Raw genomic sequence first — 56332 nt, forward strand, 5'->3', positions numbered from 1 at the left:
CATATCTGTAGCAAAAAGTTTTAAGTTTTTAGTCATGACTTCTCCCTAATTCATTGATGATGCTATCAATGAATGAAAATTAGTTCTGTCAGTAAATTTTACTGACAAGAAATGTCAGTAAAGCTGTAGTTCCTTTATATGCAACTCAAGCGTTTCCCGAAGGGGCGCCTAATTAGTGACAGAACTCCCAGCAAAGCTGTCAGTTCTTTTATCTACAACTAAAACGCTCCCATAGGTCGCGTTTTACTGACAGAACTGTAAACTTGATTTACACAATGGTGTAAACCACTTGAATAGTAGTAATAATTGCTGACAGAATGGTCAGCACCAATAATTAATCAGCCCAGAGTTCTTTAACTTTTTCTTGAACTTCCGCATTATCTAAGAAGTCGTCATAAGTTTCACCGATACGATCAATAACACCAGATTTACCAAGAACAACGATGTGGTTGGCAATGGTATTAATAAATTCATGGTCATGTGAAGCAAAGAGGATTGAACCTTTAAATGATTTCAAACCGTCATTAAGCGCAGAAATTGATTCCAAGTCCAAGTGATTAGTTGGGTCATCAAGAACAAGCACATTAGCACGTTGAAGCATCATTTTAGAGAGCATCACACGAACTTTTTCTCCCCCTGAAAGGACGTTGACAGCTTTCAAAGATTCTTCACCTTTGAAAAGCATACGTCCAAGGAAGCCACGAAGATACGTATTATCGTCTTCTTCTTTTGTCAATACAAATTGACGCAACCAGTCAAGAATTGGTTCATTTGAATCAAAATCTTTGCTGTTATCTTTAGGAAGATATGAACGAGAAGAAGTTACTCCCCATTTAATATCGCCAGTGACTGTCCAGTTATCTTCCACATCATCCATCAATGCACGAAGTAATGTTGTTTGTTGGATATCATTTTGACCAATGAAAACTGTTTTATCGCCAGGATTTAAGATGAATGAAATGTTTTCAATAATCATTTCTCCATCAATCGCAACTGAAAGATTTTCAACACGGAGCAAGTCATTTCCGATTTCGCGTTCTTGTTCAAAACCAACAAATGGGTACTTGCGTGATGAAGGAACGAATTCTTCAACTTCAATTTTATCAAGCATTTTTTTACGTGATGTCGCTTGTTTTGATTTAGAGGCATTGGCAGAGAAACGAGCGATAAACTCTTTCAACTCAGCAATTTTTTCTTCAGCTTTACGATTTTGGTCGCCTTGCAAACGAAGAGCGAGCTCAGAAGATTCTTTCCAGAAATCATAGTTCCCTGGGTAAAGTTTGATTTTACCGTAGTCAAGGTCAGCCATGTAAGTACAAACATTGTTCAAGAAGTGACGGTCATGGGAAACGACGATAACGGTATTTTCAAAATTAATCAAAAAGTCTTCAAGCCAAGCAATCGCTTGAATATCCAGTCCATTGGTTGGTTCGTCAAGAAGAAGAACGTCAGGTTTACCAAAAAGGGCTTTAGCAAGAAGAACTTTCACGTGTTCGCCAGAAGTCAAATTAGCCATCAAATCCGTATGTTGTTCAGCTTTAATACCGAGGTTTTGCAAAAGACGAGCAGCGTCAGCTTCGGCTTCATAACCGCCCATTTCGCCAAATTCGGCTTCAAGTTCAGCAGCTTTCATGAAGTCATCATCTGTTGCGTCAGGATTCATGTAGATGGCATTTTTTTCTTGATTAATGGCGAAAAGTTTTTCATTCCCCATCATCACAACATCAAGTGGTGTTTGATCTTCATAGTCGTAGTGATTTTGACGAAGAACGGACATCCGCTCATTTGGCCCCATTGAAATATGACCTGTTGTGGGTTGAATTTCGCCGTCCAAGATTTTCAAGAAAGTTGATTTACCGGCACCATTGGCACCAATTAAACCATAACAGTTTCCCGGTGTAAACTTGATGTTTACTTCGTCAAAAAGCTTGCGGTCAGAGAATTGTAATGAAATATCAGATACTGTAAGCATTATTTTTTCCTTTTTACTGATGAGAAAAATCTCAATTATTTTTCGATAAAGTAGTTTGACTACTTTTGTGCTTAAAAATAAGCATTCTGCCCTTATTTTATCATAAAAGTTGGACTTTATAAAGCCCATTTTTCTAAGAGCTATTGACGAAACTGTCAGTAAAATTAACTATTTTTTGAGTTTTAGAAATATCCTATCAGAGTGAAAGGATATTTCTAAAAAAATGAGGCAATTTTAGTTTCGATTCAGTGTAATTTTAGCAATACTTAAGCAAGCCACATTATAATGTACTTATTCCAATAAAATTTTTCATAAAGTTTACTCCTAAACAAAAGAATGAGCGGCTGGTTACCGCTCATTTTTTTATTTTTAGGTTAGCATTTAAAGAAAATGATAATGTCAGTTGTTTTAAGATATAAAACGAATTGACATTTTTGTAAAAAATTAGTAAAATTAATGTGTTTAAATAAAAAACACTTAAGACCTAAGGAAGAAATTTTATGAAAAAGAAAGTTTATCGTAATACTGCTGCTTTTAAATTATTGGCTTGGGGATCATTTGCCCTTTTTGTTATTTTGATTCTTATTGGTTTGTACACCCTAAAAGAGCCACTCATGGTTAAAGGCTATTATTTAATGGGAACTGTTGGAGTTATCTCATCAGCATTCACAATTGCAAAAGTAACTAGAGATGACCAAGAAGATGATGAACGTTATAATGAAATGTTTCGAGCAGTTAAACAAGAACAAGAATAGAATAAAAGCCCTTTAAAGGGCTTTTTAAATTTCTGCTTATTTTTTTTAATCTTATATCTCGGGAAATTAATAGATTAACTTTTTATTGAATGACTACAAAGTCATACAGTTGATAGGCTTAGGCTTTCTTTTTAGCGACACGATTAAGCATAAAAGTAGCCAGTCTACGGAATAATCTTGGATGAGCTCGCGCAATATGAACGACTGCTCGATCACCAAATGAGTTGAAATAACGACGTTTTGGATTTTGGTCAGTTGCCGCTTTATAAAAAAGTTCAGCAAGGTCAAGAGAAGTCGCCCCCACGGAAGCATTACCAGAAAGTGCGCCTTGTATCTTTTCAACTAATGGTTGATAAAAACTATCTTTTTTCAAGTTTTTCAGCGCATTTCCTATGGCAATCTCGCCCCAGCTGGACGCAGTTCCGCCAGGTTGGATAATGATTGATTGTGCACCAAAGTCCTTGATTTCAACATCCAGTGCATCGCTCCATTGTTGAAGAGCAGCTTTTGTTGCATGATAATAACTTCCCAAAGGCATATACAAATCGCCACCAATAGAAGAAATATTAATAATTCGCCCAGATTTTTGAGCACGCATCGTAGGCAGAACAAGCTGAGTTAGCTCCACAGCGCCAAAGAAATTCGTTTCAAATTGCTTACGGACATTTTCCATTGGAATTTCTTCGGCTGGACCAAACTCACCATAGCCAGCATTATTGATAAGTACGTCGATTTGTTGTGTTTGTTTCAGGATTTCAGCGATAAAAGCATGATTAGAAGCAGAATCTGTGACGTCAAGTTTTAGCCCGACAATATTTTGATCGGTCGGAATCTTTTCGACACGTCGAGCACCAGCGAATACTTTCCAACCTTTACTTGCAAAGACTTTGGCTGCTTCATAGCCCATTCCATTGGAGGCTCCTGTGATGATAACTGTTTTCATAATATTTTTCCTTTTTTAGTTAAATGAACGTTCATTTATTTTTATTTAATGATTATAACTGAACAAGCATTCACTTGTCAAGTATAAAGTTTTTTAAAAAAAATAATATAATTTTTTACGATAAAAATAGACTTCAAACTATAAAAAAACCTCTAAAACTTTTAGAGGTTTTTCTTTATGGCATCAACAGAAAGTTCAATCATTTGTTGGATTTCAGCATCGTCAGGTTGGGTACCCATCTGTGCATGGTAAAGTAAGTTATTCATAATTCCGCCTGCAGTCCAACTGATTAGAAGATGTTGGGAGAGAGGTTTAATTTTACCAGAGTCAAGAAGACGATCATAAAGTGCGACGATGACCTCGGCCCGTTTATTTGAATAAGCAATACCATGAGGAGCTATTTCACTTGGATTTTCAAGGGCTGCCCGCATAAAGATAGCATGTTTGGGATAAGTTGTCCACTTGTCAATAAGATGTCTAAGTAATTTTTTGAACTGTTCAAGTGGGTCAGAAACAGAGAGGATAATTTCCTCTTGCCCTTCATCCAGAATATCTTTAACTCCAATCAAAATTTGACTTAACATATCAGCTTTATCTTTATAATAGACGTAGATAGTTGCTGGACTAACACCGGCTATTTTAGCAACCTTAGCAATTGAAAGTCCGACCAATCCTACTTCCTTGGTCAGTTGAAAAACAGCTTGTGTGATTGCCTCTTTTTTATTTTCATCAATTTTTCTCATACTTATATTTTAAGTAAATGAACATTCATTTGTCAAGTCGCTTAGATTTTAGTTTCAGTAAAGTCAAATTTTAGCAATATTTAAGAGAAACTTACTATACTATATTTATTCCAATAAAATTTTTCATAAAAGTTTACTCCTAAACAAAAAATGAGCGGCTGGTTAACGCTCATTTTTTTATTTTATTTCAACTTTTTTGTAGACTTGAAAGATTCATAAGATAAACAAAGAGTAGGATTGAAAAGCAACTTCCTAAAAGACTTGTCAAAAAGAATCCTAAACCTAGCGTACGTCAAAGTCCTATAAAAGTTTCTGGCGATAGGGCCAATTTTAAGGAAACACCAACAAATATTCTTCCTAGAACGACTTCTAAAAACAAGTCATAAATATAAAGAAGCATAAAGCTAAAAGAGAGAAAGGGAGTAATTTTCCATTTTCGTAAACAAGACAAGATTATCCAAAGAAGTAATAAAATTAGGAGGGTACTCGTCACTGGTTTTTGCACCCAAAGATAGAAAAAATAATTTTCGCGACTTTTTGCTAAATCAAAATTAGTACCGAATTTTATTTGATTGATTGTAGCAGGTAAAAACATTGCTCCAATCCAAAAAAGGAAGACCAGACAAATCTGCCAAAGGTTAATTATGTTTTTTTGTATATTATCAGTCATCATCAACCTCTAATTCTTATTATAGGTAAACATTTGTTTTAATTATATGATGACTAGAACAAATGATATAAACATCAAGAAGCACCGAATTCTAATATTAGTCTGTAAAATATCGAATATACAAAATCAAGTTTCAGTTTAGCCCAATTTTAGTAAAACTTAAGTGAGTTTCACTATAATATACTTATTCCAATAAAATTTTTCATAAAAGTTTACTCCTAAACAAAAAATGAGCGGCTGGTTACCGCTCGTTTTTTTATATTTTTTCCAATGCTTGTTCTAAATCAGCTATCAAATCAGTCACATCTTCAATGCCGACTGACAAACGAATTGTTCCTTTAGAAATTCCTGCACTAGCAAGTTCTTCATCATTGAGTTGTTGGTGAGTGGTTGAAGCAGGATGAATAGCTAGTGATTTTGTATCTCCAACATTGGCCAAAAGAGAGAAAATTTCGAGATGGTCAATCAAGTCTCTCGCTTTTTTCTCGTCTTTATCCTTGAGTTCAAAGGTAAAGATAGAGCCAGCATCTTTCGGATAATATTTTTGATAAAGCGCATGGTAAGCATTAGATTCAAGTAGAGGATGATTGACAAGTTCAACTTTCGGGTGTTTGTCTAAGAAATCTACAATCTTTTTAGTATTGGCAATATGACGTTCAACACGAAGTGAAAGTGTTTCGAGTCCTTGCAAGAAAAGCCAAGAATGAAAAGGTGAAAGGGCTGCCCCCGTATCTCTTAGTAAAATAGCTCGGATTCTTGTTACAAAAGCAATTTCATCCAATTCGGCAAATTTAATGCCATTGTAGCTTTCATCGGCTTGTGTAAAATCAGGAAATTTCCCATTGGTCCAATCAAAGTTTCCACCATCAACAATCACCCCGCCAATAGAAGTTCCGTGACCACCAATAAATTTTGTTGCAGAGTGAACAATTACATTAGCGCCGTGTTCAAAAGGTTTAAAGGTTACAGGAGTAGTAAATGTGGCATCAACAATGACAGGAATGCCATGTTTTTTAGCGATTGCACCAACAGCATCATAATCAATGACGTTATTTCCAGGGTTACCTAGCGTTTCATAATAAATAGCTTTGGTCTTTTCATCAATTGCCTCTTCAAAATTCTTCGGGTCATCTGGATTAACAAATTTAGTTGTAATTCCGTATTTTGGTAATGTACCAGAAAAGAGATGGTAAGTTCCACCATAGAGTGTACTTGCAGAAACGATATTGTCTCCGACAGTGGCGACATTTAAGATAGCATAAGTGATGGCTGCTGAGCCAGAACCAACACCAAGGGCTGCACTCCCACCTTCAAGAGCTGCGATGCGTGCTTCAAAAACATCATTAGTTGGATTACCCAAACGTGAGTATATGGCCCCTGGGTCTTGTAGAGCAAATCGTGCCTCAGCATGATCTGAATTGTTAAAGACAAAAGAAGTGGTTTGGTAAAGTGGAACAGCGCGTGCTCCTGTCACTGGATCAGGCTCTTGTCCCGCATGAACTTGCAATGTATCAAATTTATAATTATGATCAGTCATATTTTTTTCTCCTATTTGAAAAGTTTAAGATTAGAATTTAAAATACTTATTGATCACATTCGTTGATTATTTGTCAGCAATTCTTGTACCATAGCTTTCTCCTTTGTGCTATAAAACTTATTATCATTATAAGAGATTCAGAAAATTCTGGTTATAGAATTTTTAAATAGTACTGATAGAACTTTTAAAAGTAGAAAAAAGCTTGAAAATTAAAGAGATAATAAAAAAACAGCTCCAAGAGCTGTTTTTTTATTAATGATTATGTTTTTCAAAATAGCGCATAGTTATAAGTAGGGCTTTTCGGAAAATTTTGGGGTGTCTACGAGCCACATTCACCATGAATTTATCACCAAAGGCGTGAAGATATCGAAGACTCGGCTTGAGCTCCGTTGCTGCTTTATAAAAAACTTCGGCTAAGTCAGAAGCCTTGGCACTATTTTTCATAAAACGGTCAAGTCCAGAAGCAACAGAATTCACAAGAGGTTGATAAGCCGAATTTTCACTCATGTTCTTTTTGGAATTTTCTAGTGCGATATTTCCCCAGCTTGATTGAGTTCCTCCCGGTTGTACACAAACGGAACGAATACCAAATTGAGCAACTTCGAGGTCCAAAACATCTGACCATTGTTGAAGGGCTGCTTTTGTAGCATGATAGTAGGCACCAAGTGGCATATAGACATCGCCACCAATAGATGAAATATTAACAATGCGTCCATAATTTTGGGCTCTCATCGTTGGTAAGATGAGTTGAGTTAATTCAACAGCTCCAAAAAAGTTAGTTTCAAACTGCTTACGAATCTTATCCATTGGGATTTCTTCGGCTGGCCCATATTCTCCATAACCAGCATTATTGATGAGCACATCAATATGGCCTGCTTCATCTAAAATTTGTTTAACAAAGGCTTTATTGGAGTCAGAGTCTGTAACGTCAAGTTTAATCGCTCTAATTTTTTCACCATCTTGGGGAATTTTGTCAACTCTACGCGCCCCTGCATAAACTTTCCAACCACGTTTGGCAAAAAGTTTAGTAGCTTCAAAGCCCATTCCGTTTGAAGCACCAGTAATTGCAACAGTTTTTTGTGTCATCTCTTTACTATCCTTTCAATTCTTCCTTTGTTTGTTTCTCTAATTTTAAAAATAATTATACCACTTTAGTAAATCAAAGGCTAAAAAAACTTCCGCGGAGTAAACGGAAGTTTTAGGAGTATTTATGAAAAAAGTTTATTTAGGAGTATGGAAACTATTATACGTTATAATGCTGAAATGAAACTTAAATGAAAAAGAAAATGTTTGTGTATTTTTAGAATTGCTTTTTTAGGAGATGTTTTTTAAATCTTAGACCATAAAACAATTGATATTATTACATTTTATAGCAAAAAGCTACTCTATTATATCTATTTCAAATGGAGCTTATAAAATAAATTATACGTCGTTTAATTGGACTTAAGCTCTAAAATAACGTAGAATTATATTGAGGAGGACGCTTACAATGAGTAAAAATTATAAAAAAATTCTAATCGCTATTGATGGTTCTGAACAGGCAGAAGCAGCATTAAAAGAAGCAATCACTCTTTGTAAAAGAGATAATGCTCAATTATTTGTTTTACATGCAACGGATAAAAATAGTATCTATGCAGCTGGTAACCCAGTCCCTGTGGTTCCGGCCCCTGCTATTCCAGTAGTTCCTGCGGTTCCTATTCTTGAAGAAAGTGCAGACAATGAAGCTAAGGAAGTTTTAGAGAAAGCTTCAGCAATTATCAACAATGAAGTGAAATTTGAAGAAATTCGTGTCGATGGTTCTGCTAAAAATGAAATTGTAGACTTTGCCAAAGAACATGAAATTGATATGATTGTAATGGGCTCATCTGGTAAAGGTGCCCTTGATCGAATGTTACTTGGTTCTACTGCAGTTTATGTAGTTAAACATGCCCCTTGTAGCGTTACAATCATCAAATAATATAGATAATTTTGGAGAATCGACAGAAGCTGTCGATTTTTTTTGTAGTTTAAAAATAAAACTCTTGACATAGGAAAACTTTTCGTTTACAATTGTAAACATAAAGAAGAGAAAGTTGGATTGAACAATGAAAGTTACTTTTAAAACCATTGATGGACGTACATTGACCAAAGAATTTCTTACAGTCGATGAGTTCGTGATGCTACAAAATCGTGAAATTCCAGCCATAGATGATTCAGCAAAAGTCCTTGAAGTTGTAATCTCTGGACAAGCTGAAGAATTTAGCGGAAATGTTGCGGATTTATATTTCAAGTTGAGTAAATAAAATCTAATCCAATAGAGAGAAGTGGAGGAGGAAAAATGACAAATTATGTTTTTAAAGCTGGTCGCAAGGACTTGGCTCCTCTTATGTTACTACACAGTACGGGTGGGGACGAACATCAATTGTTAGAAATTGCTGAAATGATTGCTCCACATCATCCAATTTTATCAATTCGAGGGCGAGTAAATGAGCAAGGAAGTAATCGATATTTTAAACTTCGCGGTTTAGGTGGTTTTACTAAAGAAAACTTTGACCTTGATTCTCTTGATGAGGAAACGAATTGGTTAACGAGTGAAGTACAGTCTTTAGCTCAAAAGCATGATCTTGATGTACAGAAAATGATTGCTTTAGGTTATTCTAATGGAGCAAATGTTGCCTTAAATATGTTTCTCAAAGGAAAATTTAATTTTGATAAAATTATTGCTTTTCACGGCATGCAACTTGAAGAATTTGAAGAAGCTATTCAGCTAGATAAGAAACAGGTTTTTCTGACTTATGCCGCAAATGACAGAATTGTTCCTCGAGAAAATTTTGGTGATTTAAAGGGAGATTTGGAAGATTCAGGCTGTCAAATTGAAATCTTTGAAAGCTCACTCGGTCATCAGTTGACGCAAGAAGAAGTTGTGGCCGCAAAAAAATGGCTGGCGGAAGCTGACTGACTCATCAAAATAATTTTACTGACTAAAGGTTGTCAGTAAATAAATAGTAAATATAGGAGAAAAAACGATGACTGAATCAACAAAAATAGTAGCACAAATCCCTGAAGCTCTCACTCTTGGTGGAGTTCACCACGTTACAGCAATTACTTCAAGTGCTCAAAAAATTTATGATTTTTTTACAAATATCTTGGGACTTCGGCTAGCAAAATTAACCGTGAATCAAGACGATTATGAAACCTATCACCTCTTTTTCACAGAAGAAGACGGACATGGCGCCGATATGACATTTTTTGATTTCAAGGATATTCCTAAAGGAAACCATGGGGTTAATAATATCGAACGCGCTTCATTCCGAGTACCCACAGATGCTTCATTGGATTATTGGAGCACTCGCTTTGATAATGCCCATGTTAAACATGGCGAAATTTCAAGTAAGTTTGGTCAAAATACCTTAGAGTTTGAAGATTTTGATGGTCAACTTTATCAATTAATTTCTGACCAAAATAATAACGGGGATGCTTCTAAAGGGCATTCTTGGCAACTTTCAAATGTTCCGCAAGAACATGGGATTACTGGACTGGGCCCAGTTTTTGTGAAAGTGGAAAACGCCAAAAATCTTCGTTCAATTTTGGAAACAGTTTTTGGATTCCGTTACGCTGGTCAAGAAGGGGATTTACACCTTTTTGAAGTAGCCAATGGTGGGAATGGGGCAGCTTTGATTCTTCAAGAAGCTGGTGAAAAAGAATCTTATGCCTATCAAGGTTATGGTACAATTCACCATTTAGCATTGGGAACAACAAACCCTGAAACATTGAATTATTGGATTGAACGCATTAAAGCCTTCCGTTTGCCTCATTCAGGTTTGGTTGACCGATTCTATTTCTCAAGTGAATATGTTAGAGTTGCGCCAGGTGTACTCTTTGAGATTGCGACATATACACCGGGAATTGGAGCACTTGATATGGCAAAATCTGGTTCAGGGGCTGTTGATTCTTATGAAGAAGCATTGATTACTTCTGGTTTCTGGATTGACCAAAGTAAAGAAGAATCAGGTTTGTCTTTGAGTTTGCCTCCTCATTTATTCCCAGGAGATGAAGCAACCAAGGCAAGAACTGCAGCTAGTTTACGTCCTTTGGATACCTCAGATGCTCACCGTGATCGTACGAAAGATGAATTGTGGACGGTTGAAAAAGTATTGGAACATAAAGCGGGAACTCCAGTTGAAACGCTGAAATAAAGGAGAACTGATGAAATCATATCAAGCAGATGAGCTCGATGAAAAAACAGTCTATAAACTCTTATCGGGCAGTATTGTTCCTCGTCCGATTGCTTGGGTGACAAGTCAAAATTCCGATGGTTTAGTCAACGTAGCCCCCTTTAGCTTTTTCAACGTCGCTTCGGCTAATCCGCCACTTTTGTCAATTTCATTCACGGGAAATAAGGATAGTCTCAACAATCTTTTGACAACAAAAGAAGCAGTTGTTCATCTTGTAAATGAAGACAATGTAGAATTAATGAATCAAACAGCGGCACCACTAGCCAAGCATATTAGTGAAGCAGAAGAATTTTCATTGGAGCTTGTGCCTTCTCAGAAAGTTCAAGTTCCAAGTTTAAAGGAATCAAAGGTTCGCTTAGAAACTAAATTATATCATCATTTACCTTTGGGTGAGAATGGACATTTAGTTCTTCTTGAAGTGGTAAATTTCTCCTTTGCTGACGAGCTATTGGACGAGGAAAACTTTCATGTCAATCTAACTAAACTCAAACCAGTTGGCCGCTTAGCAGGTGATGATTATAGCACTTTAGGTAATCGATTTAGTCTTTTACGACCTAGATAAATAAAAAAACTTACTGATGGTTGGTCAGTAAGTTTTTTGTTTGATTTAAAAATAAAAAAATAACCCGAAGGTCATTTTTAATTATTTAACTTCTTTAAAGATGAAGTATATTTAATTTCAGCCGTTCTAGATAGTGATTTTACAAGGGTTTGAGAGATTTGTTTTTTATAAATTAGAGAGAGGTAGAGAAAAAGGTAGAGAGTCTTTATAGAAGTTTCAAAGATGAAATTTTATCAAGATAAATATTGACAGCTTCAACTTTCTTTTTTGGAGCAAGTTCTGCATAGATATCCATTGTAGTTGAGATAGATTTATGCCCCATTCTGACCTGTAATTCTTTCCAGTTTGCACCAGCATTAAGTAAAATTGATGCATGGGTGTGACGGAAAAGATGAAAACCGTAATTTGGGAGGTTGATACTTTCTAACCGTTTTTTCAGCGTAGCTCTTTCGTTTCTGTCGCACATATAGTTACCATAAATAGTTGGGAAAATTAAAGATGATTGAGGTAGCCTATGTTTTATAAAGTAGCTGCTCATTTCCTTATGAAAGGCCTTAAGTTGAAGTAAGCTGTTTAAAGGAACAGATACACGTCGGAAACCAGAGTCAGTTTTGGTGCTCAACTTACATATAATGCCCCCTTTAATGTGAAGTTTTTTATTTCCGTTTTTCCATACAAGGGTCTTATTTACGGTTATCTCAGAGCTTTCAAGATCTAGGTCAGAGATAGTTAGAGCTAATAGTTCATTTATTCTTAAGCCAGAGCAGAGTAAAGTATCGCAAATAATTTTAAAGCGCCGATTACCTCTAGTATCGGGTAATGATTCCAAAAAATTAAGCCACTTTGTTAAATCTTCATCATGTAGCACCATAACACGTTTACTATTTGATTTTGGTTTTGGAGGGATTTTTATTGACTGTACTGGATTTGTTTTTAACCCAAAATGAGTTGTTCCAAAATCAAAAATATCACTTAATTTGTGAATAATAGCACCAAAATCTTTTGTTTTTCCTTTGACAGAACGCTTTTTTCCTGTTTCTAAAGCCCCTTGAGCATTTATAGCTAATTGATTAGCCCAAGCTTGAATCTCAGAAGATGAAATTTTATCAGGCTTGTATTTTCCGAATTGAGGGATAATATAAGTGTCTAAATATCCTCTTACTCGATTTAAGGTGTTTTCAGAACTAACCCAGTTTTTAAAACTATTAAACCAAAGTTCAGATAACTCTTCAAAATTTTTGACTTGAATCTTTTCTTTTTTTGTTGAGTCATTTTTTTCGAAGTTTAATTTGGCTTGTATCAGATTTCTATCAAGGGCTTTAAGGGTTCGAGCCGTAATTGTAGTCGTAACTTGTTTTCCTGTCTTGCTATCTAAGCCAAGATAAGCTCCTTTTAAAGAGTAGGAAATCTCACCGTTAGTTTTAGTTTTCTTGATTACTTTTTTGTTGTTATGAGTAATTTTTTCTATTTTCATTATTGCCTGCTTTCGATTTTGGGTAATTACGAAATTGGCTAAAAAAAGGCTTTCTCTCTTCTTTGAGATAAGCCAATTTTACCATATTTTTGTAGGTTAGTGCGCTAAGAATTTTAATACATCATCTAGAAGGTAAAAAACCGAACGTGTGCCCTCGATAGGAGGCTCTAACCGTTTTAAACCGATATTTTCCCATGCTCTAAGCGTGTTAGGAGAAATGTTTAGCTGTTTAAGTAGTTCTTTTTGAGTGAGTAATTCTGATGATACTCTTTTATTATTCTTTTCTTCAATAAGTGTAATGAGTAAGTTTAGGAGTCTTTCGATATTTTGAATTGAGAGATCAGTGTTTGGAATCTCAGTTTGTATCATGAGTTTTTCGCCTTTCTGTAAATTTTATGTTACATTGGTTTTGAAATTTTTTTCAAGTCGTTTTGTCTAGTCGGCTTTTTCTGTCATCTTAGATTTTAAGAAATCAAAATCTTTTTCTGTTTTTGGATATATCCGAGGGAGGAGGTGTTGAGCTAAAAGTTTTTCTGTAAATTCTTCTTGATTGTCTGTTGAAAAGATTGCTTCTAAGTCAAAGTTAATTTCTTCTTTTTCATAAGCGCTAATGTTTCTTACTTTTGGAGAAAATAAACGTTTGGTTTGTGAGAGCTGATAGTAAACACCGCCTTCATAACCTTTTCCTTGTTGTTTCTCTGATAGAATCGTGCAAAAGTTAATTCGTCTGATATATTGGTCTAAAGCTTCGTCTTTAAAAATATTAAAGAATTGTTCTGGAAGCTGTGTATTAGTAATCAATATTAGTCGTGGGACAACTTGCTTATTAGTGAATCGAGCGGACATTCGAGAAGTGTTAATCGGGTCTAAGAGTTTCAACCAGTCCGCTTTGCGTAGCGAATCGGGGCGGATATCGTCTAATAGGATAATATCTTCTCCATAATAGTCATCAAAAGGATTAGAAGAAGAAGCGGAGTAGATACGACTTTTAAACTTATTTTCTTCCGCATACTCTCGGACTTTTTGAGCGATTGTTCGTGCAAGATAAGATTTTCCGAGGGAGCTTTTTCCTTGAAAGTACATGACAGTCAATTTATATTTTCCTGTGGTTAAATCTTTTAAATTTTTAAATGCTAACCGTTCAGCGTAAGAATCAAACGCTTGTTTGAATTGTAGCTTGTGATTACTGTAAAGGAGAAATAAATCATCATCTGCTAAAATATCTTCAAAGAATAGTTCACCTTTTAAAATTTGCTGATTGATTAAATCTAAGCTTTCATCGGTTTTCTTTCTTTTGATTGTTGCACTTTGTTTTTCAAATTTCTTTGCATTGTTTAAAATAAAATTTGAATAATCAAATGTTCCAAAGGTTTCGACTTCATGAGTGGGGTATTGATATTTATCTGGTTGTTGTGCATGAGTAAGATAAGCAAGTTGATTTTCTTCAAAATATCTATTTTTATCTTTAGGAAATTCAATATATTGTACCTTAATGCCCAATGCTTTAGCAATCCTCGTAAGGGTTCTCTTGTCGGAATATTTTCCATAGAGATGAACATGAGGAAAAATGAATTCATTCAAATCATTTTTATCTAAATAGTGAACGATGAGCGAAATACATTCTAATTTCACTTTTTCAGATTCTAATGTTTTAAGTCTTCGATAAATTTTTTCAAAGATGAGTGCTTTATTAGCCTGCCAATCGTCAAAGAGTTCGAGCTGTTCATCTTCCCAGTCCCAATATTCTGCTTTTAATTGTTGTTCAAAAACAAATTGTTTAATTCTTTTTTCTTCGATAAAATACACCTCATTTCTAAAAATTGTCGATGTGACCGTCTAGAATCGTCTATGTGATTTCACATAGACAGTTTCATAGACAGTAAAAAAGTGAGAGCTTATCTATGATTTTGAAATTGATAAAGTGCTGTTAAGTGTTGGTGTGTTTGGGGTTACACCATTTTGTTGACAAGCCCTAAAATGGTGCGCACGTAGAAACTGTCTATTTGCGCCTATTATTCTATCTGCTAGGGCATGACTTCCACAGGCTGTTTTGTTCATTCGCCAGCGTTCCCCATGTGTTCTGCCCTACTCGTCTTCTGCTTCGCAGACGTCAGGCATCCCACATGGCTTGTCGCATTCACACATCCTGTGGGAGTCATTCGCCTTTGGATAGAGTGATTTTATCAGTTACGAGTTTAACCCCTCGCCAAGCACTCATTCCCATATCCCAAAGTAAACGAACTTGCGGATTTGTACATTCTATGATGGCTTCTTTTTCTTCGTCTTTGTAATCTTGAAGTTCATCTAGTCCACCATAAACTTCAATCGTGATAGGTTTCAATTGTGAAAGGTCAACACCAGCTTGTTCTAACACGAGGGCAGTTTCAGCGTCAAGTGCTTGTAAAATCGCTTTGTTTCCGTCTTTAGAAAATCGAGCTTTAGAGAAATTAACTTTAAATTTTTTCGGAATATCAAAGTTATTTTTATCAAGGTTTACTCCCCCAAGTTTTACAGTATTGTCGTTGAGTGTTAATTTATTATTGTTCATTTAAATAGTCCTTTTTTCTTTTTATTATTTTCTTGATAAACTTTAAACTCTTGCGTTAGAGTATCAAGTCCTGTTTTTAGTGATTGATTCTCTTTTTTGAGTGAATCAAACTTTTTGTTTGCTTGTAATCGGTATTTGATAAAAGCTTGTACTAATTGATTGTGTTTGCCTTGGATATGTTCTAAGGTCAAAAGTTGTGCATTTCCCCAGACTTCGAAAATTGTTTGTTCTAAACCTTTGGAATCAATTAATTGTGCCATTTTTTGGAAACATCTGACTTCTTCTGAATCGAAGTCAGGGACTTTTTGAGTCTGATTTCTTCCGATTTGAACTGTTTTTTCTTCAAATTCATATTTCGCCAAATGTTCAATTTGTTTTTTCCAACGTTTAAGAGTGGAAACAGATTTTCCCAAGTCATGAGCAAGGGTTTGAATATCCATATTGATATACTCTCTCATATTTAATTTTCAAAGGTCAATGTGTTATAATTGAGTTGTAAATTTTATTAAGTCGTCTTTTAGCCTGTCAGCGAAGACGATTTTTTGTTTTTGGTGGGTCATTCATTCATTTTTAACTCCTTATATGATATAATTTAGTTAAATAATCTAAAAAAGAACTTTTTTAGATTTTAAATCTAACTATAATTGTATTTTAGATTATTAATCTAAAAAAGTCAACTGTTAAATATAAATTTTAGAAAAGAATTAAATATGAACTTTTATGAGCGATTACAAGACCTAGCTAAAAAACAAGGGAAATCATTTAATGAAATTGAACAAGAACTTGGATTAGGTAAAAATACCCTCTATAGCTATAAAAAAAATCAGCCGACTGCTCAGCGTTTGAGGCAATTTTCGGAATATTTTAATGTTTCTATTGACTACCTCTTAGGAAGAGCAGGAGGTAATTATACTCAGTATTTTAATAGTGTTAAAGAAAACGTTCGAGCGAATCGATTAAAAAAAGGATTGACACAAAAGCAATTAGCCAAGCTTATTGGGACATCTGTACGAGATATACAAGAAATCGAAGAAGGGACAACGTATCTAACTGATGAAGCTTTGGTTGAATTATCGCTTGTTTTGGAAGTTCCAATTGAACAATTGATGGTTGATAATCCTGAGGTGTCAAAGACCGTACAGGCAGGTCTGATTTTAGAGAGAATAGATACAAATTTTAGATATGAAACAGCTGTTAATGATATTAATGTTATTGAACTACTCTATAAAAAAGTAAGATTTGAAAAAGAGAAAGATGAGTTATCTGATGAAGATATCGATTTCATTCTAGGGGGAAATGCAGAACTTGATAGAGATAGAAAAATAGAACTTATTTCTTTTGAGAATTCTCAATTGATTATAAATGAGATTGAAAGATTAGAAGAAAAAGTAAAAGAAAAATTGAACTTATATGATGAGCTTTTTGGATATTACCAAAGAGGAGAATCCCATAAACAAACTTTGAAAGAACTTTACGATCATAAAAACCCATTTAAATTTTAATAAAAAGTACTGAACACTTTAAAAATTCAGTACTTTTTATTTTTAATTGGGTTTTATAAGTGTCTTATTATATATCATAAGTTTAAATTTATATCTTAATATATCAAAGATATAATTTTTAATCTGAAAATTCACTTCTAAATGATAGGAAAGTATAATATACGAATAAAAACGACATTGAGTTTAAATTAATTAATGCGATTAGAAAGTTTGGAGAGAAATCTATTTTTGGCAATTGTTTGAAAATTGTTGCATATTTTTAATTTTAAGAGTATACTTATATCATTCAATATAAAGAAGATTTACATATGGAAAATCAAACAAATTTTGAAGTAGTTTCAGATGAAGAACTTGCTAAAATTAATTGAGGGGTAGCTTTGGAACTTACTCGTGAAGGTTACTATAATCAATATGGAGGCCCACTTCTTTATGAAAACCGTCCTTTGTTAGAATATTGATTCTTAAATGACAAGTCAGCAGTCTTGCAACCGTCGATTAATTGTTAGTGAATTAAGTATTGGACAGGAAATAGATTATCTATTTCTTGTTTTGTAGGTGAAGTATTATATGAAAACTATAAAAAAATATAAATTAAATCTTTTTTATTTATTGTTATTTGTTCTCCTACATACACTCTATAAGATTCCTGGATATTTGGTATTCGCATATTATTTAGACAATCCTTTGATATTGCCCTTTACAGATTTTCTATATACAAATTCTGCGTTAGCTTTTCCAATCTTATTAACTTTGGTGGCAGTCATTGTTATAATTATTTCATATTACTTAGGTTTTTTTAAGAATACGTTTGAAGGGTGGTCGACAATAAGAGTATTTAAACTACTAGTAATTCTATTTGTTTTATTGCTCCTTATCTATTTTACTAATGTGTTAATGATTAGGTTAGGTTTTTCATCTTCAAATCATGTTGGTAGATCACAAAACTATTTGATTACCATGCCAAAAGTTATGCAATATTATATTATTGGAATAGTAGCTCCTATTATTGAAGAAATTCTTTGGAGAGTATTTTTATTTAAAGCAGTAGGAAATAAAAATCTTGCCCTATTTATTTCATGGCCTTTATTTGCTTTTGCTCACACAGGCCTTTCTCTTGAAATAATTCCTTATTTGTTATTATCCTTCATCGTTACTTGGACATATTATCGCAATGAGAATGTATTAGAAAGTATCTTTATCCATGCTTCCTATAATCTTTTAAGCCCTTTATCTGCTCAATTTTTAAATTCTTTTTTTCATTTTATAGTATAGGAGAAGAGAAAATGACGATACAATAGAATTTCTATACATTGGATTTACTTTTTATATTCTTAATGAATTTAGAATATGTTGCTAGCCCTATCGACTAAAATATAAATCTATTTGGTAACGATTAATATTAGTAGGTATAACTTTACTTTATGAATCATTGTTATAAACTCAAAAAACAGATAGTAACATTTACTATCTGTTTTTCTAGAATAAGTATATCAAAATTACATAATGTATTTTAAGAACTTCTCATGATAAATGAAAACGAGAATTTTGATGAAATTTAAATATTTAGAACAATTTTGATGACCAGAAAATACAGTATTTAATATGATTCTATCTAAGAAAATCGTAATGCTTGAACTGAAAAACTTGCTCTAATAATGATGAAAATATACCCAATAATCAAGGTTTTAATAGTATTTCCATCTCCATGAACAATAAGAGGAACCAAAAATCCAATAAAACAAAGAATGGGTGTCGATGTTTTAGTGGCTATATTATGCCATGCTAGATAGAAAATTACTAATGAAAGAATTGCACCAACACTTAGAAGAAAAATTAGAAATGGTGGAGAGATTGCTGTTAAATTACCATTTATCCAGAAGACACCATGTTTTAATATTTCAGCTACTTTTCCTCTATAAGTTCCATCGGTATCATAACGCATCCAATTGATTTTAAAAAAGTATGATTAAAAATAATGTAGATGATGGTAAGTATTAATGAGAGAATGGAGTATAAAAATATGCCCCATCTCTCAACCTGAAATTTTAACTGGAATAATCAACCAAATAGATAGTGCTCCCACAGCTTTTAAAGAGGGAAATGCTTATAAAGTTTCTGCGACAACCACTATCAATGCAAAAGACCTCCCAAATATCCGATATGGTCTTCAAGGGAAAACAGTAACCATTATAGGAAAGAAAACTTATTTCAATTACTTTTTAGACAAAATTATGGGAAAGGGAAACTAAGTATTATGTATTTTTTGATGATTTTGAATTGTAAGAAAATTGTTGTATTTCTGATTGAATCAGAGTATAATGACGTTATTAAATATAAACGAGAATCACAAGTGGAAAATCAATTGAATTTTGAAGTTGTTTCAGATGAAGAATTAGCAGAAGTTTCTGGTGGTTATTTACTCCAGATATGCCTGGTTGGAGAGGACAATCAACTCCTTGGTGGTGGAGCTTGAAACAAACTAATTTTTCAGACGCATATAGTAGCTTTTATAATGCTACTCACTAGTCTAAAAGGAGGAAATTTCCATGGGTTTTGGGTTCAACTTTAAAGATGTTAATGACCGAAGAATTATGAAAGAACCTATAATTAAAGATGTTGAAGAAAATTTAAGAGAAAAGGATTTTCTTGATACAAAATTGAAAAAAAATAGGTCGCGATTTAGATTTTTGAAAAGGGGGAGAACGTTTTCCGATAAAAATAAGTAATTAATTGATTGATTGATGAAAAAATTGAGCTATGTTTATAAATGTGAGTTGACAGACCTAGATTTATTTTCTAGTGATGCTTGTTGAGAAAATTAATAACGAGAAATAAGCTTATTGATATTTTAAATAAGAAATTTGTATCTTTAGTAATGGACAACTTTTCAAAGTAGTTATAGTACAGGTGTAGTTCACATTTTTATGAGAACTCACTCAAGTTTTTGTAACACAATTTAAAAGAATCAATAAGGCAAATTTTACTAAGGGAGGACTTTTCTCCCTTAGTTTGCGTTTGGATAAAAATTAAGAGGAAAAATGATAAATATTTGGAATAAATCTAAAACAGTTATATTAGCACTATTTTTACTATTTCTTTCACAAGTACCTTTATATTACGTAGAATATGAAAATGAAAGGCAAAATCTATTTGGAGTTGCAAATAAAATTACAATGAATTTCATTTTAATTGGTTTGTTGATTATTTTAATTGCTATAATGCTAGGCATAAAAAATGGATTTTACAAAAACACTAAGAGAACGTTAGAGTGGAAGAATATTATATTAATCTTAATGCTGATAATACCTTCAGTTGCATTAGACATATTATTTAGCCAGTTTATACAGTTCCATCATTTGGGAAGAATGGATAACCAAATAGCAATAGATAGTGTAATGGGTTCATTATTGTGGTTTGGCAAAATTTTTGGAGTTGCATTACTTGCCCCAGTACTTGAAGAAAGTATTTTCAGGGCATCTATTTATAAAATATTTAGCAATGATAAAATTGCATTTGTTTTTTCAAGTTTATTATTTACGTTTGTACACAGTGGATATAGTTGGGTTTCTTTAGTCTATTTACCTATGAGTTTAGCAGTTACTTTTATTTATCACCGGAGAAGAATCCTAGCAGATTCTATTGTGTTTCATTCCATATTTAATTTGGTAATTACTTTTTTTAATTTTATAATGTAGTAAAAGTAGATTAAAAGAAATCTTTGGACTATTAGTGTAGAAGATTTGGCAGTTTCTCTCATCGGAAATAGCAACATTAGAAACTAGGTATATAGGCTGGATGAGATTTATGTATTTTTAAAATATACAAAAAGACCACTTCTATTCAAAGAGGTGGTCTTTAATTACCCAAGTTTAACTTTCTCAAAGGTAGAGAAAAAGGTAGAGATTCAATTGACTTTTATTGCGATATAATGAAATTTAAAAAAACAAGAATCGCTCTAAATCAAAGTTTTACACAAATATTGCTGTGTAATGAATCCTTATTTAACTTCTTTAAAGATTACGTGTTTACGCAATTTTTTAGAGTATTTTTTAAGTTCCAATTTGTCTGGAGTGTTGCGTTTGTTCTTTTGAGTAAGGTACAGACGTTCACCAGATTCTTTGTGTTCAAGTGTAATATTTACGCGCATGATAGTCCCTTTCTATAACTTTTGTCGAATTATTTAGTGTCGCGAACTTTGCGGCCTTTGTAGTAGCCTTTAAGTGAAACGCGATGTGAGTGACGGTAGTCACCAGTAGTTTCGTCAAAAGTAACAGTTGGAGCTGTCAATTTGTAATGTGTACGACGACGGTTTTTCTTTGCTGATGAAGTGTGACGTGCAGGTACTGCCATTGTTTTTTTCCTCCGTAGAATTTTATCTCGTTCTTGCAGAGTGCAAAAACGTACTTTATTAGTATAGCATAAATTTTCAGAAATGCAAGTTTTGTAAAGTAAAATTACTTGACAAATTTTACTGACCAATCTGTCAGCAAAATATCAGCTTTTAAAAGTACTGACAAATATCTTTGACAGCTAAATTTATAGGGACTTTAGCATAAATTTGATAAAATGTAAGTAACTTATCGGATTACTTAAAAATTTAAGCTCAGCTTCGAAAGAATCAAAGCGGCGTAAGGAGAAGACATTCAGGTCGTAAAAACTCCAAACAAAGCAGGGCAATGTTCTAGGACAATTAAATTTTTAAGGAGAAATGAATGAAAAACTGGAAAAAACTGATTCTTGTTTTTGTCATCGCAGGCGTAGCATTGATTGCTTACTTTGGCTTTAATCAGCCTTTTTTGGCGCGTCTAGTCGTCACAATTGCTGGGGGAGTTTTGGCTCTCTCAATGTTGATTGAAATGATCAAAACCCTACGAAGTGGCTCTTATGGTGTAGATTTATTAGCCATCACGGCCATTATTGCGACTTTACTGGTGGGAGAATATTGGGCTTCACTGATTATTATTCTCATGCTTGTTGGAGGAGAAAGTTTAGAGGATTATGCCAATGGTCGTGCTCACCGTGCCTTAGCAGCTCTACTTGACAAGTCGCCTGAAATTGCACATGTACAAACAGGAGATAAGGTAGTTGATTTGCCACTGGACCATGTTGAGATTGGTAGTGTTTTATTGATTAGACCAATGGAAATTATTCCAATTGATGGGAAACTTCTGTCGGAAGCTGTTGTGCTTGATGAGGCTTCACTGACTGGTGAAACAAAGCCTAATGAATTAGTCAGAGGCGACAATGTTCTTTCGGGAGCTATTAACGGTAACTCAAGCATTCAAATCGAGACAAGGGTTGCTGCAGCGGATTCACAGTTTCAAAAAATCGTACAATTAGTTAAGGAAACGGAAAAAACACCAGCTCAATTTGTGCGTTTAGCTGACCGTTATGCTGTTCCCTTTACAATTATTGCTTATATCATCGCAGCAGTTGCTTATTTTATTTCGGGAGATCCAGTCCGAATTGCGGAAGTGTTAGTAGTGGCAAGTCCTTGTCCCTTAATTTTGGCCGCACCGATTGCTTTTGTTTCAGGAATGAGCCGCTCAAGTCAAAATGGGGCTTTAATCAAAAATGGGACCGTCATTGAAAAATTAGCAAAAGCTCAAGAAATATTTTTAGATAAAACGGGAACCATTACTGAAGGAACAATCAAAGTTGACAGTATAAAGCCAGTAAAATCAGGAAATGAAGCGGAACTTTTACAGCTAGTTTACACAGTTGAAAAATCAAGTGGTCACATTTTGGCCAAAGCGGTTGTTGAATATGCAGAAACTAAAAAGATTCAACCTCTAAAATTAACTTCTTTAACTGAGGTCGCAGGCCTTGGAGTAATTGGAGAGATTGATGGTGAAGAAATTAAAATTGGCCGTAGTTCATTTGCTTTTGCTCCAGATAATCTAAATTATGAGACAGCTTTTTATGTCAGTAAATCTGGAAGATATATTGGTGCCGTCACTTTTTCAGATACTCTACGACCCGAAGCAAAAGCAACAATTGCTCAGATGAGAAAAATTGGACTTGAAAACATCACAATGCTAACCGGTGATAACCAACTTGTTGCTGACAAAATTGCCAAAAGTGTGGGGATTGACAATGTCTATGCAGGACTGATGCCAGATGAAAAATTGAAGTTTATTCAAAATGCAACTCATCGACCAGTCATTATGGTTGGAGACGGGGTTAATGATGCGCCAGCATTAGCAACAGCCGATATTGGAATTTCGATTGGTGTCGGTTCAGGAACAGTTGCTAGTGAAGCAGCCGATATTGTTTTGCTGCAAAATGACCTTAGAAAGGTCACAACATCTATCGAAATTAGTCGTGACACTTTAAAGATTGCTAAACAAGCAGTCATGATTGGGATTGTCATTTGTATTATTCTAATGTTCATTGCTGCTCTAGGAGTGATTCCCGCAGTGATTGGAGCCTTGTTCCAAGAAATCATTGACGTTGTTTCCATTCTTTATGCACTTCGGGCTTTAAGAGGATAAATAAAAAATTTACTGACAAAATGCTCAAGAGTCCTCTGTCAGTAAATTTTCTTTATTTTTTGAGCAATTCAATCAAATGTTCAAGCTCATCAAGATTATCAAAATGGAGCGACAACTTTCCTTGATATTTTTTATTTGCTTGAATTTTAACTTTATTTCCCAACTTTTTCATCAGTTCTTTTTCGGTTTCGTCAGTAAAAAGATTGATATTTGAGTTACTGACAGACTTGTCAGTAACTTTTTCTTCGCCATAAATAATAGCTTCAAGCTCCCTGACATTGAGCTGTTCGCTGATGATTTTATCGACCAATTCTAATTGCTTTTTGGGATTTTTTTCGGCTAAGAGCGTTCGGGCATGAGCAGGGGAAAGAGTTCTATTCTCAACATGCTTCAAAATTTCATCAGGTAGACCAAGCAAACGAATCAAATTAGAAACATAAGATCTTGATTTTCCGAGGGCCTTAGCAATTTCATCATGAGTCATGCCTAATTTGTCAGAGAGTTGTGCAAGACTTTTAGATTCTTCTAAAGGGTTGAGATTTTCCCTCTGTAAATTTTCCAAAATCGATAGAGTCATCATCTCCTCATCCGAGTAGGTCCGAATAATTGCTGGGATTGTTTCTAATCCAGCTAATTTTGAAGCTTGAAAACGACGTTCGCCTGCCAATAATTCATAACCAATTAACTTCGATTTACGAACAATAATCGGCTGTAGAACACCATTTTCTTTGATAGAATTGGCCAGTTCTCTTAAGCGGTCCTCATCAAAAACAAGACGAGGCTGATAGGGGTTTTTGACAATTGTTGATAATTTGAGTTGAGTGATTTCTTCTGTCATCTTTTTCACTTTCTGTCAGTAAATGTTAAGATTTTATATTTACTGACAGATTTGTCAGCTCCTCTTTTTTTGTTCATCAATCCATTCTTTCCGACTATGGAGGGCTTTTTCATATCTCCCCATATCATCTGGACGGAAGTAGTCTGCATTTTTAATTTTATCTGGTAAATATTGTTGATTTACCCAGTGGTCTGGGAAATTATGAGCATATTGATATTCTACAGACCGTCCTAATTCTTTAGCTCCGGCGTAATGACCATCTTGTAAATGCGGTGGCACAGCAAGATTTCCATATTTTCCCAAGTCCGAAAGGGCTTCGTCCATTGCTAAATAAGCTGAGTTTGATTTTGGAGATAAGGCCAAATCAATAATGATATTGGCAAGAGGAATTCGTGCTTCTGGGAACCCTAATTTCTCAGCTGCTGATAAGGCTGTAACGGTATGTACTGCAGCATCGGGATTGGCTAAACCAATATCTTCATAGGCCATGACAGTCAAACGACGTGCTAGACTTTGTAAGTCCCCTCCCTCAATCAAACGTGCAGCATAGTGTAAACTTGCATTGACATCAGATCCGCGAATTGATTTTTGCAGAGCAGACAGCAAATCGTAATGAGCATCCCCATCCTTATCAAAAGTTGCTGCTTTTCTTTGCAAAGAATTTTCCATATCATCTAGGGTAACGCGGTGTTCGTTTGAAGAAAGAACAGCTAATTCTAAGGCATTAAATGTAGAACGTAAGTCTCCATTGGTTGAGTGAACTAAGAAATAGAGCGCATCATCTTCAATAGTCACATCAAAATCAAAGCCTCGTTCTTTATCTTGTAAACTTAGGTTTACAGCAAATTCTAAATCCTCTGGTTCAAGAGCTTTCAGTTCAAAAATTTGAACACGAGAGCGAATGGCAGGTACAACTGAAAAATAAGGATTTTCAGTCGTTGCTCCAATTAATATAATTTGTCCGTTTTCTAAAAGTGGTAAAAGAAAATCTTGTTTTGGTTTATCTAAACGATGGATTTCATCAAGAAGTAAAACAAGCTGACCAGAAAATTCTGCTTCAGAAGCAATTTCTTGGAGCCTTTTTTTAGTATCAGTTGTTGCATTAAATGTTCTAAAAGCAATGTTCATGGTTCCAGCAATTGCTGAAGCAATTGAAGTTTTACCGATGCCTGGAGGACCATAGAGAATCATACTTGAAAGAAGTTGAGTTTCCACCATTCTGCGGATGATTTTTCCTTTACCAACTAAATGTCTTTGACCAACAATTTCATCGATATTGCGAGGTCTCATTCGTCTTGCAAGATTTTGTACCATATCATTCTCCAATCAAAAAGTTTACAAGCAGTGTAAACCAAATTTACATGAGGCTTTTATCAAGATAAAAAGCTAAGAAGCAGTCATCAACATAATCTCCATCAATGAAAAATTCTTTTTTCAAGCGTCCTTCTTCAACAAAGCCGAGTTTATTGTAAAGGGCCAGAGCAGCCGGATTTGAGCCCATAACTTGAATTGTAATTTTTTTGAAGCCTTCTTTTTGAGCTAAATCAATAAAAAAATTAATCAATGCTGTCGCAATTCCTCTACCTCGGGATTCTTTTGCGGTCATGAGGCCAAAAGTGACAATATGCTTGCCAAAGCCTGATTTATGGCGAAAACCATAATCAAGGATTCCAAGAATTTCACCATGTTCTTCAGCTAACAAATAAGTGGTCCCGCTCATGATTTTGCTGATGATTTTCTCTGCTGATGAGTCCATGATATGTGGGGTAGAAGCCAAGGTCCAATTTTCGTTTTCGAGTTGAGCGACTTTGACAAAGTCGCGAGGTTCTATTTTTCTAATTTCCATTAATATATCTCCAAATTCTAAAAAGTAAGGGATAAAAAAGAAAAAACTATCCATTTTGTTTTATTAAATATAAAAAAGTGCTTTTAAAAGACTTATTTATTAAGTCTTGCTGCTTTTATAGAGCAAATTTTTGTTATAATTATTTTAACATAATATGAAGAGGGTGTGAACAATGGCCAAATTTGGATTTTTAGATGTTTTGGAAGAAGTCTTGGAAAAAGGATTTTCTTATGATTTTGAGATGAATTGGGACAAGCGTAATTTTGCGGTGGAAATTAGCTTTTTGCTAGAAGCGGAAAACACTTTTGGAACTCTGTTAACTGACGCAGAGGGTGTTGAATCTGATGAAAATATTGTCTATGAAGATGCGATAATTTTCTACAATCCTGCTAAGTCAAGTTTTGATGAGAATGACTATCTAGCAGCAATTCCTTACACTGATAAGGGCTTATCTCGTGAATTTTTGACTTATTTTGCTCAATTTTTACAGGAAAGTGCTGACCAAGGTTTAGATGATTTGATGGATTTCTTAGCCGATGAATCTGCGGAAGAATTTTCTGTAAAATGGGATGAAGAAGCTTTTGAAAGTGGACTTTCTGGTCTATCGGAAACAGACTTTTATAAATATCCGCGCTACTAAAAATTTTAGAAAGAATTAACAAATAAACAATGAGTATTTTAAATGTAAAAAATCTATCCCACGGTTTTGGTGACCGTGCCATTTTTGAAGATGTGAGTTTCCGTTTGCTTAAAGGCGAACATATCGGTTTTGTTGGGGCAAATGGTGAGGGTAAATCGACTTTTATGAATATCATCACAGGAACGTTGGTTCCTGATGAGGGGAAAGTTATCTGGTCGAAAAAGCACCGTGTGGGCTACATGGACCAGCATGCGGCACTTGGAAAAGGTAAAACAACCCGTGAAGCACTAGCTGAGGCCTTTCAATATCTTTTTGATATTGAGGAAGAAATCAATGATACTTACCTGAAAATGGCAGAAATGTCAGAAGATGAAATGAATGCAGCACTTGAAAATGTCGGAGAACTTCAAGAAGAATTAGATAATAGTGATTTTTATCTGATTGATGCAAAAGTTGAAGAAACGGCTCGAGGGCTCGGTTTAACACCACTTTTAGATAAAGATGTGGCTGAACTTTCTGGTGGGCAAAGAACGAAAATCTTACTTGGTAAACTTTTGCTTGAAAAACCTGACATTTTGCTTTTGGACGAACCAACGAACTATTTGGATGAAGAACATATCTTATGGTTGAAAAATTATCTGAAAAACTATGAGAATGCTTTTATTTTGATTTCGCATGATGTGCCTTTTATGGACGAAGTGGTCAATATTATTTATCATGTACATGGTCTTGGAATTACGCGTTATTCAATGGGTTACGCAGAATTTGAACGGGTATTTGAAGAGAAAAAAGCGCAACTTGAAGCTTTGCATAATGCACAGGTGGCTGAACAAGCTAAGCTTAAAGATTTCATTGCTCGTAAAAAAGCGAATGTGGCAACTTCTGGACAAGCGAAAGCTCGTGAGAAAAAATTGGCGAAAATGGAAATCGTTGAAACAATTTCTGAAAAACCAAAACCACAATTTGACTTTAAATTTAGCCGTAAACCAAGTCGTCTGATTTTTGAAGCTAAAGATTTAGTTATTGGATACAATGAACCTTTGTCGTCAGAAATTAATTTAAAAGTAGAATCTGGACAAAAAATTGCTTTTATTGGTTCCAACGGGATTGGTAAATCAACCTTGCTTAAGAGCTTAATGGGCTTGATTCCAAGTCTTGATGGTGAAGTTGAAAAAGGAAATTTCCAAGAGATTGCTTATTATGAGCAAGAAATCAAAAATCCATCACAAAAGACAGTTCTTGATGATTTATGGGACGAATATCCAAGCTGGAATCAAGCGGAACTCCGCGGAGCACTGGCACGCGTTGGCTTAACGGCTAAGCAAATTGAATCTCGTGTTTATGTACTCTCTGGAGGAGAGCAAGCAAAATTACGTTTTGCTAAATTGATGAATACAGAATCAAATATTCTCATCTTGGACGAACCGACTAACCATTTGGACGTGGACGCCAAAGATGAACTCAAACGTGCACTTATCGCATATCCAGGAACCGTTTTGATGGTTTCACATGAACCTGAATTTTATGAAGGCTTGGTTTCTGATGTCATTAATTGTGAAGAATGGACGACACGAATTTTGTAATTCCTGATTAATCTTAAACAAGTTCATCTCTAATTTTTCCTAAAAATTAGTAGTTAAACAGTATTAGGAGAAAAATGACTCAAACACCTTATCCTTGGGAAAATCCACAACAAGATTATAAAGTGACTTTGGCAAAACGCCGCTCAGAACGTCGTTATCGAAGTTTACAACTGGCAAAAACACTCAAAATTTTACTGACGGAATTTAAAAAATACGATGTGAATAAATTTAATTCAGAGATTTTGGATTGGATTGAAGCGCTCAGAAACAATGCTGAATATATTGATGATGAAGATTTTTCGTCAGCAAAAAAATTTGTTGCGAAAATGAAACGAGAACTGAAAAAACTTGAAAAATGAACTTTTAGACTGACAAGTGAGAAAAGGTGAAAAATGAAAGTAAGTTTGCAAAATTATTTTGACCAGTGGGAAAGCCCTTGGATGCAACTTTACTATCGCATGGTTTGGGAGCAGCTGTCAGCAGAAATTTCACTGACAGATAAGAAAATTTTGGATTTTGGTTCAGGATTTGGTTGGAATGCCAATCATTTGGCTGACAGAAATAGTGTGATTGCCATTGAGCCAAATTCTGAAATGGTGAAAAATCGTCAGCAAACCAATCATTACCAGCAAATTACTGGCGGACTTTCTGAGCTCAGAAAATTTAATGACGAAGGTTTTGACCTCATTTTATGTCATAATGTTTTTGAGTATGCACCTAGTGAACGTGCGGAAATACTGCGTGAATTTGACAGACTGCTCAGTAAAAATGGGCTGATTTCGATTGTCAAACATAATCATGCGGGGGCCTTGATGCAGAAAATTGTCTTTGAAAATGCGCTCAATGAAGCTCATGATTTGATGACTGGCTCATCAAAAACCAATCAAATGTTTGGTAAGATTCATTATTATGAGCTGGCAGATTTATTATCTACCGACAGTTCTCTAAAGATTGATAAAACCTACGGTTTACGGACTTTCTGGGCTTTACAGCCTAATGAGTTTAAAATAGAGCCTGATTGGGCAGATAAAATGTTTAAAGTCGAATGGGAAGTTTGTGACAAGCCTGAATTTGTGGCGATTTCGTTTTTCAATCATCTGATTTTGAGGAAAAATAATGTGACCATTTATAAATTTCAAGCCGAGCTTGAAATTATCGGCATTAATCCCTTTGTGGCTCTGCCGATAGATATTTTGCAACATATTTTTATCGATTCAGGCCGAAAAAAATCGCCCATTGCTATTTGTGGTCAGGTTAATGGCAAGGATTACAAGCAAAATCTCATGTTTTTCAAAGGGGATTGGCGTTTGTATGTGAATACGACCATGCTAAAAAATTCTCCAAAAAGAATTGGTGAGTTGGTAGATTTTACAATTGCTTATGATTCAGAGCCGCGAGTGGTCAAACAACCCCAAGTGCTGAGCGAAGCATTAGCCAAAAATCTGGAAGCAAAAGAAGTATTTGAACAATTGACAGCTTCTAAACAACTTGAAATTAACCGCTATATCTCCAGATTGAAGACAGATGAAGCCATCGGGCGAAATGTGGCACGGGCCATTGGTTTTTTGCTGGGAAAGAATGGGTTTGTTGGTAGGGATAAACCATAGAAAGAAATAAAAATGAATAACTGGAACTCAATCACTATAAAAATCAGTCGTGAAGCCGAAGAAGCTATTTCAGCTTTGCTGATAGAAGCAGGTTCGGCGGGTGTTGAAATCAATGACAGTGCTGATTACCTCAATCACGAAGACCAATTTGGGGAAGTTTTACCCGAAATTGAGCAATCTGAACTCATTGAAATCACGGCTTATTATCCAGAAAATATGCCAATTGTGGAATTAAAAGCCGAAATTGAACATAAAATCGCCAATTTAGCTGATTATTTTTCACTGACAGGTTTGTCAGTAACAACAAATAATCTGTCAGAAACAAATTGGGCAGAAGCTTGGAAAAAATATTTTGAACCGGCACGTATCACTCATGATTTAACGATTGTCCCAAGTTGGACGAAGGATTATGTGGCGACAGGTTCTGAAAAATTGATTCGCCTTGATCCGGGAATGGCTTTTGGGACTGGGACACATCCAACGACAAAAATGTCACTCTATGCTTTGGAGCAAGTTTTGCGCGGCGGTGAAACTCTGCTTGACGTCGGAACGGGTTCGGGAGTTCTATCTGTTGCAGCGACTTATCTTGGTGCGGCAGAAATTTTTGCTTACGATATTGATGAAGTAGCTGTGCGCGTGGCTTTAGAAAATATTGAACTCAACCCTGGTCATGAAAAAATTCATGTGTCAGCAAACAATCTTCTTGAAGGAATTGATAAAAAAGCGGACGTGATTGTGGCCAATATTTTAGCTGATATTCTTGTTTTAATGACGGACGATGCTTTCCGCTTGGTTAAAGAAGAAGGTTATCTCATTATGTCAGGAATTATTGCTGACAAAGCGGATATGGTCATTGCATCAGCAGAAAATGCTGGATTTTTCCTTGAAACACGCATGATTCAAGGCGAATGGAACTGTCTGATTTTCAAGAAAACGGAAAATCGGGAAGGGGTAATTGGAGGATAAAATTTCATTTAAATCATATTAGGACCTCGGAAATGAGTGCTTTATCTTTTAGCAAATGATAAAATAAAGTGAACAATTCATTGAAGTGAATTTTATGAAATAGATGATTGGAAGAGAAAATGGCTAACCAATATTTTGTATTTAAAGAATTACCAAAAATCGGTGAAAAATTTACCATTGAAAACCAAGCCGCAGCTCACCATATTTTTACGGTCATGCGGGCACAGGCCGGTGATCAGTTACGCTTAGTTTTTGAAGAGGGAAAAATTGGCCTGTCAGAAATTATTTCGCCAGCTGACCAGTCGGTCAGACTGATTGAATTACTGACAGATTTATCAGAATTACCTGTCCAAGTCACAGTTGCAGTTGGTTTTCCTAAAGGTGATAAATTAGATTTTATTGTTGAAAAATCAACTGAATTAGGCGCCACAGCCATTTGGTCAGCACCTTTTAAAGCTTCTGTCAGTAAATGGGATCACAAAAAACTGACAAAAAAACAAGAAAAATTGGAAAAAGTTGCTCTAGGAGCCGCCGAGCAATCTCGCAGACAATTGATTCCTGAAATTCAATTATTTGACCAATTTTCTAGATTGACAGAGCAATTTTCTGATTTTGACCAGGTTCTTGTAGCCTATGAAGAGTCGGCAAAAATGGGCGAAACATCAATGCTTAAACAAGCACTGACCGAGCTGTCAGCAAATCAAAAAGTCCTGATTATTTTTGGGCCAGAAGGTGGAATTAGTCCTGATGAAATTGCAAAATTTGAGAATCTAGGGGCAAAAATGATTGGCTTAGGACCACGAATATTGCGAGCAGAAACAGCTCCCTTATACGCTTTATCAAGTATCTCAGCTTATTTTGAATTATTATAAATAAAGAAAAATTTTTAGGAAATCGATTATGAAAAAACGTGTACAACGTAACAAAAAACGAATTCGCTGGGCTTCAGTCCTCACAGTTTTCGTTCTTTTAATTGGAATAATTGCAATTGCTTTTGCTGCCGTTCATCTGCTAAGTCCTAAAGCAAATACTAGTCAAAAAAGTAGTCAAACTTCAAGACAAGAAAAAACCAAAAGCACTGTCCCATCTAGTTCTTCTCAACCTAAAGAAACAAAATGGCTCACTGGAACTAACGAAAATCAATTGCCTATTATGATGTTCCATTATGTTACTTCAAGAGCTGACCAATTGCCACAAGATAGTAACAACATCAATATTGTTACCTTTGAGAATGAGTTAAAAGCGCTGAAAAGTCAAGGTTATACGACAGTCAGTGGAACGGATGCCCAAAAAATTCTGACGACCAAAGAAAAACCTAGTGACAAAATGGTTTGGCTTACTTTTGATGACGGTTCAGTGACCATGTATACTGATATTTTCCCATTACTGAAAAAATATAATATGCATGCTACGAATTTCATTATCACAGGATTTGTAAATAAAGCTCAAGGGGGAATTTTGAGTTGGGAGCAAATCAAAGAAATGAAAGCAAGCGGACTTGTTGACTTTGGAAGTCATACAGTCAGTCATCCTGATTTAGGAACGCAAACTTTAGAGGCCCAACGAACAGAGCTAGAACAATCAAAAGCTGACCTTGACAAAAATCTGAACCAGCAAACCAATATGATTTGTTATCCAGCCGGTGGCTACAACCAAAATACCCTAAGCTTATCAACTGAATTAGGCTATAAATTTGGACTTCTTGATCCAGGACGTAATGGTGCTGTCGCCCAAGCAGCCAAAGAAAGTGATGGTCTATTAACACTGCCACGCTTTAGAATGATGAGTAGCACCACTGCTGAAGAAATGATGCAAATGATTCAACCAGCGACTGATTATAATGAAAAAAATAAATAAACTCCGAATAATCGGAGTTTTATCTTTATATTTTTAAGAGTCATCCTTTTGCTTAACTTGCAAATGTGATAGAATAGATTAAATTAAGTGAAATCAACCTTAACTTATAAAATTTGATGAGATAATACATTAATCCAATAAGGAGGAAAACTGGCCACCATTTTAAAGTTTATTTTTAAAATGGTCTAGTATATCAAGCTATGCCTTCAGAACCAGTCTTAACCGGAGCAGAAGTTGTCAATATCTGCTCTGAATACATGAATGAAACTGACCTTTTACTCGTAGAAAAAGCACTTGCCTGTGCTTCACTTGCCCATGCCGACCAATATCGTGCTTCTGGCGAAGCCTATTTTGTTCATCCTACCCAAGTTGCAGGAATATTAGCCAAATTAAAACTGGATGCCGTTACCGTTTCCTGTGGTTTTTTGCATGATGTCGTTGAAGATACTAATTTTACTCAGGGGGACCTGCAAGAGTTATTTGGCGATGAAATTGCTGAAATAGTAGATGGTGTTACCAAGTTAGGTAAAGTTGAGTATAAGTCACACGAAGAACAATTGGCAGAAAACCATCGGAAGATGCTAATGGCTATGTCCAAGGATATCCGTGTTATTTTGGTCAAATTGGCTGACCGTTTGCACAATATGCGTACGCTTAAACATCTTCGTCCAGATAAACAAAAACGGATTTCACGTGAAACAATGGAAATCTATGCCCCCCTTGCTCATCGTTTAGGGATTGCCAGTATTAAGTGGGAATTAGAAGATCTATCCTTCCGTTATCTTGAAGAAGCGGAATTTTATCGCATTCGTGGTCTTATGAATGAAAAACGGACTGCTCGCGAAGCGCTCGTTACGGAAGTGATTGGAAAATTACAAGAACGTGTGGAAAAAGCAGGAGTGGATGCCGAAATTTATGGACGTCCGAAGCATATTTATTCTATTTATCGTAAAATGCACGATAAGAAAAAACGCTTTGATGAAATCTATGACTTGATTGCTATTCGCTGTATCACTGAAACAACAAGCGATGTTTATACAACTTTGGGCTATATTCATGACCTCTGGAAGCCAATGCCAGGACGTTTTAAAGATTATATTGCCAATCCGAAAGCCAATGGCTATCAATCTGTCCATACGACAGTTTATGGACCAAAAGGGCCAATGGAATTCCAGATTAGAACGCGGGAAATGCACCAAATTGCGGAATATGGGGTTGCCGCTCACTGGGCTTACAAACAAGGAATTAAAGCAAAAGTTGATGTTCATGAAATTTCTGAAACCTTGAATTGGATTCATGAACTCGTTGAATTGCGTGAAGAAGCAGGCGATTCAGCAGAAGATTTTGTCAAAGCCGTTCAAGAAGATATTTTATCAGATAAGATTTATGTCTTCACTCCAAATGGTGAAGTGCAAGAACTCCCTAGAGGCTCTGGTCCAATTGACTTTGCTTATGCGATTCACACTAAAGTTGGAGATCATGCGACGGGAGCTAAAGTAAATGGACGTATGAAACCTTTATCTGTTCAATTAAAAACAGGGGACCGAGTTGAAATTATTACCAGCTCAAGCTCTTTTGGACCAAGTCGTGACTGGATTAATTTAGTTAAAACCAATAAGGCTCGAAACAAAATTAAGCAATTCTTTAAAAACCAAGACAAAGAATTGTCGGTTAATAAAGGCCGTGAAATGTTGCAAGAAGCTTTGGAAGAAGCTGGCTTTGTTCCAAATCAGTATTTAGATAAAAAACACCTTGATGAAGTTTTCAATAAGATTAGTTATCGCAATGCCGAAGCTTTGTACGCGGCAATTGGTTTTGGTGAACTTTCGGCGACAACGATTGCTAATCGTTTAACTGAAAATGAACGCCGTGAAGCTGAGAGAGCTAAACAAAAAGCTGAAGCTGAAGAGCTGATGAAGGGTGAAGTTAAACGCGAATCAAGTAAAAATATCATGAAAATCCGCCACGATGGTGGTGTTAGCGTTTCTGGTATTGATAGTCTACTTGTTCGGATTGCCAAATGTTGTAATCCAGTTCCGGGTGACCAGATTGTTGGATATATTACAAAAGGTCGAGGCGTTTCTGTTCACAGGGCGGATTGTCAAAACGTGCGCAGTATGGAAGACTTTGAACAAAGACTTGTCGAAGTTGAATGGGATGATTCAGAGAACTTGGTCAAAGAATATGTTGCTAATATTGATGTCTATGGATTTAATCGTCCAGGATTGCTCAATGATGTGATGCAAGTTTTATCAAATTCGACTAAAAATTTGATTTCGATAAATGCTCAACCAACAAAAGATAAAAAAATGGCGAATATTCATATCGCTTTAGGGATTAAAAATTTATCAGATTTAACTTTGATTGTTGATAAAATCAAAATGACTCCTGATGTTTATTCGGTAAAACGGACAAATGCTTAAAAAAGAGCTTGACTTAGTCAAGCTCTTTTATATTAGATTCTTTAATAATGTAGTTGGGACGTCTTTTAGTTTCCAGAAATATTTTAGCAATGTATTTACCAATGATTCCAAGAGAGAGAAGTTGTAAGCCCCCCAAAAGTAAAATCAGGACAATGAGGGTCGGAAAACCCTGAACAGGGTCGCCAAAAATCAGTGTTTTAAGAAGATAAAAGATACTGAGTAGGACGGAAGCTAAAAAACTGATAAAACCAACAAAAGTTGCGATATTGAGAGGTGTTTCGGAAAAGTTTATAATCCCATCAATAGAATAACTAAGAAGTTGTCTAAAAGACCAAGAAGTCTGCCCAGCACTTCGTTCATGATTTTCATATTCTAAATAGGTGACTTCATAGCCTACCCAAGAGAATAAGCCCTTTGAAAAGCGATTGCTTTCTCTAAGCTCTAAAATACTGTCGACAACTTGCCGAGTCATTAAGCGAAAATCTCGTGCTCCTTCAACGATTGGCGTGGTAGAAACTTTATTAACAATTTTATAAAAGAAACGAGAGAAGAGGGAGTTAATCCACGGTTCTCCTTTACGGGAAATACGGCGCGCGCCAACGGAGTCATACCCCTCCAATAGTTTGTAATACATTGAAACTAGAAGTTCGGGGGGATCTTGCAAATCAACGTCCATCACAGTGACAAGCGGCTCTTTAGTGGCTTGCAACCCAGCAAGTAAAGCAGCCTCCTTCCCGAAATTTCTTGAGAAGCTAATGTAGTTGATATTATCGTGTTGTTTTGCTATTTTTTTTAATAGAGGAAGGGTTTGGTCAGTAGAACCGTCATTTACAAAGTAAAAAACTTTCTTTAATTCAAGATTTTCTGTTTTATTGTTGACCTCTCGAATAAAAATTTCAATGGTTTCTTGTTCATTATAGACGGGGATGACAATCGCTAATTCTTCCATTTTTTTCCTTAATTATTTTGTAATCTTATTTTTATGATTAATATTTAGAAGGTACCATACCTATCTATGATAATACCTAAAGAGGAGTATGATGTCAAGACATCTTAATTCCTCATTTTAAGAGAATACAGATTTTTTATGCTATACTGTCAGTAAATAAATTAACATAGGAGTGAAACATTAAGGGTTATGAGAATAGTAATTCAACGAGTAAAGTCAGCTTCTGTCAGTATTGATGGAAAAATTAAAGAAAAGATTAATCAGGGTTTTTTGCTTTTGGTTGGAGTTGAAGATGCTGACAGCAATTTTGATTTGGACTATGCGGTGCGTAAGATTGTTCAAATGAGAATCTTTTCAGATGAAGCTGATAAAATGAATCTCTCTGTTCAAGATATTCAAGGAGAAATCTTATCAATTTCTCAGTTTACTTTGTATGCGGAAACTAAAAAAGGTAATCGTCCGAGCTTTTCTGCGGCAGGAAAACCTGATTTTGCTAAAGCAATGTATGAAAAATTCAATGACAGTTTAGCTCAGATTGTGCCGGTTAAAGCAGGAATTTTTGGGGCAGATATTCAAGTAGAATTGATAAATGATGGCCCTGTCACGATTATTTTAGATACGAAAGAAGCTAGAAAAAATGCCTAAAAGATTGCAAAAGAGTAGCGTAAAAAAACGGGTTCCTGTTCGCTCTGTCAGTAAAATAAAAACTTATCAGACAGTAGAAAAACCTGACCAAATTGGTGAAATTTGGCAAAATAATATTATTCAATCGCTTGATGAAGATTATTCAAAAGAACAGGCCAAAAAACTGCAAAATAAAAAGATGACTGAGCGTCAGAAACGAAAAATTGAGGAAATGCAAAGCAATCCAGAGATGATTCAAGCGCGTGAAGAACTCAAAGAAGAATTTCTCAATACGCATCCACAGTATGCCAAGATGACCAGTGAGGAATTACAAGAATCAATGACCAGGCATGCTTTAGAGGATGAAAAGCTCAGAAAACAAAAGCTACGTCATCACATTGAAGCATTTGCTGACGGAATTATTGCGGTCATCATTACAATTATGCTCCTTGAAATTCCAGTGCCTTCTGGTAACCAAGGCTATTGGGAGTTCATCAGTTCAGTTGGAATCTTCTTAGTAAGTTTTGTTGTTACTGCTAATTTTTGGTTCAATCGTCACAAGATTTTTGCTCTGACAGAAGAAATTACGGAAAAAATCATTGTTCAAGATTTTATCTTTATCGGCTTACTTTCACTCATCCCACTCTTGACCAAATGGATTATGGTTGCTCCAACTTCATTTAGTGCTTTTAATTTTGGTTTGGTTTTAATTGTAATTTTACTTCAGCAAGAACTTTTAAGTTATTCGATTACTAAAGATCATTTTCGTAAGATGCCAAAATCTTTTAAATTTTGGCGTCGTGTCTGGACAATCCGACTATTTTCGACTATTCTAATGAATATTGCCATCATGATAATTGCCATTATTTTTCCATTTTATGGACATTGGCTCTTTGTGATTGTTCCGGTTTTTAATTTTTTATTCCGCATGGTCAATGACCGAAATCAGGAAGAAGAAGTTTATGCTGCGACACGTTCTATCGGTGTTCCTTATTTGAAAGAAGGTTAATAATGACTGTAAAAAATATTATTTTAGATTTGGGTGGCGTAATTTTAGATTTAGGTTTTACGCGAATGATTAATTCTTTTGAGCAACTGGGCGTCAAGGATTTTTCTAGTTACTTTAATCCACAAAAACAAGTTGATTTTTTTGAAGAACTAGAATTAGGACTTATATCACCAGACGTTTTCTACGATGAGTTTAGAAAAGCGACTAAAAGCCAGCTGACAGACGAAGTAATTGAAAAAAATTGGAATTTAATTCTAAAAGATTTTCAAAAAGAACGAATGAATTTACTGACAGACTTGTCAGCAAATTTTTCACTTTATCTTTTCTCAAATACTAACGCTATTCATGCTAAATGTTTTGAGCAACGTTGTATCGAACAAATGGGTCAGCCTCTAGCAACTTATTTTACAAAAGCCTATTATTCACATGATTTACATCTAAGAAAACCAACAGTTGAAAGTTTTCACGAGGTTCTCCGTCAGTCCAATTTAAAGGCTGATGAAACTTTATTTATTGATGACAATGCGGACAATATCTTAGGAGCACAGGCAGCAGGTCTAAAAACTTATCATCTGAAAGCACCAGAAGTACTGATAGAAATTGATTTTAATAAAATAATTTACTGACGAATCTGTCAGTATTTTTTTTGAAAAAATTTTTATACTGCATAAAGTTAATTCTTGACAATTGTCTGACAATTCGGTAAAATACAGTTTATTGAAATTATTTCGTTACAAATTCAGAAAAATGAGGATTTATTATGGGATTTATGAAAAAAGCTGATTTTGAGCTTTATCGTGATGCAGATAAACATTATAATCAGGTACTAACCACACGTGATTTTCTTGCACTAGGTGTTGGAACAATTATTTCAACTTCTATCTTTACCTTGCCAGGACAAGTTGCCGCTCAATTTGCGGGCCCAGGGGTTGTCTTTTCTTATCTACTTGCTGCTTTGGTCGCTGGTTTTGTTGCCTTGGCTTATGCTGAAATGTCAACAGTGATGCCATTTGCGGGTTCAGCCTACTCTTGGATTTCAGTCTTATTTGGTGAAGGTTTCGGCTGGATTGCTGGTTGGGCTTTGCTTGCGGAATATTTTATTGCCGTTGCCTTTGTTGGTTCAGGCTTCTCAGCAAATCTGCAACAATTGCTAGCGCCACTCGGTTTCCATCTCCCAAAAGTATTGGCCAATCCATTTGGTACAGACGGTGGAGTTGTCGATATTATTTCACTTTTAGTCATTTTACTCTCGGCAATTATTGTCTTTCGTGGGGCATCTGATGCTGGACGAATCAGTCAAATTCTTGTTGTGCTTAAAGTGGCGGCTGTTATTGCCTTCATCATTGTTGGGATTACGGTCATTAAGCCAGCAAATTACCATCCATTTATTCCACCACACAATCCGAAAACAGGTTTTGGTGGTTTCTCGGGGATTTGGTCTGGGGTGTCGATGATTTTCTTAGCCTATATTGGTTTTGATTCAATTGCCGCAAATTCAGCGGAAGCTAAAAATCCCCAAAAAACAATGCCGCGTGGAATTATTGGCTCACTACTTATTGCTGTTGTCCTTTTTGCGGCGGTGACACTCGTTCTTGTAGGAATGCACCCTTATTCGGCTTATGCTGGGAATGCAGCGCCAGTTGGTTGGGCCCTTCAACAATCAGGTTATTCTCTTTTATCGGAAGTTGTCACAGCGATTGCACTTGCCGGAATGTTTATCGCTCTTTTGGGAATGGTCCTTGCAGGTTCACGTTTGCTTTATGCTTTTGGACGCGATGGACTTTTGCCTAAAGGTTTAGGTAAAATGAATGCTCGAAATCTCCCAGCAAATGGTGTGTGGACCTTAGCTATTGTTGCTATTGTCATCGGGGCATTCTTCCCCTTTGCTTTTCTTGCTCAACTTATCTCAGCCGGAACTTTGATTGCCTTCATGTTTGTAACTCTTGGAATTTATTCGCTCCGTCGTCGTCAAGGAAAAGATTTACCAGAAGCAACTTATAAAATGCCTTTCTATCCAGTTTTGCCAGCTTTTGGTTTTCTTGGTTCATTATTTGTCTTTTGGGGACTTGATGTTCAAGCCAAACTCTATTCTGGAATTTGGTTCCTTATTGGAATTTTGATTTATTTTGCTTATGGAAATCGTCGAAGCAGAAAATCAGAGGAAAAATAAAAAATATGACAAAAAATGGTTTCAAAATTTTTGAGACCATTTTTTTGTCATTATTTTGAAGCTGACAAAAATTGCTAAAATAGCTAAAATAAGTTAAAATAGGGAAGTTATCAGCAACTTATGATATGAGGAGTAAACTATCTAAAATGAAAGAATATGAAAAACAACATCGAATCTTCTATGTCTTTTTACGCAATCTTGTCGCCTTTTTACTTTTCATTTTTAATGGAAAAAGTAAATATTACAATATCGACCGGATTCCTAAAGATGAAAATTATATATTAGTCGCCCCCCACCGAATGGCTTGGGAGCCAGTATGGTTTGCTTTTGCGACTCGTCCAAAACAATTTATTTTCATGGCCAAAAAAGAATTGTTTAAAGGATTTGGTGGTTGGTGGATTAAAATGTGTGGTGCTTTTCCGGTTGACCGTGAAAACCCAGGGACTAAACCCTTAAAACATGCCGTTAAAATGCTTAAAGAATCAGATAAATCAATGATTATGTTCCCTTCAGGTAGCCGTCATAGTGCCGAAATGAAAGGTGGCGTTGCGGTCATTGCTAAAATGGCAAAAGTTCGTATCGTACCAGCCGTTTATCAAGGACCTCTGACAATGAAAGGAATTTTCAAACGTCAAAAAGTTGCCATTAATGTTGGTCACCCTATTGATATTTCAGATATCAAAAAAATGAATGAAGAGGGAATTGCCGAAGTTAACCGCCGAATGGAAGTTGCTTTTGCTGAACTTGATAAAGAATTAAACCCTGATTTCCATTACGAAGCAAAATAAAAAAGAAAAACTCTAGCAAATTAATTTGCTAGAGTTTTTTGTCAGCTTGTTCTGAATCAAAAATTTGTCCTTCTGTTAGATTGAAATCAGACAGAAAATTTAAAATGATTGATTTTTCATTTTCGTTGTATTTATCAAAAATTTGTCCAAGCTTTAAATCCATGATTTTGTGCATCTTATCATGGATACTTGCTACTTTTAAGCCTTTAGTTGTGATATGGTAGTAAATTTTCTTTTTATCATTGTCCGCTTGATAAGTTGTTAGAAACTGATGTTTTATTAAATTTTGAACAGCACGGGTCACTCCCCCACGAGTGACTGATAATTTTGTGGCTAATTCAATACCAGTTAAATCTTTTTTGGTTAGGGCTGATAAAATGTGAAGAGCGACCACTGACAGAGTCAAAACTTCTTTTTCTAGTTTGTCATCATTTAATTGCTCTAAAATCCATTTTCTTTCTTGAGAGCGATTGTCAGTTGCATGACGCAGTTCATGCAATTCCTTTGAAATTTTTTTGTCCAAGTTTGCTGAGTTCATTTTATCCATTCTTATATTATATCACAGCCAGCCATACGAAATTTATTTCGTATGGCTGATTTTTGCTGACCAAAGAAGACCGATGATGGTTTGCAAAACCACTTTAACGAGCGAGTAAAAAGTCTAATGAAAGAGGTGAGGAATATTTAGATAAGAAAGTGAGGTTTCAGAAACTTTGTCCCATTTTTTCTGCACTAGTGAACGCTTTTTCTTTCAATTCAGCAGAACGTTCTGGATAGCGAGCATATCCTTCTACGAAGAGTTGCTTGCGACTTTCATCAGTAATTCCCACCATCTTCATTGTTTGGTCAATATAGGCAGCCCCTAAATCATTCGCCAGATGGGTTGGATCTTTTTCATTATGATAAAAACCGCCAGCGGATTGGATATGAAGTGATTTTTTTCCTTCAAGTAAGCCAATTGGGCCATTTTCAGTATAACGGAAAAGTTTTCTGGGTACAGCAATAATATCAATATATTGTTTCAATTCAGCGGTGATAAAACCATTGTACATGGGATTGACAAAAACATATTTGTCAGCTGACAGAAATTCTTCTAAATATTCTTCATGACGATGGAGTAAATTTTTGTCATTCTCACTAAGTGTGTCAGGAGCATATTTATTGCGTTTCCAAGCTGCAAAAGTTTCGTTGTCGAGGGCTGGGACTTTTTCTGAAAACAAATCGCGAATGATGATTTTATCAGAAGGGTTTGTTTGGTGATAAACTTCTTTGAATTTTTCAGTTGTAGCAAGAGACCAACTGAAATCATCAGTGTGTGGGTGAGCTAAGACGATGAGCAATGTTGTCATTTTATTTCTTCTTTCTTTTTTGTTGACAAACAACATTATAGACTTAATTTTGTTGCTTGTCAACATTGTGACGAAGTAAAAAGAAACAATTCTTGGTATTTCAATTTGTAAAAGCTATGTAAAAGTGTTACAATTAATGGTAATATCCACTTATTTTTGTGAAAGAGAAATTATGCCGAATATTATTAGAAAACTTGTCGAAAACGACAAAAAAGAGCTCAAAAAACTCAATAAAATGGCGCTCCAAGTTGAAAGTTTCGCTGATGAAATGGAACATTTGACAGATGAGCAATTAAAAGCCAAAACTCCAGAATTAAAAGAACGTGTTGCAAAAGGTGAAAGTCTTGATGACCTTCTCTATGAAGCTTTTGCCGTTTGTCGTGAAGCAGCTCGTCGTGTGCTTGGATTGTATCCTTTCCATGTTCAGATCATGGGTGGGATTGTCTTGCATAATGGGGACGTTCCTGAAATGCGTACTGGTGAAGGTAAAACCTTGACTGCAACAATGCCTGTTTATCTTAATGCTTTATCAGGCAAAGGGGTTCACGTGGTCACTGTCAATGAATACTTGGCAACTCGTGATATGACAGAAATGGGTGAGCTTTATAGTTGGCTCGGTCTAACTGTTGGTTTGAACTTGAATTCAAAATCACCAGAAGAAAAACGTGAAGCTTATAACTGTGATATTACTTATTCAACATCAGCTGAACTTGGGTTTGACTATCTTCGAGATAATATGGTTACTCGTGCTGAAGATATGGTTCAAAAACCACTTAACTATGCCCTTGTCGATGAAGTAGACTCAATCTTGGTCGATGAAGCTCGGACTCCTTTGATTATTTCTGGACAAGCCGAAAGTTCATCAGCACTTTACTATCGTGCTGACCAATTTACTAAGACTTTAAAAGGTCAAAACTTGAACGTTGCAACTTCTGATTACGAAGAGGGCGATGATTACAAGATTGACTTACAATCAAAAACAATTTCTTTAACTGAAGAAGGAATTGATAAGGCTGAAAAATTCTTCCAAATCGAAAATCTTTATGATATGGAAAATGTTGCCTTGACTCACTTCGTTGACAATGCTTTGCGTGCCAACTTTATCATGCTTCATGACATTGACTATATGATTGATGAAAACCAAGAAGTCTTGATTATTGACCAATTTACAGGACGTACGATGCCTGGTCGTCGTTATTCTGATGGTCTTCACCAAGCAATTGAAGCTAAAGAAGCTGTGCCAATTCAAGATGAATCAAAAACAATGGCTTCAATTACCATCCAAAACTACTTCCGGATGTATAAAAAATTGTCAGGGATGACAGGTACGGCTAAAACAGAAGAAGAAGAATTCCGTGAGATTTATAATATTCAAATCACACCAATTCCAACCAATCGTCCGGTTCAACGTTTAGACCATCCAGATTTACTTTATCCAACTTTGGAAGCTAAATTTAAAGCAGTTATTGATGATATTAAACGTCGTCATGCTGAAGGTCAACCGATTTTGATAGGTACTGTTGCTGTAGAAACTTCAGAATTGATTTCTAAGAAGTTGGTTGAAGCGAAAATCCCTCATGAAGTTTTGAACGCGAAAAATCACTTCCGTGAAGCACAAATCATCATGAATGCTGGTCAACAAGGAGCAGTAACGATTGCGACCAACATGGCTGGTCGGGGGACAGATATCAAGCTTGGACCTGGCGTGATTGATCATGCCGACCCTGAATTTCAGGGACTTGCCGTTATTGGTACTGAGCGTCATGAATCTCGACGTATTGACAATCAGCTTCGTGGTCGTGCGGGACGTCAAGGTGATCCAGGGGTTTCACAATTCTATCTTTCCCTTGAAGATGAGTTAATGAAACGTTTTGGTTCTGAACGTGTTTCTGCTTTCCTAGATAGAATGCGTATTTCCGGTGAAGATGCTGTCATCAAATCTAGTTTGATTACTCGTCAGATTGAAAGTTCACAAAAACGTGTCGAAGGAAATAACTACGATTCTCGGAAACAAGTTTTGCAATACGATGACGTCATTCGTGAGCAACGTGAAGTCATTTATGCGCAACGCCAAGAAGTTATTTTGACTAAGGAAGATATGACTCCTGTTTTGATGGGCATGTTCAAACGAACAATTGACCGTCAGGTTGATGGTCATGAGCTTGCGGGAAGTTTTAAAAATGAAGAGACAGTCAAAGACCTCCTGCAAACAGTGCAAAACACAATGTTGCCAGAAGAGGCCATTGAATTATCTGAATTGACCGGTCTGTCAGGACAAGCAATGAAAGATTTGATTTTTGATAAAGTCAAAAGTCGTTATGCTTCACAAATGGAAAAATTAGCTGACCCAGAACGTCAGTTAGAATTCCAACGTGCGGTGATCTTACGGGTTGTTGATAATAACTGGTCAGAACATATTGATGCTCTTGACCAAATGCGTCAGTCAGTCGGACTTCGTGGTTATGCCCAAAATAATCCGATTGTTGAGTATCAAGAAGAATCATATAAAATGTACAATAATATGATTGGTGCGATTGAATTTGAAGTCACTCGTTTGATGATGAAAGCACAAATTCAACCACAAACGGCAATCCGTCAGGAAGCGCCAAGAATGACAACGACAGCTTCACAAGAAAACATTACAAATGTCGGCCCTGACACTTCTGTCAGTGAAGAAATTTCATTTGAAAATGTTGGACGTAATGACCCTTGCCCATGCGGCTCTGGTAAGAAGTTTAAAAATTGTCATGGACGTACACACATTGCCTAAAAGGCCAATTAATTTACTGACAGCTTTGTCAGTAAATTTTTTTATCAATAATGGACGCAAATAAATGTAGAATTAATTAAAATTTTGATACAATAGATAAAATAACAAAGCGAAATACGAGGAATTAGAATGACTTTTAAAGAAATAAGTCCTAAGATAAATATTGATGCCATTAAGATGTTGGGTCATCTCAATAGTGAGCAACAAGAAAAAAAGATGCTTCGAGATAAAGAACTTGAAGCAATTATCAAAGGCGAAGATGACCGTTTGCTTTTGATTATCGGACCTTGTTCGTCTGATAATGAAGAAGCAGTATTGGAATATGCTCGTCGTTTAGCCAAACTTCAAGAAGCAGTCAAAGACAAGATTTTTATGGTAATGCGTGTCTATACTGCTAAACCTCGTACAAATGGAGATGGCTATAAAGGGTTGATTCACGAACCTGATGCGGATGGTCATACTGACTTAATCAACGGAATCAAAATGGTTCGCGACTTGCATTACAAAGTTATCACTGAAACTGGTTTGACAACTGCTGATGAAATGCTTTACCCAGAAAATCTGCCAATGGTTGATGATTTGGTCAGCTACCATGCGATTGGTGCGCGTTCTGTGGAAAATCAACAACACCGTTTTGTAGCTTCTGGAATTGATGTTCCAACGGGATTGAAAAATCCAACTTCAGGAAACCTAAAAGTAATGTTCAACGGTATCTATGCTGCGCAACAATCACAAGATTTCCTTTTTGGTCGTGCAGAAGTTCAAACTTCAGGAAATCCACTGGCACATGCAATTTTGCGCGGTGGACAAGATGAAAATGGCAAATACCATCCAAACTACTATACAGATAACTTGCTTGAAACAATTGAGATTTATGAAAAAATGGGCTTGAAAAATCCTTTCATTCTCATTGACACCAATCATGATAATTCAGGTAAAAAATTCATGGAACAAATCCGTATTGTCCGTCAAACATTGGTCAATCGTGATTGGGATGATAAAATTCGCCAAAATGTTCGTGGCTTTATGATTGAATCATATCTTGAAGATGGTCGTCAAGATAAGCCAGAAGTTTTTGGTAAATCAATTACCGATCCATGTTTAGGTTGGGATAAAACAGAAGCACTTGTTCAAGAAATTTACGAAGCTGAAAGTAAAAATAAATAAAATTAAAAGCTGTCAAAACTGACAGCTTTTTTTCAATTTTAAAGAGTATAAAAGTAGTTTAAAAAATATTAATTTGATAAGGAGATGAAGCGGATAGTAGTAAGGCTTCAAAAGTAGCCCTGAAAAAAAACTTGAAAATTTAACAGCAGATATTGCAAACCCTTTCGTTTTGTGGTACAATTTCAAGAGTGATAGATATTTTAGATATCGTCAATAAAAATGAAAAAACATCTAAGGAGAACCATAAAAATGGCATCTAAAGAATTCCACATCGTTGCAGAAACTGGTATCCATGCACGTCCAGCTACATTGCTTGTGCAAACAGCTTCAAAATTCACATCAGAAATCACTTTGGAATACAAAGGTAAATCAGTAAACCTTAAATCAATCATGGGTGTTATGTCACTCGGTGTTGGTCAAGGCGCTGACGTTACTATTTCAGCTGAAGGTGCAGATGCTGACGACGCAATCGCAACAATCGCTGAAACAATGACTAAAGAAGGACTCGCAGAATAATCATGACAACTATGCTTAAAGGTATCGCCGCATCATCAGGTGTAGCAGTAGCTAAGGCATACTTGCTTGTCCAACCAGATTTGTCTTTTGAAACAAAGACAATTGCTGATACAGCTAATGAAGAAGCTCGCCTTGATGCAGCACTTGCTACATCGCAAAGCGAGCTTCAACTTATTAAGGACAAAGCAGTAACAACCCTTGGTGAAGAAGCAGCATCTGTATTTGACGCTCATATGATGGTCCTTGCTGACCCAGATATGACTGCTCAAATCAAAGCAGTAATCAATGACAAAAAAGTTAACGCTGAATCAGCTCTTAAAGAAGTAACTGATATGTTTATCGGTATCTTTGAAGGAATGACTGACAATGCTTATATGCAAGAACGTGCAGCTGATATTAAAGACGTTACAAAACGTGTTTTAGCTCACCTTCTTGGCGTTAAATTGCCAAGTCCAGCACTCATCGATGAAGAAGTAATCATCGTTGCTGAAGATTTGACACCATCTGATACAGCTCAATTGGACAAGAAATTCGTAAAAGCCTTTGTGACTAACATTGGTGGACGTACTTCTCACTCTGCAATTATGGCTCGTACTTTGGAAATTCCAGCAGTTCTTGGAACAAATAATATTACTGAACTTGTTTCTGAAGGTCAACTTTTGGCTGTTTCAGGATTGACAGGTGAAGTAATTCTTGACCCATCTGCTGAACAACAAAGCGAATTCCATAAAGCTGGTGACGCTTATGCTGCTCAAAAAGCAGAATGGGCTGCTCTTAAAGACGCTGAAACTATTACAGCTGATGGACGTCATTATGAGCTTGCTGCTAATATCGGTACACCTAAAGATGTTGAAGGTGTTAACGATAATGGTGCTGAAGCAATTGGTCTTTATCGTACAGAATTCTTGTACATGGATGCACAAGATTTCCCAACAGAAGATGACCAATATGAAGCTTACAAAGCTGTACTTGAAGGAATGAATGGTAAACCAGTCGTTGTCCGTACAATGGATATCGGTGGTGACAAAACATTGCCTTACTTTGATCTTCCTAAAGAAATGAACCCATTCCTCGGATGGCGTGCACTTCGTATCAGCCTTTCAACAGCTGGTGACGGAATGTTCCGTACACAATTGCGTGCGCTCTTGCGTGCTTCTGTACACGGACAACTTCGTATCATGTTCCCAATGGTTGCTCTCGTAACTGAGTTCCGTGCAGCTAAAAAGATTTATGATGAAGAAAAAGCTAAATTGATTGCAGAAGGTGTTCCAGTCGCAGAAGGTATCGAAGTTGGTATCATGATTGAAATTCCAGCAGCAGCAATGCTTGCAGACCAATTTGCAAAAGAAGTTGATTTCTTCTCAATTGGTACAAACGACCTCATCCAATATACAATGGCTGCAGACCGTATGAATGAGCAAGTTTCTTACCTTTACCAACCTTACAATCCATCAATCCTTCGTTTGATTAACAATGTAATCAAAGCAGCTCACGCTGAAGGTAAATGGGCTGGTATGTGTGGTGAAATGGCCGGCGACCAAACTGCTGTACCATTGCTTATGGGGATGGGGCTTGACGAATTCTCAATGTCAGCAACATCAGTACTCCAAACACGTTCACTTATGAAACGTTTGGATTCTAAGAAAATGGAAGAATTGTCTAGCAAAGCTTTGAGCGAATGTGCAACAATGGAAGAAGTTATTGCACTCGTTGAAGAATACACTAAATAATCTTTTCAATTGATTTGAATAAATGAATCCTGTCGGTTTTGACAGGATTTTTTGTAATCTATTTATCAACAACAAATTTACTGACAAAAAAACTTATCCACGGGGATAAGTTTTTTCTATCAAATAAATTTGAAAAGAGTATAATAATAAGTGGATAAGGAGTTTTATGAAAAACCTAAATTTTTTTGATTATTGGCTAATTGGAGAATTAATCTTTTGTTTAATACTTCTCTTAATTTTACCCCAGCAAATTAAGCTGAATTTCTGGATAATTCTGACGAGTAAAGAAACAAGCGGTTCAGTCTTGAATATTTTTGCGCTTCCTCTTATTATGGCTCTTCCTAATATTATTCGACGCTCTGTCAGTAAGAGTGGCATCTACTGGTCAAAATTGAGAGTAACTACTCTGATTTTCAATATTATCCTTCTTTTATTGACCACTTTTTGGTTGCTAATATTGCCTTTTGGACAATAAAAAAATTACTGATGAAAAGTCGAGTCTCTTTGTACTCTGAGAGTTTATAGAGAGACTCTGACAATTCTGTCAGTAACTTATAGAAAGGATTAAAATGGTAATCCTTTAGTGAATTTTCCGAGTTTTTGTTCTGTCACTTTTTCAATTTGGCTAAGTGCATCATTAACCGCATCAGTAACCATATCTTGTAAAGTTTCAGGATCTTCAGGGTCAATAACATCTGGATTAATGTTAAGAGATTTCAAGGTGCGATCACCAGAAAATTCAACCGTTACAAGGTCTTGAGCAGATTTACCAACAAAAGTTGTATTGGCAATTTCTTCTTGTGAAACTTGCATTTGTTTTTGAAGTTTTTGTGCTTGTTTCATCATTGATTGCATATTCATCATGGAAATGTATACCTCTTTTAGAAATTTTGTTGAAAGGCTTTCAACACCTTACTATTTTACCATAAAAAAGATAATAAAAAAATAAGCTAACAAAGGAGAAAGAAATGAAACTTACCAAAAACCAAGAAGAACTACTTAATTTAATTTATCAAGTTGTGTTAGAGCAAACGGTCAGTCCGAAAGAACGTGAGTATTTTATTGACGCTAAAAAGCGCATTGAATTAGGTAAAAATTTTGATAGCGAAATGAGTGAACTCTTAAAAGAATTGATGTATATTCCCAATTCTCCAGTGGTGAACCAATTTACAGAAGAAGCGCGTAAAAGGATGTTGGTAGGGCCATCAACAGGAGGGACAACTCATGGCTTTTCAAATTATCAAACAAAAAAATGAATGAAAAAGTGATTTTATTATTGTAAAATCACTTTTTGAATTACTAAGGGTGGGTCAGTAAATAATTTTAGAAAATAAAAAAACTCAGCCTTAGCTGAGTTAATATTAGTGCGGTGGGCGGGACTTGAACCCGCACCAAGAAAATTCCCGACAGGATCCTTAATCCTGCGCGTCTGCCAATTCCGCCACCACCGCAAAACAGTACCTAAATATAATACCATTTTTCGCTATCTTCTGTCAAGAAAAAACTCATAAATCACTGATATAAAAATCAATAAATTACGGATTATAAGTCTTCATAAATTTTGAAATTGTTTGACGATAGAGGGTGGGATTTGTTTCGAAAGACCGCGCGTGAGCAGCGTTTTTAACAACTAACAGTTCTTTGGGCGTTCCGAGCTTGACTGATTTGTAGTTCTCATAGACCATTGAAGTTGGAACATATGTATCTTTGCTTCCATGAATCAAGAGAATGGGAAGTTTATCTTTGGCTAGTGCTTTAGTTGCGCTAGCTTCTTGGAAAAACCACCCTTGTCGAATTTTGCTTTCAAGAGAAACGCTGTAAACCAGTGGGAAAGCTGGAATGTTGTAGCTTTCTTTGGCTTGATATACAATTTCATCCCAAGCGTTAGTATAACCACAATCTTCGATAATATTTTTTACTGATGATGGTAAACTCTTTTCGCTAGAGGCCATCATTACGGTAGAAGCGCCCATTGAAAGACCATAAAGGCTGATATGACTTTCGGGATTTTTGTCAGTTAAATATTTTGCCCAAGCGATCACGTCAAATTTATCATGGTAGCCAAAAGTAATAAAATTCCCCTGTGAATTTCCGGCACCACGATTATCTGGCATCAAGACATTATAGCCTAACTCATGGAAAAGTTGACCATATTGTCGCATTACAGATTTATCCTGACGGAAGCCATGAACAACAATCACAGTATTGTTAGTTTTTTGTTCAGCTGGCACATACCAAGCATCGAGTTTTAAATCATTATTTGTCAATGTTTCGGTAGATTTTGGTAGTTTATTAAATTTTTGAACCAGAGAATAATTAGGACTTGAAGTTTTGACTTGTCCAATTGGTTGATTATTCCGGACACAAGCAATTTGGTAAAAATATAAAGTAGCCCCTAAATTAAGGCTTAAAAGGACAGATATAATAGCAATTAATATAGTCCAAATTCGTTTTCTTAGCGATTTTTTCATGAATTTCATTATACACGAAAATTGATATAAAACCAATATTAAAAGTTTTATTTTAATTAGATGATTAAAATAGTAAAATTAGCTAACAGAGTTATGAAATAAAAAATATTTAGCATTTTTTTCTAAAGTGTGATAAAATGTGGGAAATAGAATAAATACTCCACCGGGAGTTAAATCGTATGAACGATTATTTGCATTTCAGTAGGTCTGAGAAGAAATGTAGATAGTCGTTCTTTTTTAGCTGAGGAGGCGGAAATGACTTGGATATATCTACTAATAGCAGGAATTTTTGAAGTGGTTTGGGCAACAACAATGAAGTTAAGCCACGGATTTACAAATATAAAGTTTACACTATTAACAATCATTGGGATGATTGCTAGTTTTGGCTTTCTTGCCCTAGCTTTAAAAAAGCTTCCCTTAGGGATTGCTTATCCAATTTGGACAGGAATTGGTGCAGTCGGCTCCATCTTAATTGGTCTTATGATTTTTAAAGATAAAGTTCCACCATTAACATGGCTTTTTATAACTTTCTTAATTATTGGAATTATTGGAATAAAAGTAACAAGCGGTCACTAAAGATGATACAGTCTTTTAATTTTTTAGTATATAGATTTCATGATATAATAAGAGAATTGGTAAAAAATAAAAGAAATAGCAATAGCTGAGTCTATTTGCTATTTTTAATGAGGAGGAAAAAATGAAAAATAAAAAAAGCATGATGAATTTAGCAATTTCTAATTTATTTTTAGTGTTTTTGGGTGCAGGTTTAGTCATTCCTGTTTTGCCAACCCTTAAAGAACAAATGCACTTTTCAGGAACAACAATGGGAATGATGATTTCCATTTTTGCAATTGCTCAATTGATTGCTTCACCATTCGCTGGTGCTTTATCTGATAAAATTGGGCGCAAAAAACTCATTGCCATTGGAATGATTATTTTTTCTTTTTCTGAACTTTTATTTGGTTTAGCACAAGCAAAAACAGGTTTTTATATTTCGCGAGCGCTAGGGGGTGTCGCAGCTGCGATGCTCATGCCTTCAGTTACTGCTTACGTGGCTGATATGACCACAATTGCTGAGCGTCCTAAAGCAATGGGGCTTGTTTCAGCAGCAATTAGTGGAGGCTTTATTATTGGTCCTGGAGTGGGAGGCTTTATTGCTCATTTTGGAATTCGCGTTCCTTTTTATGTTGCAGCAATTTTAGCTTTTCTTGGTTTTCTTCTAACAATTACTATTTTAAAAGAACCTGAGCGAACAATTGAAAGTCATCATGAAATGGAAAAAGTTTCATTCCTCGACATTCTAAAAAATCCATTATTTGGGTCTTTATTTGTCATCATTTTGATTTCTTCATTTGGTTTACAAGCTTTTGAGTCTATTTATAGCATTATGGCAAGTATTAACTTTGGTTTTAGTATGAGTGAAATTGCCTTAGTCATTACAGTAAGTGGAATTTTGGCCCTCTTTTTCCAGCTTTTCTTATTTGACACAATCGTCAATAAAATTGGAGAACTTGGCTTGATTCAATTAACTTTTTTTGCAAGTGCAGTCTTCATTGCTGTCATTGCTTTTACAAAATCAAATTTAGTTGTCGCCCTCTCTACGTTCGTTGTTTTTCTAGCTTTTGATTTGTTTAGGCCGGCCGTGACCACATACCTTTCAAAACATGCTGGAAACCGTCAAGGAGCAATCAATGGTCTAAATTCAGCTTTCACAAGTTTTGGAAATATTTTAGGTCCTATGGCTGCAGGATATATGTTCGATATTAATCATTTATTTCCCTATTATATCTCTGCGATTATTTTACTTGGAACAGGATTTTTATCACTATTTTTGAATAGGAAAAACTTCAGTAAAATTTAAATTAAAAATTTATAAACGATTGACTATATCATATCAAAAACTACTAGATGAAAATCTAGTAGTTTTTTCTTGCTGTATTGTATGAATAAAAAAACCTCCTGATGTAATCTTATACATACAGGAGGAAAAGGAGTAAGCGTATTTAATACTATCATTTTTCTTATATAAGAGAGTTGAGAATAAAGAACTCTACTTATAAGGAGTCAAGGGGATTTGAACCCCTGCGCCGCTTTACACGGTTCGACGGATTTCGAGTCCGCTGCATTACCACTCTGCCATGGCTCCGCTCCCTTATCTAATTTCATTATACCATAGTTAATTACCTTCCAGAAATAATATGAAATAAGAATAACTAAAATAAAAAAACGCATATTTATACAAAAATGTTGACAAATGAATAAATATGCTGTACAATTGCATTTATATTAATTTGAAAGAAGAAAAATGATGGGAAACAAAAAAATTGTCTTGGCATATTCAGGTGGATTGGATACGAGTGTCGCTGTAAAATGGCTGACTGATAAAGGTTTTGATGTCATTGCTGCTTGCATGGATGTTGGTGAAGGGAAGGACTTGAATTTTATTCATGATAAAGCACTCCAAGTTGGTGCGGTAGAGTCTGTTGTTCTAAACTGTAAGGCCGAATTCGCTGAAATCTTCGTTGGTGCTGCCCTCAAAGGAAATTTGATGTATGAAAATAAATATCCTTTAATATCAGCATTGAGCCGCCCTTTAATTGCTAAAAAGTTAGTAGAGGTGGCTAAAGAAAAAGGGGCAACCGCAATTGCTCATGGCTGTACAGGTAAAGGAAATGATCAAGTTCGTTTTGAAGTAGCAATCCATTCACTTGCGCCAGAACTTGAAGTGATTGCTCCAGTCCGTGAGTGGCATTGGGCTCGTGAGGAAGAAATCGAGTATGCTAATCAAAATGGTGTTCCGATTCCTGCTGATTTGGATAATCCTTATTCTATTGATATGAATTTATGGGGACGTGCCATTGAAGCAGGAGTTCTTGAAAATCCTTGGAATACCTGCCCTGAAGATGCTTTCTTCATGACTAATTCTGTTGAGGATGCTCCGAATGAACCTGAGTTTATTGAAGTTGAGTTTAAAGAAGGTTTGCCAATCGCTTTGAATGGAAAAACCAAGGAATTGCATGAAATTATTAAAGAAGTGAATATTATTGCAGGTAAACACGGTGTGGGTCGGATTGATCATATTGAAAACCGCTTGGTTGGGATTAAATCACGTGAATTTTATGAATGTCCAGCTGCTATTACTTTATTAAAAGCCCACAAGGATTTAGAAGATTTAACTTTTGTTCGAGAATTAGCACATTTCAAGCCCGTTCTTGAAAATGAATTAGCGAATTTGATTTACAATGGCTTATGGTTTAATCCTGCGACTAAAGCTTTAATAGCTTACCTTGATGAAACACAAAAAGTAGTTAATGGAATCGTGAGAATTAAATTATACAAAGGTTTAGCGACTCCAATAGGACGTAAGTCAACCAATTCTCTTTATAGTGAAAAATTGGCAACCTACACTGCAGCTGATGAGTTTGACCAGGCAGCGGCCGTTGGATTTATTAAACTTTGGGGCTTGCCTACTCAGGTTAATGCTCAAGTAAATCTCAAATAAAAGATGAAAAAATTTGGAAAGTGAGAGAATGGTAGAAAAACTTTGGGGAGGACGTTTTGAAGCCTCATTAGATAAACAAACTGAAGAATTTGGGGCATCAATTAAATTTGAACAAAGACTTGCTCCTTTTGATTTAAAGGGCTCATTAGCTCATGTGAAAATGTTAGGTGAAACAGGAATTATCACTGCTGAGGAAGCTACAACAATTGCTGATGGGTTGATAAAAGTAGAAGAAAAACTTATGAATGGTCAAATTGAATTTAAAATTGAAAATGAAGACATTCATATGAATATGGAAACTTATCTTCATGATGAAATTGGTCCACTTGCAGGAAAACTTCATACCGCTCGGTCAAGAAATGACCAAGTAGCAACCGATATGCACCTCTATCTCAAAAGTATTTTATCTGATGTTTTAAAAGCTTTAAGAACGCTTCGAGAAACTATTGTAAATCTTTCTGTAAACCATGTTGACACTCTTATGCCGGGTTATACTCATTTGCAACATGCCCAACCGATTTCTTTTGCCCAACATTTAATGGCCTATTATCAAATGTTTACTCGCGATTTTGAACGCTTTGAATTTAATGTAAAACACACTGATATGAATCCTTTAGGGGCGGCAGCTTTGGCTGGAACTACTTTTCCAATTGACAGAGAGTTAACCACAAGTTTGCTCGAATTTGAGAAAGCCTATGCTAATTCTATGGATGCTGTCAGTGATCGTGATTTTATTTTGGAATTCTTGTCAAACTCTAGCTTGTTGATGATGCATCTATCAAGATTATGTGAAGAACTTTTGCTTTGGTCTAGTCATGAATTCAATTTTGTCAGTTTATCAGATAATTATTCTACAGGCTCATCGATTATGCCGCAAAAAAAGAATCCAGACATGTCAGAATTGATTCGAGGAAAGAGCGGACGAGTTTATGGAAATCTTATGTCTTTATTGACTGTCATGAAGGGACTTCCTTTAACTTACAACAAAGACTTACAAGAAGACAAAGAGGGAATGTTTGATAGTGCTGATACCATATTAACATCATTGAGTGTTATGGACGGAATGTTGTCAACCATGACTGTCAACCGTGTAAACATGGAAAAGGCGACAGAGCAAGATTTTTCAAATGCAACCGAGCTGGCCGATTATCTTGCGGCAAAAGGTCTTCCTTTTAGGGAGGCACACGAATTAGTAGGTCAATTAGTTTTAATATGCATAAAAAAAGGAATTTATCTTCAAGAGGTGAGCTTAAAAGACTATCAAGCTTTGTCTCAATTAATAGAAGAAGACGTTTATGAAGTTTTGAAATCTAGAACGGCTGTTTCACGAAGGAATTCTTTAGGTGGAACTGGTTTTGAATCGATTAAGAAGCAAATTGAACAAGCAAAAAAAGAGCTTCAAAAATGAAGCTCTTTTTTATACAATTACTTTTTTAGTGTAACTGAATTATTGTGTGTAAAGTAGTTGATCAGATTGAAGATGACAAGAATTGCTGAACCCACAAATACATAACGATAGTCGATAAAACCAGCAATAGCTGAGCCTAATAGAGGGCCAGCAAAGGCACCGATTGATTGGGCGGATTGATTGTAAGAGAAAATACGGCCGGTGACAGCTTGGGGAGATTCTTTGGCCAGAATAGCTTGGACAGATGGTAAAATCGCAGCATCAGAAATTCCGACAAAGAGTCTCATAACAATCAGAAACCAAACATTAGTTGTCAGTGCGGTAATTGAAAAGACCACAAGTGAGAAGAAAAGTCCAAAGCCAAGAATTTTTCTTTGACCGACTTTATCACCCAGTCTCCCTAAAAACGGGGCAGCAACTAAGGTTACTATTCCTGGAGCGGCGGCGACCAGCCCAGCCATGAAAGTGATATTCCCTTGACCATGCATGAGTTCTTGTACATAGAGTGAAAGAACAGGATTAATGGATTGATTGGTCATTTGGGTAATCAATGTTGCGAAAAACATTCCCCATATTATTGCAGGGTGTGTGACAACTTCCCATACTTGTTTGTAGGAGAGCATGTTTTTCTTTTCAACTGGTTTAAAAGTTTCTTTGACCAAAAAAAGAGCAAGGAAAAAAACAAGGAACATGATGATACCTGTA

60 protein-coding genes, 2 tRNA genes and 2 pseudogenes (2 of these 64 only partly in view) are annotated in these 56332 nt (G+C 35.6%); 37 read left to right on the forward strand and 27 right to left on the reverse strand.

The features are described 5' to 3' along the window. Both RSC39_RS00285 and RSC39_RS00290 read right to left on the reverse strand, forming a co-directional pair. Positions 1-36: the 5' portion of a Cof-type HAD-IIB family hydrolase gene (locus tag RSC39_RS00285; RefSeq protein WP_011834187.1), read on the reverse strand. It extends 777 nt beyond the left edge of the window; the window shows 36 of its 813 coding nt (coding positions 1-36); its start codon is at positions 34-36; its stop codon lies beyond the left edge, outside the window. A 298-nt stretch (positions 37-334) separates the two neighbouring features. Continuing rightward, complete coding sequence (locus RSC39_RS00290; protein ID WP_011675129.1) at positions 335-1972, reverse strand: ATP-binding cassette domain-containing protein; 1638 nt, start codon at positions 1970-1972, stop codon at positions 335-337. Positions 1973-2472: 500 nt separating this feature from the next. On the opposite strand from RSC39_RS00290, the gene RSC39_RS00295 reads away from it, so the two are divergent. Continuing rightward, complete coding sequence (locus RSC39_RS00295) at positions 2473-2727, forward strand: YiaA/YiaB family inner membrane protein (RefSeq protein ID WP_011834189.1); 255 nt, start codon at positions 2473-2475, stop codon at positions 2725-2727. Between the two features lie 118 nt (positions 2728-2845). Here RSC39_RS00295 and RSC39_RS00300 read toward each other — a convergent pair whose 3' ends face one another. From RSC39_RS00300 to RSC39_RS00320, 5 genes are all read right to left on the reverse strand, one after another. After that, complete coding sequence (locus RSC39_RS00300; protein ID WP_063281564.1) at positions 2846-3670, reverse strand: SDR family NAD(P)-dependent oxidoreductase; 825 nt, start codon at positions 3668-3670, stop codon at positions 2846-2848. A gap of 161 nt (positions 3671-3831) precedes the next feature. Then, positions 3832-4413, reverse strand: coding sequence for a TetR/AcrR family transcriptional regulator (locus tag RSC39_RS00305; protein ID WP_011675132.1), 582 nt, complete (start codon positions 4411-4413; stop codon positions 3832-3834). Between the two features lie 292 nt (positions 4414-4705). Next, a complete protein-coding gene (locus tag RSC39_RS00310) occupies positions 4706-5083 on the reverse strand; it encodes a hypothetical protein (RefSeq protein WP_231105817.1) in 378 nt (125 codons plus the stop codon). 256 nt (positions 5084-5339) lie between these two features. Next, positions 5340-6620, reverse strand: a complete 1281-nt coding sequence (locus tag RSC39_RS00315; RefSeq protein WP_332534263.1) for an O-acetylhomoserine aminocarboxypropyltransferase/cysteine synthase family protein — start codon at positions 6618-6620, stop codon at positions 5340-5342. Positions 6621-6872: 252 nt separating this feature from the next. Further along, positions 6873-7706 (reverse strand): SDR family NAD(P)-dependent oxidoreductase, encoded by an 834-nt coding sequence (locus RSC39_RS00320; protein WP_011675135.1) that lies wholly within the window; start codon positions 7704-7706, stop codon positions 6873-6875. 403 nt (positions 7707-8109) lie between these two features. Here RSC39_RS00320 and RSC39_RS00325 point away from each other — a divergent pair, with 403 nt between their 5' ends. The 5 genes from RSC39_RS00325 to RSC39_RS00345 all read left to right on the forward strand — a co-directional run bounded on the left by RSC39_RS00325 (position 8110) and on the right by RSC39_RS00345 (position 11396). Further along, complete coding sequence (locus tag RSC39_RS00325; protein ID WP_063281563.1) at positions 8110-8577, forward strand: universal stress protein; 468 nt, start codon at positions 8110-8112, stop codon at positions 8575-8577. Between the two features lie 127 nt (positions 8578-8704). Continuing rightward, on the forward strand, positions 8705-8902 hold the full coding sequence (locus tag RSC39_RS00330; RefSeq protein WP_332534266.1) for a hypothetical protein: 198 nt from the start codon (positions 8705-8707) through the stop codon (positions 8900-8902). Positions 8903-8937: 35 nt separating this feature from the next. Next, positions 8938-9558, forward strand: a complete 621-nt coding sequence (locus RSC39_RS00335) for an alpha/beta hydrolase (protein WP_332534268.1) — start codon at positions 8938-8940, stop codon at positions 9556-9558. 67 nt (positions 9559-9625) lie between these two features. After that, the gene (locus RSC39_RS00340; RefSeq protein ID WP_332534270.1) at positions 9626-10795 is read left to right on the forward strand and encodes a ring-cleaving dioxygenase; all 1170 of its coding nucleotides are present in this window, start codon (positions 9626-9628) and stop codon (positions 10793-10795) included. 10 nt (positions 10796-10805) lie between these two features. Continuing rightward, positions 10806-11396, forward strand: coding sequence for a flavin reductase family protein (locus RSC39_RS00345; protein WP_011675141.1), 591 nt, complete (start codon positions 10806-10808; stop codon positions 11394-11396). A 205-nt stretch (positions 11397-11601) separates the two neighbouring features. Here RSC39_RS00345 and RSC39_RS00350 read toward each other — a convergent pair whose 3' ends face one another. After that, a complete protein-coding gene (locus RSC39_RS00350; RefSeq protein WP_332534660.1) occupies positions 11602-12267 on the reverse strand; it encodes a site-specific integrase in 666 nt (221 codons plus the stop codon). Between the two features lie 108 nt (positions 12268-12375). Here RSC39_RS00350 and RSC39_RS00355 point away from each other — a divergent pair, with 108 nt between their 5' ends. Next, positions 12376-12438, forward strand: coding sequence for a hypothetical protein (locus tag RSC39_RS00355; protein WP_223804547.1), 63 nt, complete (start codon positions 12376-12378; stop codon positions 12436-12438). Between the two features lie 33 nt (positions 12439-12471). Here RSC39_RS00355 and RSC39_RS00360 read toward each other — a convergent pair. From RSC39_RS00360 to RSC39_RS00380, 5 genes and pseudogenes are all read right to left on the reverse strand, one after another. Beyond that, positions 12472-12870: pseudogene (locus RSC39_RS00360) on the reverse strand (site-specific integrase); the annotation flags it as partial. A gap of 96 nt (positions 12871-12966) precedes the next feature. Continuing rightward, positions 12967-13239: a MerR family transcriptional regulator gene (locus RSC39_RS00365; protein ID WP_332534273.1), complete on the reverse strand. Its 273-nt coding sequence runs from the start codon at positions 13237-13239 to the stop codon at positions 12967-12969. A 66-nt stretch (positions 13240-13305) separates the two neighbouring features. Beyond that, the gene (locus tag RSC39_RS00370) at positions 13306-14676 is read right to left on the reverse strand and encodes a Rep family protein (RefSeq protein ID WP_332534275.1); all 1371 of its coding nucleotides are present in this window, start codon (positions 14674-14676) and stop codon (positions 13306-13308) included. Positions 14677-15025: 349 nt separating this feature from the next. Next, positions 15026-15418, reverse strand: a complete 393-nt coding sequence (locus RSC39_RS00375) for a hypothetical protein (RefSeq protein WP_332534277.1) — start codon at positions 15416-15418, stop codon at positions 15026-15028. Further along, positions 15415-15876 (reverse strand): hypothetical protein, encoded by a 462-nt coding sequence (locus tag RSC39_RS00380; protein ID WP_332534279.1) that lies wholly within the window; start codon positions 15874-15876, stop codon positions 15415-15417. The genes RSC39_RS00375 and RSC39_RS00380 overlap by 4 nt, the downstream gene beginning before the upstream one ends. 252 nt (positions 15877-16128) lie before the next feature. Here RSC39_RS00380 and RSC39_RS00385 point away from each other — a divergent pair, with 252 nt between their 5' ends. Both RSC39_RS00385 and RSC39_RS00390 read left to right on the forward strand, forming a co-directional pair. Next, complete coding sequence (locus RSC39_RS00385) at positions 16129-16920, forward strand: helix-turn-helix transcriptional regulator (protein WP_332534281.1); 792 nt, start codon at positions 16129-16131, stop codon at positions 16918-16920. Between the two features lie 567 nt (positions 16921-17487). After that, a complete protein-coding gene (locus tag RSC39_RS00390; protein ID WP_098403545.1) occupies positions 17488-18192 on the forward strand; it encodes a type II CAAX endopeptidase family protein in 705 nt (234 codons plus the stop codon). 340 nt (positions 18193-18532) lie between these two features. Here the strand turns inward: RSC39_RS00390 and RSC39_RS00395 are convergent, their stop codons facing one another. Next, positions 18533-18862, reverse strand: coding sequence for a transporter (locus tag RSC39_RS00395; protein ID WP_332534286.1), 330 nt, complete (start codon positions 18860-18862; stop codon positions 18533-18535). Between the two features lie 55 nt (positions 18863-18917). Here RSC39_RS00395 and RSC39_RS00400 point away from each other — a divergent pair, with 55 nt between their 5' ends. From RSC39_RS00400 to RSC39_RS00415, 4 genes are all read left to right on the forward strand, one after another. Further along, the gene (locus RSC39_RS00400) at positions 18918-19169 is read left to right on the forward strand and encodes a hypothetical protein (RefSeq protein ID WP_332534288.1); all 252 of its coding nucleotides are present in this window, start codon (positions 18918-18920) and stop codon (positions 19167-19169) included. Positions 19170-19174: 5 nt separating this feature from the next. Beyond that, positions 19175-19393: a lactococcin family bacteriocin gene (locus tag RSC39_RS00405; RefSeq protein WP_332534290.1), complete on the forward strand. Its 219-nt coding sequence runs from the start codon at positions 19175-19177 to the stop codon at positions 19391-19393. 73 nt (positions 19394-19466) lie between these two features. Further along, positions 19467-19646: a hypothetical protein gene (locus RSC39_RS00410; protein WP_332534292.1), complete on the forward strand. Its 180-nt coding sequence runs from the start codon at positions 19467-19469 to the stop codon at positions 19644-19646. A 312-nt stretch (positions 19647-19958) separates the two neighbouring features. Continuing rightward, on the forward strand, positions 19959-20615 hold the full coding sequence (locus RSC39_RS00415) for a type II CAAX endopeptidase family protein (protein WP_332534294.1): 657 nt from the start codon (positions 19959-19961) through the stop codon (positions 20613-20615). A gap of 302 nt (positions 20616-20917) precedes the next feature. Here the strand turns inward: RSC39_RS00415 and rpmG are convergent, their stop codons facing one another. Beyond that, positions 20918-21067 (reverse strand): 50S ribosomal protein L33, encoded by a 150-nt coding sequence (rpmG, locus tag RSC39_RS00420; protein WP_003132258.1) that lies wholly within the window; start codon positions 21065-21067, stop codon positions 20918-20920. A gap of 29 nt (positions 21068-21096) precedes the next feature. Further along, the gene (gene rpmF / locus RSC39_RS00425) at positions 21097-21270 is read right to left on the reverse strand and encodes a 50S ribosomal protein L32 (RefSeq protein ID WP_010905107.1); all 174 of its coding nucleotides are present in this window, start codon (positions 21268-21270) and stop codon (positions 21097-21099) included. A 362-nt stretch (positions 21271-21632) separates the two neighbouring features. Between rpmF and RSC39_RS00430 the strand changes: the two genes are divergently transcribed. Further along, positions 21633-23414 carry a heavy metal translocating P-type ATPase gene (locus tag RSC39_RS00430; RefSeq protein WP_332534296.1) on the forward strand — a complete coding sequence of 594 codons (1782 nt, stop codon included), beginning with the start codon at positions 21633-21635 and terminating at the stop codon, positions 23412-23414. A 52-nt stretch (positions 23415-23466) separates the two neighbouring features. On the opposite strand, the gene RSC39_RS00435 is transcribed toward RSC39_RS00430, so the two are convergent. From RSC39_RS00435 to RSC39_RS00445, 3 genes are read right to left on the reverse strand one after another with little or no spacing between them, the layout of a single operon-like run. Beyond that, positions 23467-24252: a ParB/RepB/Spo0J family partition protein gene (locus RSC39_RS00435; protein WP_063281558.1), complete on the reverse strand. Its 786-nt coding sequence runs from the start codon at positions 24250-24252 to the stop codon at positions 23467-23469. A gap of 54 nt (positions 24253-24306) precedes the next feature. Then, entirely contained in the window at positions 24307-25566 is a 1260-nt protein-coding gene (locus RSC39_RS00440; protein WP_332534299.1) for a replication-associated recombination protein A, read from the reverse strand. Positions 25567-25609: 43 nt separating this feature from the next. Continuing rightward, a complete protein-coding gene (locus tag RSC39_RS00445; protein WP_063281556.1) occupies positions 25610-26098 on the reverse strand; it encodes a GNAT family N-acetyltransferase in 489 nt (162 codons plus the stop codon). 172 nt (positions 26099-26270) lie between these two features. Between RSC39_RS00445 and RSC39_RS00450 the strand changes: the two genes are divergently transcribed. The 9 genes and pseudogenes from RSC39_RS00450 (at position 26271) to RSC39_RS00490 (ending at position 35174) form a co-directional block, all read left to right on the forward strand. Then, the gene (locus tag RSC39_RS00450) at positions 26271-26738 is read left to right on the forward strand and encodes a DUF3013 family protein (protein ID WP_332534301.1); all 468 of its coding nucleotides are present in this window, start codon (positions 26271-26273) and stop codon (positions 26736-26738) included. A 29-nt stretch (positions 26739-26767) separates the two neighbouring features. Continuing rightward, entirely contained in the window at positions 26768-28321 is a 1554-nt protein-coding gene (locus tag RSC39_RS00455) for an ABC-F family ATP-binding cassette domain-containing protein (RefSeq protein WP_011675149.1), read from the forward strand. A 74-nt stretch (positions 28322-28395) separates the two neighbouring features. Further along, positions 28396-28680: a hypothetical protein gene (locus RSC39_RS00460; protein ID WP_332534304.1), complete on the forward strand. Its 285-nt coding sequence runs from the start codon at positions 28396-28398 to the stop codon at positions 28678-28680. 99 nt (positions 28681-28779) lie between these two features. Further along, positions 28780-29157 (forward strand): annotated as a pseudogene (locus RSC39_RS00465) (class I SAM-dependent methyltransferase); the annotation flags it as partial. 282 nt (positions 29158-29439) lie between these two features. After that, positions 29440-29928 (forward strand): YdeI/OmpD-associated family protein, encoded by a 489-nt coding sequence (locus RSC39_RS00470; protein ID WP_332534663.1) that lies wholly within the window; start codon positions 29440-29442, stop codon positions 29926-29928. 12 nt (positions 29929-29940) lie between these two features. Beyond that, on the forward strand, positions 29941-30894 hold the full coding sequence (gene prmA, locus RSC39_RS00475) for a 50S ribosomal protein L11 methyltransferase (protein ID WP_332534305.1): 954 nt from the start codon (positions 29941-29943) through the stop codon (positions 30892-30894). A gap of 119 nt (positions 30895-31013) precedes the next feature. Then, entirely contained in the window at positions 31014-31766 is a 753-nt protein-coding gene (locus RSC39_RS00480; RefSeq protein WP_332534306.1) for a 16S rRNA (uracil(1498)-N(3))-methyltransferase, read from the forward strand. Positions 31767-31794: 28 nt separating this feature from the next. Continuing rightward, positions 31795-32751, forward strand: coding sequence for a polysaccharide deacetylase family protein (locus RSC39_RS00485; protein WP_332534308.1), 957 nt, complete (start codon positions 31795-31797; stop codon positions 32749-32751). 200 nt (positions 32752-32951) lie between these two features. Continuing rightward, positions 32952-35174 (forward strand): bifunctional (p)ppGpp synthetase/guanosine-3',5'-bis(diphosphate) 3'-pyrophosphohydrolase, encoded by a 2223-nt coding sequence (locus RSC39_RS00490; RefSeq protein WP_063281548.1) that lies wholly within the window; start codon positions 32952-32954, stop codon positions 35172-35174. Between the two features lie 13 nt (positions 35175-35187). Here RSC39_RS00490 and RSC39_RS00495 read toward each other — a convergent pair whose 3' ends face one another. After that, entirely contained in the window at positions 35188-36123 is a 936-nt protein-coding gene (locus tag RSC39_RS00495) for a glycosyltransferase family 2 protein (RefSeq protein ID WP_332534310.1), read from the reverse strand. Between the two features lie 189 nt (positions 36124-36312). On the opposite strand from RSC39_RS00495, the gene dtd reads away from it, so the two are divergent. The 5 genes from dtd (at position 36313) to RSC39_RS00520 (ending at position 40714) form a co-directional block, all read left to right on the forward strand. Then, the gene (dtd, locus tag RSC39_RS00500; RefSeq protein ID WP_332534312.1) at positions 36313-36768 is read left to right on the forward strand and encodes a D-aminoacyl-tRNA deacylase; all 456 of its coding nucleotides are present in this window, start codon (positions 36313-36315) and stop codon (positions 36766-36768) included. After that, positions 36761-37756, forward strand: coding sequence for a TMEM175 family protein (locus RSC39_RS00505; RefSeq protein ID WP_332534314.1), 996 nt, complete (start codon positions 36761-36763; stop codon positions 37754-37756). The genes dtd and RSC39_RS00505 overlap by 8 nt, the downstream gene beginning before the upstream one ends. Positions 37757-37758: 2 nt before the next feature. Then, entirely contained in the window at positions 37759-38382 is a 624-nt protein-coding gene (locus RSC39_RS00510) for an HAD family phosphatase (RefSeq protein ID WP_332534316.1), read from the forward strand. Positions 38383-38516: 134 nt separating this feature from the next. Then, positions 38517-39926, forward strand: coding sequence for an amino acid permease (locus tag RSC39_RS00515; protein WP_332534318.1), 1410 nt, complete (start codon positions 38517-38519; stop codon positions 39924-39926). 146 nt (positions 39927-40072) lie between these two features. Then, positions 40073-40714 (forward strand): 1-acyl-sn-glycerol-3-phosphate acyltransferase, encoded by a 642-nt coding sequence (locus RSC39_RS00520; RefSeq protein ID WP_011675161.1) that lies wholly within the window; start codon positions 40073-40075, stop codon positions 40712-40714. Between the two features lie 28 nt (positions 40715-40742). Here the strand turns inward: RSC39_RS00520 and RSC39_RS00525 are convergent, their stop codons facing one another. Next, on the reverse strand, positions 40743-41252 hold the full coding sequence (locus RSC39_RS00525; RefSeq protein WP_332534666.1) for a MarR family transcriptional regulator: 510 nt from the start codon (positions 41250-41252) through the stop codon (positions 40743-40745). Positions 41253-41418: 166 nt separating this feature from the next. Next, positions 41419-42063 carry an FMN-dependent NADH-azoreductase gene (locus RSC39_RS00530; RefSeq protein WP_332534320.1) on the reverse strand — a complete coding sequence of 215 codons (645 nt, stop codon included), beginning with the start codon at positions 42061-42063 and terminating at the stop codon, positions 41419-41421. A gap of 172 nt (positions 42064-42235) precedes the next feature. Between RSC39_RS00530 and secA the strand changes: the two genes are divergently transcribed. The 4 genes from secA (at position 42236) to ptsP (ending at position 48246) form a co-directional block, all read left to right on the forward strand. Then, positions 42236-44833, forward strand: a complete 2598-nt coding sequence (secA, locus tag RSC39_RS00535) for a preprotein translocase subunit SecA (protein WP_063281537.1) — start codon at positions 42236-42238, stop codon at positions 44831-44833. Between the two features lie 129 nt (positions 44834-44962). Next, complete coding sequence (locus RSC39_RS00540; protein ID WP_011834223.1) at positions 44963-46000, forward strand: 3-deoxy-7-phosphoheptulonate synthase; 1038 nt, start codon at positions 44963-44965, stop codon at positions 45998-46000. A gap of 249 nt (positions 46001-46249) precedes the next feature. Then, positions 46250-46516 (forward strand): phosphocarrier protein HPr, encoded by a 267-nt coding sequence (locus RSC39_RS00545; protein ID WP_011834224.1) that lies wholly within the window; start codon positions 46250-46252, stop codon positions 46514-46516. A 2-nt stretch (positions 46517-46518) separates the two neighbouring features. Then, a complete protein-coding gene (gene ptsP, locus RSC39_RS00550) occupies positions 46519-48246 on the forward strand; it encodes a phosphoenolpyruvate--protein phosphotransferase (protein WP_063281536.1) in 1728 nt (575 codons plus the stop codon). A 564-nt stretch (positions 48247-48810) separates the two neighbouring features. Here the strand turns inward: ptsP and RSC39_RS00555 are convergent. Further along, positions 48811-49110 (reverse strand): YbaB/EbfC family nucleoid-associated protein, encoded by a 300-nt coding sequence (locus tag RSC39_RS00555; RefSeq protein ID WP_011675168.1) that lies wholly within the window; start codon positions 49108-49110, stop codon positions 48811-48813. A gap of 104 nt (positions 49111-49214) precedes the next feature. On the opposite strand from RSC39_RS00555, the gene RSC39_RS00560 reads away from it, so the two are divergent. Beyond that, complete coding sequence (locus tag RSC39_RS00560; protein WP_042749017.1) at positions 49215-49502, forward strand: serine hydroxymethyltransferase; 288 nt, start codon at positions 49215-49217, stop codon at positions 49500-49502. A gap of 109 nt (positions 49503-49611) precedes the next feature. Here RSC39_RS00560 and RSC39_RS00565 read toward each other — a convergent pair. After that, positions 49612-49697, reverse strand: a tRNA-Leu gene (locus tag RSC39_RS00565). Positions 49698-49781: 84 nt separating this feature from the next. Then, complete coding sequence (locus RSC39_RS00570) at positions 49782-50717, reverse strand: alpha/beta hydrolase (protein ID WP_332534325.1); 936 nt, start codon at positions 50715-50717, stop codon at positions 49782-49784. A 255-nt stretch (positions 50718-50972) separates the two neighbouring features. Here RSC39_RS00570 and RSC39_RS00575 point away from each other — a divergent pair, with 255 nt between their 5' ends. Both RSC39_RS00575 and RSC39_RS00580 read left to right on the forward strand, forming a co-directional pair. Further along, positions 50973-51293, forward strand: a complete 321-nt coding sequence (locus RSC39_RS00575) for a SugE family quaternary ammonium compound efflux SMR transporter (RefSeq protein ID WP_332534327.1) — start codon at positions 50973-50975, stop codon at positions 51291-51293. Positions 51294-51414: 121 nt separating this feature from the next. Continuing rightward, a complete protein-coding gene (locus tag RSC39_RS00580; protein WP_332534329.1) occupies positions 51415-52578 on the forward strand; it encodes an MFS transporter in 1164 nt (387 codons plus the stop codon). Positions 52579-52776: 198 nt separating this feature from the next. Here the strand turns inward: RSC39_RS00580 and RSC39_RS00585 are convergent. After that, positions 52777-52863 (reverse strand) — tRNA-Ser (locus RSC39_RS00585). A 162-nt stretch (positions 52864-53025) separates the two neighbouring features. Here RSC39_RS00585 and RSC39_RS00590 point away from each other — a divergent pair. Both RSC39_RS00590 and argH read left to right on the forward strand, forming a co-directional pair. Next, positions 53026-54219 carry an argininosuccinate synthase gene (locus tag RSC39_RS00590; RefSeq protein ID WP_332534331.1) on the forward strand — a complete coding sequence of 398 codons (1194 nt, stop codon included), beginning with the start codon at positions 53026-53028 and terminating at the stop codon, positions 54217-54219. A gap of 28 nt (positions 54220-54247) precedes the next feature. Next, positions 54248-55627 carry an argininosuccinate lyase gene (gene argH, locus RSC39_RS00595; protein ID WP_332534333.1) on the forward strand — a complete coding sequence of 460 codons (1380 nt, stop codon included), beginning with the start codon at positions 54248-54250 and terminating at the stop codon, positions 55625-55627. 17 nt (positions 55628-55644) lie between these two features. Here argH and RSC39_RS00600 read toward each other — a convergent pair whose 3' ends face one another. Beyond that, a protein-coding gene (locus tag RSC39_RS00600) for a multidrug efflux MFS transporter (RefSeq protein ID WP_063282053.1) crosses the window boundary here: on the reverse strand, positions 55645-56332 show its 3' portion. Its footprint extends 509 nt past the window's final position; 688 of the gene's 1197 nt are visible here — the last part of the coding sequence; the start codon falls outside the window, past its right edge — the gene reads right to left on this strand; the stop codon is at positions 55645-55647.

Source organism: Lactococcus sp. (assembly GCF_036648155.1).
In the GTDB taxonomy this organism is placed as follows: domain Bacteria; phylum Bacillota; class Bacilli; order Lactobacillales; family Streptococcaceae; genus Lactococcus; species Lactococcus cremoris.

What these genes read in the sequence shown, in the direction of transcription:
- RSC39_RS00415 (WP_332534294.1), top strand. Translation starts at nt 19,959, where the DNA reads ATGATAAATATTTGGAATAAATCTAAAACAGTTATATTAGCACTATTT.
- RSC39_RS00590 (WP_332534331.1), top strand. Translation starts at nt 53,026, where the DNA reads ATGGGAAACAAAAAAATTGTCTTGGCATATTCAGGTGGATTGGATACG.
- RSC39_RS00575 (WP_332534327.1), top strand. Translation starts at nt 50,973, where the DNA reads ATGACTTGGATATATCTACTAATAGCAGGAATTTTTGAAGTGGTTTGG.
- RSC39_RS00440 (WP_332534299.1), bottom strand. Translation starts at nt 25,566, where the DNA reads ATGGTACAAAATCTTGCAAGACGAATGAGACCTCGCAATATCGATGAA.
- RSC39_RS00435 (WP_063281558.1), bottom strand. Translation starts at nt 24,252, where the DNA reads ATGACAGAAGAAATCACTCAACTCAAATTATCAACAATTGTCAAAAAC.
- argH (WP_332534333.1), top strand. Translation starts at nt 54,248, where the DNA reads ATGGTAGAAAAACTTTGGGGAGGACGTTTTGAAGCCTCATTAGATAAA.
- RSC39_RS00345 (WP_011675141.1), top strand. Translation starts at nt 10,806, where the DNA reads ATGAAATCATATCAAGCAGATGAGCTCGATGAAAAAACAGTCTATAAA.
- RSC39_RS00490 (WP_063281548.1), top strand. Translation starts at nt 32,952, where the DNA reads ATGCCTTCAGAACCAGTCTTAACCGGAGCAGAAGTTGTCAATATCTGC.
- RSC39_RS00390 (WP_098403545.1), top strand. Translation starts at nt 17,488, where the DNA reads ATGAAAACTATAAAAAAATATAAATTAAATCTTTTTTATTTATTGTTA.
- RSC39_RS00445 (WP_063281556.1), bottom strand. Translation starts at nt 26,098, where the DNA reads ATGGAAATTAGAAAAATAGAACCTCGCGACTTTGTCAAAGTCGCTCAA.
- RSC39_RS00335 (WP_332534268.1), top strand. Translation starts at nt 8,938, where the DNA reads ATGACAAATTATGTTTTTAAAGCTGGTCGCAAGGACTTGGCTCCTCTT.
- RSC39_RS00410 (WP_332534292.1), top strand. Translation starts at nt 19,467, where the DNA reads ATGGGTTTTGGGTTCAACTTTAAAGATGTTAATGACCGAAGAATTATG.
- prmA (WP_332534305.1), top strand. Translation starts at nt 29,941, where the DNA reads ATGAATAACTGGAACTCAATCACTATAAAAATCAGTCGTGAAGCCGAA.
- RSC39_RS00430 (WP_332534296.1), top strand. Translation starts at nt 21,633, where the DNA reads ATGAAAAACTGGAAAAAACTGATTCTTGTTTTTGTCATCGCAGGCGTA.
- dtd (WP_332534312.1), top strand. Translation starts at nt 36,313, where the DNA reads ATGAGAATAGTAATTCAACGAGTAAAGTCAGCTTCTGTCAGTATTGAT.
- RSC39_RS00455 (WP_011675149.1), top strand. Translation starts at nt 26,768, where the DNA reads ATGAGTATTTTAAATGTAAAAAATCTATCCCACGGTTTTGGTGACCGT.
- RSC39_RS00505 (WP_332534314.1), top strand. Translation starts at nt 36,761, where the DNA reads ATGCCTAAAAGATTGCAAAAGAGTAGCGTAAAAAAACGGGTTCCTGTT.
- RSC39_RS00515 (WP_332534318.1), top strand. Translation starts at nt 38,517, where the DNA reads ATGGGATTTATGAAAAAAGCTGATTTTGAGCTTTATCGTGATGCAGAT.
- RSC39_RS00555 (WP_011675168.1), bottom strand. Translation starts at nt 49,110, where the DNA reads ATGATGAATATGCAATCAATGATGAAACAAGCACAAAAACTTCAAAAA.
- RSC39_RS00290 (WP_011675129.1), bottom strand. Translation starts at nt 1,972, where the DNA reads ATGCTTACAGTATCTGATATTTCATTACAATTCTCTGACCGCAAGCTT.
- RSC39_RS00300 (WP_063281564.1), bottom strand. Translation starts at nt 3,670, where the DNA reads ATGAAAACAGTTATCATCACAGGAGCCTCCAATGGAATGGGCTATGAA.
- RSC39_RS00520 (WP_011675161.1), top strand. Translation starts at nt 40,073, where the DNA reads ATGAAAGAATATGAAAAACAACATCGAATCTTCTATGTCTTTTTACGC.
- RSC39_RS00375 (WP_332534277.1), bottom strand. Translation starts at nt 15,418, where the DNA reads ATGAACAATAATAAATTAACACTCAACGACAATACTGTAAAACTTGGG.
- RSC39_RS00385 (WP_332534281.1), top strand. Translation starts at nt 16,129, where the DNA reads ATGAACTTTTATGAGCGATTACAAGACCTAGCTAAAAAACAAGGGAAA.
- RSC39_RS00405 (WP_332534290.1), top strand. Translation starts at nt 19,175, where the DNA reads ATGTATTTTTTGATGATTTTGAATTGTAAGAAAATTGTTGTATTTCTG.
- RSC39_RS00495 (WP_332534310.1), bottom strand. Translation starts at nt 36,123, where the DNA reads ATGGAAGAATTAGCGATTGTCATCCCCGTCTATAATGAACAAGAAACC.
- RSC39_RS00310 (WP_231105817.1), bottom strand. Translation starts at nt 5,083, where the DNA reads ATGACTGATAATATACAAAAAAACATAATTAACCTTTGGCAGATTTGT.
- RSC39_RS00525 (WP_332534666.1), bottom strand. Translation starts at nt 41,252, where the DNA reads ATGAACTCAGCAAACTTGGACAAAAAAATTTCAAAGGAATTGCATGAA.
- RSC39_RS00485 (WP_332534308.1), top strand. Translation starts at nt 31,795, where the DNA reads ATGAAAAAACGTGTACAACGTAACAAAAAACGAATTCGCTGGGCTTCA.
- RSC39_RS00400 (WP_332534288.1), top strand. Translation starts at nt 18,918, where the DNA reads ATGAGAGAATGGAGTATAAAAATATGCCCCATCTCTCAACCTGAAATT.
- RSC39_RS00330 (WP_332534266.1), top strand. Translation starts at nt 8,705, where the DNA reads ATGAAAGTTACTTTTAAAACCATTGATGGACGTACATTGACCAAAGAA.
- RSC39_RS00510 (WP_332534316.1), top strand. Translation starts at nt 37,759, where the DNA reads ATGACTGTAAAAAATATTATTTTAGATTTGGGTGGCGTAATTTTAGAT.
- RSC39_RS00305 (WP_011675132.1), bottom strand. Translation starts at nt 4,413, where the DNA reads ATGAGAAAAATTGATGAAAATAAAAAAGAGGCAATCACACAAGCTGTT.
- RSC39_RS00340 (WP_332534270.1), top strand. Translation starts at nt 9,626, where the DNA reads ATGACTGAATCAACAAAAATAGTAGCACAAATCCCTGAAGCTCTCACT.
- RSC39_RS00560 (WP_042749017.1), top strand. Translation starts at nt 49,215, where the DNA reads ATGAAACTTACCAAAAACCAAGAAGAACTACTTAATTTAATTTATCAA.
- RSC39_RS00380 (WP_332534279.1), bottom strand. Translation starts at nt 15,876, where the DNA reads ATGAGAGAGTATATCAATATGGATATTCAAACCCTTGCTCATGACTTG.
- rpmF (WP_010905107.1), bottom strand. Translation starts at nt 21,270, where the DNA reads ATGGCAGTACCTGCACGTCACACTTCATCAGCAAAGAAAAACCGTCGT.
- secA (WP_063281537.1), top strand. Translation starts at nt 42,236, where the DNA reads ATGCCGAATATTATTAGAAAACTTGTCGAAAACGACAAAAAAGAGCTC.
- RSC39_RS00480 (WP_332534306.1), top strand. Translation starts at nt 31,014, where the DNA reads ATGGCTAACCAATATTTTGTATTTAAAGAATTACCAAAAATCGGTGAA.
- RSC39_RS00570 (WP_332534325.1), bottom strand. Translation starts at nt 50,717, where the DNA reads ATGAAAAAATCGCTAAGAAAACGAATTTGGACTATATTAATTGCTATT.
- RSC39_RS00320 (WP_011675135.1), bottom strand. Translation starts at nt 7,706, where the DNA reads ATGACACAAAAAACTGTTGCAATTACTGGTGCTTCAAACGGAATGGGC.
- RSC39_RS00365 (WP_332534273.1), bottom strand. Translation starts at nt 13,239, where the DNA reads ATGATACAAACTGAGATTCCAAACACTGATCTCTCAATTCAAAATATC.
- RSC39_RS00530 (WP_332534320.1), bottom strand. Translation starts at nt 42,063, where the DNA reads ATGACAACATTGCTCATCGTCTTAGCTCACCCACACACTGATGATTTC.
- RSC39_RS00350 (WP_332534660.1), bottom strand. Translation starts at nt 12,267, where the DNA reads ATGGTGCTACATGATGAAGATTTAACAAAGTGGCTTAATTTTTTGGAA.
- ptsP (WP_063281536.1), top strand. Translation starts at nt 46,519, where the DNA reads ATGACAACTATGCTTAAAGGTATCGCCGCATCATCAGGTGTAGCAGTA.
- RSC39_RS00540 (WP_011834223.1), top strand. Translation starts at nt 44,963, where the DNA reads ATGACTTTTAAAGAAATAAGTCCTAAGATAAATATTGATGCCATTAAG.
- RSC39_RS00450 (WP_332534301.1), top strand. Translation starts at nt 26,271, where the DNA reads ATGGCCAAATTTGGATTTTTAGATGTTTTGGAAGAAGTCTTGGAAAAA.
- RSC39_RS00395 (WP_332534286.1), bottom strand. Translation starts at nt 18,862, where the DNA reads ATGCGTTATGATACCGATGGAACTTATAGAGGAAAAGTAGCTGAAATA.
- RSC39_RS00315 (WP_332534263.1), bottom strand. Translation starts at nt 6,620, where the DNA reads ATGACTGATCATAATTATAAATTTGATACATTGCAAGTTCATGCGGGA.
- RSC39_RS00545 (WP_011834224.1), top strand. Translation starts at nt 46,250, where the DNA reads ATGGCATCTAAAGAATTCCACATCGTTGCAGAAACTGGTATCCATGCA.
- RSC39_RS00325 (WP_063281563.1), top strand. Translation starts at nt 8,110, where the DNA reads ATGAGTAAAAATTATAAAAAAATTCTAATCGCTATTGATGGTTCTGAA.
- RSC39_RS00295 (WP_011834189.1), top strand. Translation starts at nt 2,473, where the DNA reads ATGAAAAAGAAAGTTTATCGTAATACTGCTGCTTTTAAATTATTGGCT.
- RSC39_RS00460 (WP_332534304.1), top strand. Translation starts at nt 28,396, where the DNA reads ATGACTCAAACACCTTATCCTTGGGAAAATCCACAACAAGATTATAAA.
- rpmG (WP_003132258.1), bottom strand. Translation starts at nt 21,067, where the DNA reads ATGCGCGTAAATATTACACTTGAACACAAAGAATCTGGTGAACGTCTG.
- RSC39_RS00580 (WP_332534329.1), top strand. Translation starts at nt 51,415, where the DNA reads ATGAAAAATAAAAAAAGCATGATGAATTTAGCAATTTCTAATTTATTT.